Annotated in this window: 40 protein-coding genes, 1 tRNA gene and 1 pseudogene (1 of these 42 cut by a window edge); 13 read left to right on the top strand and 29 right to left on the bottom strand. The window is 53.7% G+C overall.

Features of this window, described 5'->3' with window-relative positions; translation table 11 throughout:
* The first annotated feature begins 2 nt into the window (after nt 1-2).
* Nucleotides 3-79 (top strand) — tRNA-Met (locus OGX66_RS15550).
* A 74-nt stretch (nt 80-153) separates the two neighbouring features.
* Here the strand turns inward: OGX66_RS15550 and amiC are convergent.
* A complete protein-coding gene (amiC, locus tag OGX66_RS15545; RefSeq protein ID WP_003840937.1) occupies nt 154-1,407 on the bottom strand; it encodes an N-acetylmuramoyl-L-alanine amidase AmiC in 1,254 nt (417 codons plus the stop codon).
* Between the two features lie 234 nt (nt 1,408-1,641).
* On the opposite strand from amiC, the gene argA reads away from it, so the two are divergent.
* On the top strand, nt 1,642-2,973 hold the full coding sequence (argA, locus tag OGX66_RS15540; RefSeq protein WP_003034012.1) for an amino-acid N-acetyltransferase: 1,332 nt from the start codon (nt 1,642-1,644) through the stop codon (nt 2,971-2,973).
* 124 nt (nt 2,974-3,097) lie between these two features.
* Here argA and recD read toward each other — a convergent pair whose 3' ends face one another.
* From recD to rppH, 12 genes and pseudogenes are all read right to left on the bottom strand, one after another.
* Nucleotides 3,098-4,927, bottom strand: coding sequence for an exodeoxyribonuclease V subunit alpha (recD, locus tag OGX66_RS15535; RefSeq protein WP_088903097.1), 1,830 nt, complete (start codon nt 4,925-4,927; stop codon nt 3,098-3,100).
* Complete coding sequence (gene recB, locus OGX66_RS15530; RefSeq protein ID WP_088903096.1) at nt 4,924-8,469, bottom strand: exodeoxyribonuclease V subunit beta; 3,546 nt, start codon at nt 8,467-8,469, stop codon at nt 4,924-4,926. The genes recD and recB overlap by 4 nt, the downstream gene beginning before the upstream one ends.
* Nucleotides 8,462-11,350 (bottom strand): pitrilysin, encoded by a 2,889-nt coding sequence (gene ptrA / locus OGX66_RS15525; protein ID WP_088903095.1) that lies wholly within the window; start codon nt 11,348-11,350, stop codon nt 8,462-8,464. The genes recB and ptrA overlap by 8 nt, the downstream gene beginning before the upstream one ends.
* Before the next feature lie 179 nt (nt 11,351-11,529).
* Nucleotides 11,530-14,898 (bottom strand): exodeoxyribonuclease V subunit gamma, encoded by a 3,369-nt coding sequence (gene recC, locus OGX66_RS15520; protein WP_088903094.1) that lies wholly within the window; start codon nt 14,896-14,898, stop codon nt 11,530-11,532.
* Between the two features lie 12 nt (nt 14,899-14,910).
* Nucleotides 14,911-15,234 (bottom strand): prepilin-type N-terminal cleavage/methylation domain-containing protein, encoded by a 324-nt coding sequence (locus tag OGX66_RS15515; protein WP_003846470.1) that lies wholly within the window; start codon nt 15,232-15,234, stop codon nt 14,911-14,913.
* Nucleotides 15,219-15,626 (bottom strand): annotated as a pseudogene (locus OGX66_RS15510) (DUF2509 family protein). The gene OGX66_RS15515 and the pseudogene OGX66_RS15510 overlap by 16 nt, the downstream one beginning before the upstream one ends.
* A complete protein-coding gene (locus tag OGX66_RS15505; protein WP_032937461.1) occupies nt 15,623-16,186 on the bottom strand; it encodes a prepilin peptidase-dependent protein in 564 nt (187 codons plus the stop codon). Before OGX66_RS15505 ends, OGX66_RS15510 begins: the two are co-directional and overlap by 4 nt.
* Nucleotides 16,177-16,647: a prepilin peptidase-dependent protein gene (locus tag OGX66_RS15500; protein ID WP_003033993.1), complete on the bottom strand. Its 471-nt coding sequence runs from the start codon at nt 16,645-16,647 to the stop codon at nt 16,177-16,179. The genes OGX66_RS15505 and OGX66_RS15500 overlap by 10 nt, the downstream gene beginning before the upstream one ends.
* Before the next feature lie 183 nt (nt 16,648-16,830).
* A complete protein-coding gene (gene thyA / locus OGX66_RS15495) occupies nt 16,831-17,625 on the bottom strand; it encodes a thymidylate synthase (RefSeq protein ID WP_003033990.1) in 795 nt (264 codons plus the stop codon).
* Between the two features lie 6 nt (nt 17,626-17,631).
* A complete protein-coding gene (gene lgt / locus OGX66_RS15490) occupies nt 17,632-18,507 on the bottom strand; it encodes a prolipoprotein diacylglyceryl transferase (RefSeq protein ID WP_003033987.1) in 876 nt (291 codons plus the stop codon).
* A gap of 188 nt (nt 18,508-18,695) precedes the next feature.
* The gene (gene ptsP, locus OGX66_RS15485; RefSeq protein ID WP_003033984.1) at nt 18,696-20,942 is read right to left on the bottom strand and encodes a phosphoenolpyruvate--protein phosphotransferase; all 2,247 of its coding nucleotides are present in this window, start codon (nt 20,940-20,942) and stop codon (nt 18,696-18,698) included.
* A 12-nt stretch (nt 20,943-20,954) separates the two neighbouring features.
* Nucleotides 20,955-21,485 (bottom strand): RNA pyrophosphohydrolase, encoded by a 531-nt coding sequence (rppH, locus tag OGX66_RS15480; protein ID WP_003033982.1) that lies wholly within the window; start codon nt 21,483-21,485, stop codon nt 20,955-20,957.
* A gap of 684 nt (nt 21,486-22,169) precedes the next feature.
* On the opposite strand from rppH, the gene mutH reads away from it, so the two are divergent.
* From mutH to OGX66_RS15460, 4 genes are all read left to right on the top strand, one after another.
* Nucleotides 22,170-22,865: a DNA mismatch repair endonuclease MutH gene (mutH, locus tag OGX66_RS15475; protein ID WP_003033965.1), complete on the top strand. Its 696-nt coding sequence runs from the start codon at nt 22,170-22,172 to the stop codon at nt 22,863-22,865.
* 74 nt (nt 22,866-22,939) lie between these two features.
* Complete coding sequence (locus OGX66_RS15470; protein WP_003033961.1) at nt 22,940-23,653, top strand: TerC family protein; 714 nt, start codon at nt 22,940-22,942, stop codon at nt 23,651-23,653.
* A gap of 144 nt (nt 23,654-23,797) precedes the next feature.
* A complete protein-coding gene (gene ygdR / locus OGX66_RS15465; RefSeq protein WP_000758660.1) occupies nt 23,798-24,016 on the top strand; it encodes a lipoprotein YgdR in 219 nt (72 codons plus the stop codon).
* A 106-nt stretch (nt 24,017-24,122) separates the two neighbouring features.
* Nucleotides 24,123-25,163 carry an NADP(H)-dependent aldo-keto reductase gene (locus OGX66_RS15460; protein WP_136346044.1) on the top strand — a complete coding sequence of 347 codons (1,041 nt, stop codon included), beginning with the start codon at nt 24,123-24,125 and terminating at the stop codon, nt 25,161-25,163.
* A gap of 82 nt (nt 25,164-25,245) precedes the next feature.
* On the opposite strand, the gene lplT is transcribed toward OGX66_RS15460, so the two are convergent.
* Both lplT and aas read right to left on the bottom strand, forming a co-directional pair.
* A complete protein-coding gene (lplT, locus tag OGX66_RS15455; protein WP_016150926.1) occupies nt 25,246-26,439 on the bottom strand; it encodes a lysophospholipid transporter LplT in 1,194 nt (397 codons plus the stop codon).
* Entirely contained in the window at nt 26,432-28,591 is a 2,160-nt protein-coding gene (gene aas / locus OGX66_RS15450; protein ID WP_003033949.1) for a bifunctional acyl-ACP--phospholipid O-acyltransferase/long-chain-fatty-acid--ACP ligase, read from the bottom strand. The genes lplT and aas overlap by 8 nt, the downstream gene beginning before the upstream one ends.
* Nucleotides 28,592-29,188: 597 nt before the next feature.
* On the opposite strand from aas, the gene galR reads away from it, so the two are divergent.
* Together galR and OGX66_RS15440 are read left to right on the top strand one after the other, a co-directional pair.
* Nucleotides 29,189-30,217 carry an HTH-type transcriptional regulator GalR gene (gene galR / locus OGX66_RS15445; protein ID WP_003033945.1) on the top strand — a complete coding sequence of 343 codons (1,029 nt, stop codon included), beginning with the start codon at nt 29,189-29,191 and terminating at the stop codon, nt 30,215-30,217.
* Between the two features lie 13 nt (nt 30,218-30,230).
* Nucleotides 30,231-31,241 (top strand): LacI family DNA-binding transcriptional regulator, encoded by a 1,011-nt coding sequence (locus OGX66_RS15440; RefSeq protein WP_054528747.1) that lies wholly within the window; start codon nt 30,231-30,233, stop codon nt 31,239-31,241.
* A gap of 107 nt (nt 31,242-31,348) precedes the next feature.
* On the opposite strand, the gene lysA is transcribed toward OGX66_RS15440, so the two are convergent.
* A complete protein-coding gene (gene lysA, locus OGX66_RS15435) occupies nt 31,349-32,605 on the bottom strand; it encodes a diaminopimelate decarboxylase (RefSeq protein ID WP_071687437.1) in 1,257 nt (418 codons plus the stop codon).
* Nucleotides 32,606-32,723: 118 nt separating this feature from the next.
* Between lysA and OGX66_RS15430 the strand changes: the two genes are divergently transcribed.
* Complete coding sequence (locus tag OGX66_RS15430) at nt 32,724-33,659, top strand: LysR family transcriptional regulator (protein ID WP_044699798.1); 936 nt, start codon at nt 32,724-32,726, stop codon at nt 33,657-33,659.
* Here the strand turns inward: OGX66_RS15430 and OGX66_RS15425 are convergent.
* Nucleotides 33,631-34,338 (bottom strand): aspartate/glutamate racemase, encoded by a 708-nt coding sequence (locus OGX66_RS15425; protein WP_044713437.1) that lies wholly within the window; start codon nt 34,336-34,338, stop codon nt 33,631-33,633. The genes OGX66_RS15430 and OGX66_RS15425 overlap by 29 nt on opposite strands.
* Nucleotides 34,339-34,479: 141 nt before the next feature.
* On the opposite strand from OGX66_RS15425, the gene OGX66_RS15420 reads away from it, so the two are divergent.
* Nucleotides 34,480-34,806 carry a cupin domain-containing protein gene (locus tag OGX66_RS15420; RefSeq protein ID WP_003033932.1) on the top strand — a complete coding sequence of 109 codons (327 nt, stop codon included), beginning with the start codon at nt 34,480-34,482 and terminating at the stop codon, nt 34,804-34,806.
* Nucleotides 34,807-34,879: 73 nt separating this feature from the next.
* On the opposite strand, the gene araE is transcribed toward OGX66_RS15420, so the two are convergent.
* The 5 genes from araE to OGX66_RS15395 form a co-directional block, all read right to left on the bottom strand.
* Complete coding sequence (gene araE / locus OGX66_RS15415) at nt 34,880-36,298, bottom strand: arabinose-proton symporter AraE (protein ID WP_003033926.1); 1,419 nt, start codon at nt 36,296-36,298, stop codon at nt 34,880-34,882.
* A gap of 315 nt (nt 36,299-36,613) precedes the next feature.
* Nucleotides 36,614-37,375, bottom strand: a complete 762-nt coding sequence (kduD, locus tag OGX66_RS15410; RefSeq protein ID WP_003033923.1) for a 2-dehydro-3-deoxy-D-gluconate 5-dehydrogenase KduD — start codon at nt 37,373-37,375, stop codon at nt 36,614-36,616.
* A gap of 57 nt (nt 37,376-37,432) precedes the next feature.
* Nucleotides 37,433-38,269 (bottom strand): 5-dehydro-4-deoxy-D-glucuronate isomerase, encoded by an 837-nt coding sequence (gene kduI / locus OGX66_RS15405; RefSeq protein ID WP_003840972.1) that lies wholly within the window; start codon nt 38,267-38,269, stop codon nt 37,433-37,435.
* Nucleotides 38,270-38,739: 470 nt separating this feature from the next.
* Nucleotides 38,740-39,918 carry an acetyl-CoA C-acetyltransferase gene (locus OGX66_RS15400; protein ID WP_003033912.1) on the bottom strand — a complete coding sequence of 393 codons (1,179 nt, stop codon included), beginning with the start codon at nt 39,916-39,918 and terminating at the stop codon, nt 38,740-38,742.
* Between the two features lie 102 nt (nt 39,919-40,020).
* Entirely contained in the window at nt 40,021-40,905 is an 885-nt protein-coding gene (locus OGX66_RS15395; protein WP_044713439.1) for a LysR family transcriptional regulator, read from the bottom strand.
* A 101-nt stretch (nt 40,906-41,006) separates the two neighbouring features.
* On the opposite strand from OGX66_RS15395, the gene OGX66_RS15390 reads away from it, so the two are divergent.
* Both OGX66_RS15390 and OGX66_RS15385 read left to right on the top strand, forming a co-directional pair.
* Nucleotides 41,007-41,462 (top strand): multidrug/biocide efflux PACE transporter, encoded by a 456-nt coding sequence (locus tag OGX66_RS15390; RefSeq protein WP_003840976.1) that lies wholly within the window; start codon nt 41,007-41,009, stop codon nt 41,460-41,462.
* A gap of 142 nt (nt 41,463-41,604) precedes the next feature.
* Nucleotides 41,605-42,834, top strand: coding sequence for an amino acid permease (locus OGX66_RS15385; RefSeq protein WP_003840979.1), 1,230 nt, complete (start codon nt 41,605-41,607; stop codon nt 42,832-42,834).
* A 53-nt stretch (nt 42,835-42,887) separates the two neighbouring features.
* On the opposite strand, the gene rcnR is transcribed toward OGX66_RS15385, so the two are convergent.
* Nucleotides 42,888-43,160 carry a Ni(II)/Co(II)-binding transcriptional repressor RcnR gene (gene rcnR, locus OGX66_RS15380; protein WP_003033900.1) on the bottom strand — a complete coding sequence of 91 codons (273 nt, stop codon included), beginning with the start codon at nt 43,158-43,160 and terminating at the stop codon, nt 42,888-42,890.
* A 120-nt stretch (nt 43,161-43,280) separates the two neighbouring features.
* Here rcnR and OGX66_RS15375 point away from each other — a divergent pair, with 120 nt between their 5' ends.
* The gene (locus tag OGX66_RS15375) at nt 43,281-44,171 is read left to right on the top strand and encodes a nickel/cobalt efflux protein RcnA (protein WP_003840982.1); all 891 of its coding nucleotides are present in this window, start codon (nt 43,281-43,283) and stop codon (nt 44,169-44,171) included.
* Nucleotides 44,172-44,215: 44 nt separating this feature from the next.
* Here the strand turns inward: OGX66_RS15375 and OGX66_RS15370 are convergent, their stop codons facing one another.
* The 6 genes from OGX66_RS15370 to OGX66_RS15345 all read right to left on the bottom strand — a co-directional run.
* Complete coding sequence (locus tag OGX66_RS15370) at nt 44,216-45,598, bottom strand: amidohydrolase family protein (protein WP_088903089.1); 1,383 nt, start codon at nt 45,596-45,598, stop codon at nt 44,216-44,218.
* A gap of 12 nt (nt 45,599-45,610) precedes the next feature.
* The gene (locus OGX66_RS15365) at nt 45,611-46,561 is read right to left on the bottom strand and encodes a carbamate kinase family protein (RefSeq protein WP_061549750.1); all 951 of its coding nucleotides are present in this window, start codon (nt 46,559-46,561) and stop codon (nt 45,611-45,613) included.
* A 26-nt stretch (nt 46,562-46,587) separates the two neighbouring features.
* Nucleotides 46,588-48,138 (bottom strand): hypothetical protein, encoded by a 1,551-nt coding sequence (locus tag OGX66_RS15360; RefSeq protein WP_003840986.1) that lies wholly within the window; start codon nt 48,136-48,138, stop codon nt 46,588-46,590.
* A gap of 117 nt (nt 48,139-48,255) precedes the next feature.
* Nucleotides 48,256-49,674 (bottom strand): YlbE family protein, encoded by a 1,419-nt coding sequence (locus tag OGX66_RS15355; protein ID WP_003033887.1) that lies wholly within the window; start codon nt 49,672-49,674, stop codon nt 48,256-48,258.
* A complete protein-coding gene (gene fdrA, locus OGX66_RS15350) occupies nt 49,674-51,221 on the bottom strand; it encodes an acyl-CoA synthetase FdrA (RefSeq protein WP_003033884.1) in 1,548 nt (515 codons plus the stop codon). Before fdrA ends, OGX66_RS15355 begins: the two co-directional genes overlap by 1 nt.
* A protein-coding gene (locus OGX66_RS15345; RefSeq protein ID WP_488473205.1) for an oxamate carbamoyltransferase subunit AllH family protein crosses the window boundary here: on the bottom strand, nt 51,199-51,423 show its 3' portion. Its footprint extends 675 nt past the window's final position; the window shows 225 of its 900 coding nt (coding positions 676-900); the start codon falls outside the window, past its right edge; its stop codon occupies nt 51,199-51,201. Before OGX66_RS15345 ends, fdrA begins: the two co-directional genes overlap by 23 nt.

The raw sequence follows: 51,423 nt of genomic DNA, 5'->3' as shown, positions 1-51,423 counted from the left end.
GACGCGGGGTGGAGCAGCCTGGTAGCTCGTCGGGCTCATAACCCGAAGGTCGTCGGTTCAAATCCGGCCCCCGCAACCAACATTACGAACACCCTGACGGGTGTTTTTTTGTATCTGCGGTCCATAAAAAAAGCGCTTTTCAGCGCTTTTTTGTTATCCCCTTCTCGCCAGTGTCGCCCCATCGGCAAAATAGGCTTTAATCCCTGCCAGAATCGACTCTGCAACTTCCTGCTGGAAGGTCGCCGTTTTGAGTTTGCGCTCTTCCTCAACGTTACTGATAAATGCCGTTTCGACCAGAATGGACGGGATATCCGGCGCTTTCAGTACCGCAAACCCGGCCTGTTCAACTTGGTTCTTATGCAGGTTGTTGATTTTACCAAGCTTATTCAATACCGCCTTACCAAACTTCAGGCTGTCGGCGATGGTCAGCGACTGCACCATGTCAAACATGGTGTGGTCGACGTAACGGTCACCGCTCTTACTGACGCCACCAATGAGATCCGAGGCGTTCTGGGTCTGCGCCAGATATTTCGCTGCGGTACTGGTCGCGCCTTTGGTCGAGAGCGCAAACACCGAAGAACCGCTGGGTTGTCGACTGGTAAAGGCATCGGCGTGAATAGAGACAAACAGGTCTGCGCGCTGCTTCTGCGCTTTTGCCACACGGACTTTAAGCGGAATGAAAATATCTTCATTTCGCGTCATAAAGACCTTCATGTTGCCCTCTTTCTCTATGAGAGCTCGCAGACGGCGGGCAATCTGCAGTACCACATCTTTTTCACGCGTCTTGTATTTCCCCACCGCACCGGAGTCTTCCCCGCCGTGGCCCGGATCCAACATAATGACAATGGGGCGATCGCGTCCCGCTTTGCCCGGCTGTGGGCCACTCTGCGCAGGCGGTACCTGTTTATCCAGATCGCCCCTGTTGTAATCTTCCAGCAATGCCAGCAGCGGGTCCTGAACGTCCTGGGCATTCGCGGGATAGAGATCCATCACCAGACGTTCTTTAAAGCCCGCCACCGGTGCCAGGGCAAAAAGTTGCGGCTTCACATTCTGTTTCAGCTCGAACACCATCCGTACGGTCTTTGGATCAAACTGGCCAACGCGCGCCGACTTAATATACGGATCGTCAGGACGAATCTGCGCTCCCATGCCCTTGAGCACCGAATTCAAATTAACGTCTTCAATATCCACAACCACACGCTCAGGATTACTCAGGGCAAACTGTTTGTATTTCAGCAGACGGTTAGATTCTACCGTGACGCGGGTATAGCTGGACGCAGGCCAGATACGTACGGCAACGACCTGACTCGCGGCAGCCAGACCCACCTGGCTGACGCTTAAAAGCCACATAGCACCCGCACCTTTCAGTAAACGGCGGCGACTGATTGCTGAGTTGGATCCCGACATGCTTCTCCCGAGCAAAAGAAATCTTTTTAGAGGTAATACGTAAAACGTCCGAATTGACCGGAAACTTTAGCGAATGACGCATAATCTGTCATCTATAAAAGGGTAAACATTCTTTTTATATTCACGGTATTACTGATAAAAATCTTCAGCATGGGTAAAAATTACGCTTGCGCACAGAACCAAAACAGAATAAAAATACACAAATTACGAATAATCATGCAATGAGGGTGTGCCGTGGTGAAGGAGCGTAGAACCGAACTGGTACAGGGATTCCGCCATTCTGTTCCCTATATCAATACCCATCGGGGAAAAACGTTTGTCATTATGCTGGGCGGTGAAGCCATCGAGCATGAAAACTTTTCCAGTATCGTCAATGACATTGGTCTTCTTCATAGCCTCGGCATCCGCCTGGTCGTGGTCTATGGCGCTCGACCGCAGATTGATGCCAATCTTGCGGCGCATCATCATGAGCCGGTGTACCACAAAAACACGCGCGTCACCGATGCGAAAACGCTGGAGCTGGTCAAACAGGCTGCGGGGCTACTTCAGCTTGATATTACCGCCCGCCTGTCGATGAGCCTGAATAATACGCCATTGCAGGGTGCACACATCAATGTGGTCAGCGGTAATTTTATTATCTCCCAGCCGCTGGGCGTTGATGACGGCGTAGATTACTGCCATAGCGGGCGTATTCGTCGCATCGATGAAGATGCCATTCACCGCCAGTTAGATAGCGGCGCGATTGTGCTGATGGGCCCAGTCGCCGTTTCCGTCACTGGTGAGAGCTTTAATCTGACGTCAGAAGAGGTCGCCACGCAGCTGGCTATCAAACTGAAGGCAGAGAAAATGATCGGTTTTTGCTCGTCTCAGGGTGTCACCAACGATGATGGCGATATTATTTCCGAGTTGTTTCCTAACGAAGCTCAGGCTCGCGTTGAGTTGCAGGAAGAGAAAGGCGATTACAGCTCCGGTACGGTGCGCTTCCTGCGCGGAGCAGTGAAAGCCTGTCGCAGTGGCGTACGCCGCTGCCATCTGATCAGCTATCAGGAAGATGGTGCATTGCTGCAAGAACTGTTCTCCCGCGACGGCATCGGTACGCAGATCGTGATGGAAAGCGCCGAGCAGATCCGTCGCGCTACCATTAACGATATCGGCGGGATTCTGGAGCTTATCCGCCCGCTGGAACAGCAAGGTATTCTGGTCCGCCGCTCGCGCGAGCAGTTGGAAATGGAGATCGACAAATTCACGATTATTCAGCGTGATAACCTGACTATCGCCTGTGCCGCTCTTTACCCTTTCCCGGAAGAGAGAATTGGCGAAATGGCGTGCGTAGCGGTACATCCGGACTACCGTAGCTCGTCGCGCGGGGAAGTGTTGCTGGAACGGATCGCCGCGCAGGCCCGGCAAATGGGGCTGAGCAAGCTGTTCGTGCTGACCACGCGCAGCATTCACTGGTTTCAGGAGCGAGGCTTCACGCCGGTAGATATCGACCTGCTGCCGGAAAGCAAAAAAGAGATGTACAACTATCAGCGGCGGTCAAAAGTGCTGATGGCGGATTTGGCATAGGCGTGGTTGCCGGATGCGGCATAAAGTTCGCTGGCACATCTTTGGTATGCAGATCGTAGGCCTGATCAGACGCGATAGCGTCGCCATCAGGCACACAGCCGGATGGCGCTGACGCTTATCCGGCCTACATCATGCCATCATTAAACAACGCCGACAATCCGCTGCGGCGTTCGGTTCGGGTGGCAATGGCGCCACTCAATATCCGCTCATCGGCATACAGCGACAAACGACGGCGCGCGCGGGTAACGGCGGTATAGACCAGCTCGCGAGTCACCACAGGTGAATGCTGGTTGGGTAAAATCAACGCCGCGTGGTCAAACTCAGATCCCTGCGATTTGTGCACCGTCATTGCCCAGGTGGTTTCATGTTCAGGCAAGCGACTGGGCTGGACCGATTTGATAGAACCGCCCGGCAGCGCAAACCACACCCTCAGACCCTGCCCACGATCCAGGGCAATGCCAATATCACCGTTAAATAATCCCAGCGAACTGTCATTGCGCGCGATCATCACTGGCCTTCCCTCATACCAGCGGCTATGCGTCGAACGGTGAATTTTGCGTTTTTGCACCATCACCTGCTCAATGCGTTCATTCAAACCACCCACGCCAAACGGACCTTCCCGCAGGGCACACAATAGCTGATACTCATTGAAGGCCTGAATGACAGCATCCGGCTCGGCGCGCTCGCGCAGTAAATCCAGATAGTGACCATAACCCGCCAGCGCTTCCTCCAGCATCGCAGCGTAATCTTCGCTGCTGTGCAGAGCGCGTTTTTCAATGTCGCCAAATCCCTGCTGGAAGACCGTTTTTATCGCGGCTTTGTCACCACGATTAATCGCCGCAGCCAACTGACCGATTCCGGAATCGCTACCGAAACGGTAGCTCTTTTGCAGCAGGCACAAACTGTCGCGCAGAGCAGCCGCCTGAGTTCCCGAACCAGCCGGAATAGTGGTTTCAGTCAGGCGACTAAGCTGGCGGGCACGCTCCGGGGTAAAACCATCACCGACGAAAGCACAGATATCCCCCAGTACCGCCCCCGCTTCAACAGAAGCGAGCTGGTCGCGATCGCCCAGAAAAATCACCCGCCCGTGTGGCGGTAGCGCATCGATAAGGCGCGACATCATCGGCAAATCGATCATCGAGGCTTCATCCACTACCAGCACGTCAAGATGCAGCGGGTTTCCTGCATGATGCCGCAAGCGTTGGCTACCAGGCTGAGCGCCTAATAATCGATGCAGCGTACTGGCATCATCGGGAATGCGTTTCTTTTGCTCATCGGTCAGCGGCAGTTCACGCAACGCCGCGCCCAGCGAGGCGGTCAGACGTGCTGCTGCTTTTCCCGTGGGCGCCGCCAGACGAATACGACAGCGTTCACCGTCCGCCATCTGAATCAACGCCGCCAGAAGCCTCGCCACCGTTGTTGTTTTTCCGGTCCCCGGTCCGCCGGAGATCACCGATATACGACGGGTAAGCGCGACAGCAGCGGCCACTTTTTGCCAGTTAACGCCTTCAACGGGCGGAAACAGCGCTGCCAGCGTGTGGGTCAGCCGTTGTTCATCCACCTCAATGGCGTAGTTAACTTCGCCGAAAAAGCGCGCCACCGCGCGTTCGTTATGCCACATCCGGTTCAGATACAAACGATCGCCGTACAGCACCAGCGGTGTGGGCTGCTCGCCACGGCTTACCGCCCCGGAGGCCAGCAGGCATTCCGCCCAGTTTTCGGGCTCTCCCGCTTCAGCGAGCCAGGCGCTTAACAGAGGATGGGCGTCCTCACTTCGGGATAGACGCGAAAGCGGTAAGCAGACGTGCCCTTCTCCTGCTTCACGGCTGAGCAACGCCGCTGCCAGCGCAACGGCAGGGTTATCATTTCCGGCAACCGCCAGCGCGAACTGGGCATCCAGAGGGCGGAGCTGCTTTTGCTCAACGGCTTCCAGTAATCGTTTCTGGATTGTCATGACATCTCCTCCAGCGGCACACCGGCAAACAACTCGTCCATCAAAGCGATCAACTCTCCGTCAGGTCGGGTCGCATAAATTCCCTGCTGCGGATTTTCACGGTCAACGCCACGCAGGAAGAGATAGATAACTCCGCCAAAATGGCGTTCATAATCGTAATCAGCAATGCGATGGCGCAAGTAGCGATGCAGCGCCAGGGTATAAAGTTGATACTGCAGGTCGTAGCGATGCGCCTGCATGGCAGAGGCCATCGCTTGCTGCGTATAGGCGGAGCTGTCTTCACCCAGCCAGTTCGATTTGTAATCGAGCAGGTAATAGCGCCCCTGATGGCGGAATACCAGGTCAATAAAGCCTTTTAGCATGCCGCGCACCTGCATAAAGTCCAACGCAGGGCACCCCGCCGAGAGCGGATCGTACTGGCGAATCAACGCATCAAGTTGGTTGGCAATCAGCGGCTGCGAAATCGGCAGATAAAACTCCATCTCCACCTGTTTTTCTCGCGCGGAAAGCTGGCTCAAACTCACGCCCGTCTCGTTGAGAGGCGCCTGCAAAATGGCGTCCAGCCATTCGGTCAAAACCGGCGTCCAGTGCGCGTCATAACCGCCCAACGCCAGTTGCTCCTCGACCCAATGCGGATCCACCGGTTGCGTAAAATCGAGATTTTCAAACAGGCTATGCAAGAACGTACCCGGCGAAGCGCCGCGCGGGAACTGATGCGGTGTGAGTCCTGATTCTTCAATAACCTCACCGACGCCTGCGGCATCGATATCCAGTCGAGGGATCAGATCCTGCGCAATACCATGTCCACGCTGTTGCAGACCGGAATAACTGGTCACGCGCCAGCTATCGCCGGGCGTACGCTGCAGTATTTTTGCACTCAGTTCACGGCTAACAGACTGCGCAACCTGCCAGGGTTCGCCGTCAGGCTGCGCGGGAATCTGGCAGGCAATATCGTCGCAGCACAGCGCTTCAATCGCGCCACGCAGACCCGCGGCATCCATCGGCTCGCCTTTTTGCAACAGGCGACCAAGGGCGCTCTGATGCACATCGGTATCCCCTTTTTTATCGCCCCGACGTCGTACCAACGGCGCAACGCCAAGGCTGCAGTGCCATACCGAACGGGTTAGCGCGACATACAGCAAACGCAGGTCTTCCGCCAGACGTTCCGCTTCTGCCAGCTCAACGCTCTCCTCGGCATCGCTGAGATCCAGCACCGCTTCAAAGGAGCTGCGATCGTGGTAGAAAGCCTGATCCTGGACGCGGAAATTGGTGATAAATGGCAGCCAGACCAGCGGATATTCCAGCCCTTTCGATTTATGGATGGTGACGATTTTAACCAAATGCTTGTCGCTTTCGAGCCTGAGCTGCTGACTGGACGCATTGCTGTCGGGTTCACGAATATGCTGGGACAACCAGCGCACCAGCGCATGCTCGCTTTCCAGCTGCGAGCCCGCTTCCTGCAACAGTTCGCTGATATGTAAAATGTCGGTCAGTCGACGTTCGCCCCCCGCCGTCGCCAGCAGGTTCTCCGCAATCTGGCGCGCAGCCATCAGCGCGCGCAGCATCGGCATCACGCCGCGTTTATGCCAGATCTGACGATAACCATCGAACTCCTCGACCACCGCATCCCAGGCATTTTCGTCGTTATTTAACGCTTCAAGATCCTGCGCATTCAACCCCATCATCGAGGTCGCCAGCGCGCTACGCAGCGTGTTCTCACGCTCCGGCGTCATCACCGCCTGCAGCACCCACAGCAACTCCTGCGCTTCCAGCGTTTCAAATACGCTGTCACGGTTAGAGAGGTAGACGGAGGGAATGGTCAGTTGCGTCAGCGCATCGCGGACCAGCGCCGCTTCCTGGCGGCTACGTACCAGTACGCTGATGTCCGACGCGCGTACCGGGCTGGATGCTTTGCCACTGACCAGTTGCGCAGCGCCAGAATGTCCGGCCTTAAGCCAGTCGCGAATTTGCGTGGCGCACACCTGCGCCATGTAGTTCTGATAGTCGCCTACGCCACAGCTTTCCCCTTCCATCAGCCACATACTCATGGCTGGCTGCGTTTCACCGTGTAAAACAAACTGAAGCGACTGGTTTTTTTCTGCGAATTTTACCGGGCTGAAGGGAATTTCGCGGAACATAAAGGCGTCGTCCATCTGGCTGAAAAGCGTATTCACGCTATTGACCATGCCAGGGGCCGAACGCCAGTTAGTATCGAGCGTATAGTGTGCGCTGACTTCGCTGCGCGCCTTCATATAGGTGAAGATATCCGCGCCGCGAAACGCGTAAATCGCCTGTTTTGGATCGCCAATCAGCAGAAGTGCGGTATCCGGCTGATGCTGCCAGATCCGACGAAAAATACGGTACTGCTGCGGATCGGTATCCTGGAATTCATCGATCATGGCAACCGGAAAACGGGTGCGAATAGCCGTCGCCAGCGCATCGCCGCTTTCACTGCGCAACGCCGCATCCAGACGGCTGAGCATATCGTCAAAACCCAGCTCGCCGCGGCGGCGTTTCTCTTCGGCAACCGCCGCGCGGATCTCCGCCAGCGCCCGGGTGATCACCAGATCGCGCAGGGTTAACGGTTCGCTAAGCAGTTCATCAATAGCGACGAAAAGCGGGTGCTGAGGAGTTATCCCGCCCGCTTTGGTTCGCTCTTCTAAAAAGCGCTGGGAGAATTTCTCCAACGCATCAGGCAGCTGATAGCTTTGAGTTTCTTCCTGCGCCCACGCGCTGATCTTTTCGATCCACTTACCCTGGTTAGCGCGATTAAATTTACGCCGGTCGATCCCGGAGGCTTCCAGCAGACCATCCAGCTCATCAACAGAATCACGCCATTGCTGCTTGATCTGGTTAATGCGTGCAAGAATTTGTTCATGCCGGGAGGCCAGCGTTTCGTCATCGGGCGGAGGAGCCTTGATAACCGGTGCTTCCCCTTGCAGATAGCGATCGATATCTCTCAGCAGCGCCTGCGGTCCTTTCCACGTTTCAAAAACCACCTGCGCAATGTCGCGGGGCAGCGGGTAGCAGTGCCGACGCCAGAAGTCCGCGCAGGCCTGATAGCGCAGCAGCGATTCATCTTCTATCAGCTGCTGTTCGAACAGCATGCCAGACTCAAAGGCGTTAAGGCTGAGCATACGCTGACAAAAACCGTGGATGGTAAACACCGCCGCTTCATCCATCTGTCTTTCAGCCAATAACAGCCACTGAGCGGCCTGTTTTTTATCGGCAATTTCGTCTAACAAACGGGCATATAGCGGGTTGTCGGTGGTTTCACGCAGGCAGGCAATTCGCAGTTCATGAATGTTGCTACGAATTCGACCGCGCAACTCTTCGGTAGCCGCCTCAGTGAAGGTGACTACCAGCAGTTCTTCGACGGTCAGAGGACGAGGAAAGGCGGCAGAGCCGCCCAGTCCAAGCAGTAAACGTAAATACAGGGCGGCGATGGTAAAGGTTTTACCGGTGCCCGCAGAGGCTTCAATCAGACGCTCGCCCGTCAGGGGCAAACGCAGTGGATCAAGGGACTCAGCGGCATCATTCATTCTTATCACTCATCAGGGGTAAGGTTTGCTGCAACGCGCTGACGGTCTGCCACACTTTCCAGCCTTCCGGGTGCACATATTCTGCTTGCCCGTTCTGACTGCCGGAAACCTGTGACAATATCGCCATGCCTTGCGGCTCAACCACCGCCTGATGGAAGAAGTCGGCAAGTTTTTGCGGCGTCAGCAGTTTAATCTGAGCCACTATTTTATCACGTGAATCGAAGCGCATATTGCCGCGATCAAAATCTTTGCTTAACTGTGAGGCTTCTGCCCCCAGCGTTTGCGGCGCCTGCAGCATTTGCGCAATAATCGCCTGCTGAATTTGCGCGAACTCTTCAGGTTTCATCGCCCGCAGCTTCGCTTCCGCCGTCGGGAAGAACGCTTTATAACGCTCCCAGAGGTAAGACGGCTGCTTATCACTGCTTTGCAGCAGGAACCCCATTCCCCACTGACGGCCAACGCTCATCGGGAAAGCAAATACGGCGTAACCTAACTGCTCTTCAGTACGCAGCTGATTGTAGAACCACGGCTGAACAATCTGCCCCAACATGGCGCTGTAGGCTGAACTGCCGTATTCATCGTATCCGGTTGGCACAAATACCGCCGCCAGTGCTGAATCCGTGCTGCTGCCTGCTTTTTCAAAGATGACGGACTGCTTCTTGTCCACAACCACATCTTTGTTGCGACACCACTGTGACCCGTTCGCACCAAGCTGTTTTTGGATATCCCGCGCCATGCTCGTTGTCTGAGCTTCGCTCATATTACCAATGACCAGGAATTCAGGTCGCGCACCGGTTTTTAAGGCGTCGCGGTAGGTCATCACCTCTTTCAGGGTGATGGAAGGCAGCAACTGACGGCGCTCATCACGTGAAAAATAAGGCACCTGAGAAAGCATCTGCACCGGCATAATAGCCTGATCGTAGGCTTTACCCTTTTCTGCGGAATCCATCATCTGGGCATACCAGGATTTCGCCTGTTCCAATTGTTCATCCGTTGAGGTATAGCTGAAATAGCCGCTCAGCAGCGCCTGAAAAAGCTGCGGCAAACGTTGGGTGTAGCCGTTGGCGTTAAGCATCAACCCATTGTTAGCGTTGGTAGAGAAACCAATTCCACCTACCGATGCCTGGTTACTTAACTGATCGAGCGCAATCCCCGCCAGGTAATCGTTAAGTGCGAATAAGACCTGGTTGCGGGCGCTGTCCATGGCTTTCGGGTTACGCAGGATCACGCTGACGTCAGCCTTCGGCTCGCTGGCAAAATACTGGCTCGGGGTATACACCACGCGTAAATCCGGCTCATCAACAATCAGCTCCGGATGAGCGTATTTTTTATCCGTCTTAATCAGCGTGAAATCATCCGGAATGTAGGGGTTCACCTCCGGTAACGACAGCGCAATGCCCTGTGCTTTTTGCTGCCAGTCGGCAAAGGTTTTGTCGCTGATTTTATCCACCTGGTAAGGCGCATCGACAAAATAAGCGGTTTTATTATGCGGCTCTTTCGCGCTGATATACCAGATACGTGCATTCTGCGGCGTCATCATTGCCAGACGTTGCTCAACAGCTTTCGCATCGTACTGGTCAGCAATATTCACCGCATCCAGCGTATGCTCGACGGGAACGCGGATCATGGTATCAGCCAGCCATTCCACGTAGTCCATATCACGGGTGATGGAGGGATAACGGAAATCGAGATCCAGCACATGCGCCAGCTCGTCAAAATAGCGTTTATCGACGCCTTTCTCGCGTAACAAATTGAGGTAGCTAAAGATTGCCGCGACAACTTCATCGCGATTCGCCAGCCCCTTGTCGGTTAACGTCGCGGAAATGGCTAACACGCCGCTGTTTCCGTTGACCACCGGATCGGAGTCTGCGCGAATACCTTCAACCAGACCCTGCTTTTGCAGCCAGTCAGACAATGTGCCCGGACTACGATTGCCAATCAGGTAGGTCACCAGCTCATCGGTTTTACTGCGGAACTGCGCGCTGTTGTTATCGATACGAAACTCGACGCGCAATACTTTACGCGGCATTGCCGGAACATAGTGGATGATGATGCCCTTTTGCGCGTCAGTGACGACCGGTACGGTAATTTCAGGCTTTTCGATATTTCTGTTCGGCACGCGCCCAAAGGTGTCAGCCGCTATCCGCGCCAGCTCTGGCAGCGGTTTATTGCTATAAATCACCGCCTTCATCAGGTTCGCGGAGTAGTACTTTTCATGAAATTTTTGTAACGCCTGTACCACCGGGTTGCCCGGTTTGTCGCTTAATGTCTCTAGATTCCCGCCAGAGAAACGCGAGCCAGGGTGCGCCGGGTTGATAGTCTCAGCGCTCACCTGCGCCATACGCATCCCGTCTCGGGTACGCGCCAGCGTCAGCTCGGAGTTAACCGCGTTACGCTCACGGTCGGCATATTTTTTATCCAACAATGGATCGGCAATAGCATCCGCCAGGCGATCCACCGCCCCCACCAACGCGTCGTTTTCGACTTCAAGATAGAAGGCCGTACGATAAGGCGCAGTGCTGGCATTGTGGCTACCGCCGTGCATTTTCAGAAATTCAGCCAGGCTGTCCGGCTGCGGGTATTTTTTCGAGCCCATCAGGCACATGTGTTCGAGATAGTGCGCCAGCCCCTGATGATCGTCCGGATCTTCCAGCGAGCCCACGGGGACTACCAGTGCAGAAAGGGATTTCACGGCCTGAGGATCGGATACCAGCAGCACAACCATGCCGTTATCAAGGCGCACGGCCTGATACTGACGGGTATCTTTATCGCTTTTACGGATGGTTTCAGCTAAAGGCTGCCAACCGGTATCTGCCTGACTTACGGGAACCCAAAGGGCGACGAACAACAGTAATGCGCTGAACCAGGTGCTGCGGGGCATTCACAAACCTCATCATTAACGTATTCACCTGTTCACTACAAACCACGCATAAATACATGGTCTGAACAGGGCAAGACTATGTGCTGAACGAGCCAGCATCTTCTCTTTGTAAGAATCAGTCCGTGACAGAATGCGCATCATAGTGGAAGCTATCGAATTGCGCAATTTTTATACAGCCATCATGACTGATTGAAGCGAAAAATCGGTAACAGGTAGCGTTGAGACTGTAAAACAATAGTCTCCAGCGTATCAGCATCCAGTTGACGCCAAAGACGCTGATACCAGATATCATCACCTTCGCCACGTACTATCATGTTGCCTTCATAGGCTTGCAGAAACTTACTGCGCGCTTTTTGCAACGTTGCATCGTCATCTAACATGGCATCATTTGCGGCGTCATAACAGGTTTTTATCCATGCACCGCCGCTTTCGGGCAATACCAGCAATGGTGACGACATGCCTTCCCGATACCCCTCAATGAGTTGCGACAGATACAGCAACGCCTGTTCTGCATCCAGCGGCGGAAAACGCCATTCCCCGTCTTTACGCAGGAATAATCGGCTCTCTCCCGTACCGCCACTCGCACAATAGACAAGATGTTCCAGCCAAAGTTGCACGCCCTGCGCAATGCTGATCAAAGATGGGCGCCAGCGCAACAAACCGTCCTCTTGTACCTGCGGCAACCAACCGGTGATTTGTACGCCGTTACAGTTAAGATCGATTTCCATGCTCTGACAGGGCTGACGACAGGCGATAATACGCTCAGCCAGCGACTGCATCTCCTGACGCTGCGTATCCCACAGAATTTCGCCAAACGGCCCATAGGGTAGCGTGCCCGCCGCGCGAAAACGGCGGAACAGTCGTTCAGCGTCGTTCTCTTCAACCAGTGTATTAAGCAATTGCTGATTAAGCTGATAGCGGGTTAATCCTTCAAGGGTGAAAGGCTCCGTGTCCGGGATCTCACTCTCTTCAGAGCGGAAATTGACCCTCAAACGCATCTGGAAAAAGGCGCGTACCGGATGTGCCCAAAATCGCTGCAGTGTTTCCAGCGTTAGCGTTTCTGGCATTTCAAAAGGAAGAGGCTGCACAAAATCCGTGTGCGCTTTTCCTGACAGGCTCGCCGCAGGTAGCCATTCCCGGGCATAGCTTTGCTGTTCGCCTGGTAGATAGTTTTGCGCATCAAAGGGCATACGGGTATGCAAACGGGTAATGTGCGCTTTTACCCTTGTCTCGCTTTGATCGCAGGTCAACAATTCGTCACCCGGCAGATAATGGCTTTGCCCAATGTAGTCCATCAGTTCTTGCACCAGCACCGACGGGAAGCGCTCGCTGTTATCCTGGATCGAGCGGCCAATGTAGCTGATGTAGAGCGTCTGCTGTGCCGAAATCAATGCTTCGAGGAACAGATAGCGGTCATCATCACGACGGCTGCGATCGCCCCGCATCGGTTTTTGACTCATTAAATCAAAGCCCAGCGGCGCAAGCTGGCGTGGATAAACGCCATCGTTCATACCCAGCAGGCACACCACTTTGAACGGAATGGAGCGCATCGGCATCAGCGTACAAATGTTAACGGGACCCGCCAGGAAGCGCTGGCTGATGCGTTCCTGATCAAGGCGCTGGGCCAGCTCATCACGTAACAGAGAGAGCGGTATAGCATCGCCGTACTCGGCCCCTAAACCTTCAGTGATAATAGCCTGCCACTGCTGTTCAATCAGCGTCATCGCCGCTTCGGTATCCGCGTCCGGCAGGAAGAAATCATTAAGCATTTCCCGACAAACAGGTAGCCACTCTTCCAGCGGTCGTTCCTGCGCTAATCCTCTACGCCAGAGATTAAGCTGCATCAGCAACGAGGCCAGATGCCCTACCAGCTCGGCAATCAAACCGCTGGACTCATCGTAAGGCAATACCGATTGCCACTCGCCCTGCGCGCTTTCCATCGCGTAGCCGAGCAGCATACGCGTTAAACCAAATTGCCAGGTATGCTGACCTGTAGGCGGAAGTTCCAGTTCACGCACGTTATCGTCGTCAATTCCCCAACGAATCCCGGATTCATTGACCCATAAGCGAAGATAGCGCAACCCTTCTTCATCAATGTTGAAACGCGCCGCCAGCACGGGGACATCCAGTAACGCCAGGACATCCTCTGAGACAAAACGGCTATCCGGTAGAGACAGCAGACTAATAAAAGCCTGTAAGACGGGATGAGACTGGCGTGCCCGACGGTCGGAAATCGCATAAGGTAAGTAACGCTCGGCTGGTGCACTTCCAAAGACCGACTGAATGAATGGGCTGTAGCTGTCGATGTCCGCCACCATCACGATAATATCGCGCGGCGTCAGCGTTGGGTCCGCTTCCAGCATGGCCAACAGCCGGTCATGCAGAATTTCCACCTCGCGCTGTGGGCTATGGCAGACATGGAAAGTCACGCTGGTATCGTTCAGTTCAAGCCGGCGTTTATTGTCACTACGGGAATATTCTTCCAGCGTGACGCCCGCCACGGCATGACTTTCGAGTTCCAGAATATCCGATTGAATATTATGCAAAAGGTTGTCAGGCGTAATGTCGACAAACGCATCCAATTCCTGACTATTTTCCAGCTCCGAAAGCAAATAAATGTAATCACGCCCCAGCTTGCCCCACGAGGCCAGCATCGGGTTGCCCACATCCTGTTCCCCATCGCTGTTAAATAATCCTTCGGCTTTCTGGTTATCACGAAACAGCGGCAGGTGCCGTTCTTCAAAGCTGTGCCGACGCTGACGCGCCATCAGCTTCGCCAGCCAGGCAGGATCTTTAATATCTCCCCAGTAGTAGCGACAAGGGTTGGTAAACAGCAGATGAATATCGATGTGCTTACCCAGCGCTTGCAATGCCTGCAAATAAACCGGCGGCAGCGCCGAAATGCCGCAAATAAAGACGCGAGAAGGCAGTCCCTGCGGGCACTCGGACGCGTTTTCCAACGTCTGAATAAATCGTTGGTATAAATTGGCACGATGCCAACGCGGCTGGCCCAACTCCGCGGTGTATTCCACCAGCGCTTTCCACAACGGTGCCTGCCAGGCCTGAGACTCGCCGAGTCCCTCAACCAGTCGCCCCGCTTCCCACTGGGTCAACCAGTCAGGGCGGTAGACTAAATACTGGTCGAAAAGGTCAGCCGCGCGCGAGGAAAGCTGAAAAAGCTTACGTTTATCGGTGTCGTCCGTCAGATAGTGGCGCAGCAATGCAAAGTCATCGCCATCCAGTAATTGCGGCAACAGCGTCATCAACTTCCAGCTCATGCTCTGTTTGCTGAACGCGCTCTCTTTCGGGATATCCGGCAGCACGCGCACAAACATATCCCAGATAAAACTCGCGGGCAGCGGAAAATCGATATTGGCGGCAATACTAAACTTCTGTGCAAGAGTCATTTGTAACCACTGCGCCATACCGGTACTTTGAACCAGGATCATCTCAGGCTCAAAGGGGTCGTCCAGCCGCTCGCGCTCAACGATAAACTCCATTAACGCTTCCAGCACATCCAGACGGTTAGAGTGGTAGACCCTTAACATAGCGACTCCTGACTACTGACGATTCGGGCAATGCAGACGCGTCATCTGACCCTGCCTGCCGAGGGGTGAAGAAATTATGACGTTGATGCTGACACATCCCGCTCTCGTTGTCTGCATTCGGTTAACCTGCCAGTTCACAGGCGATGAAAACTGGTACAGCTGGCTTTGCTGCCAGGCGTGACGCCAGAGTTGTTGATACTGGTTTCTGATAATAAAGCTGTTCATTAGCACCCGCTGGTATCCTGACAACGCGGTCACAATCATGATCATCAGTACCATTGCCAGCATCACTTCCGGCAGACTAAAGCCACGCTGACTGTTCAGGGGATCTGGCATAACGTCTGCTCCTTAAGCGGACAAAAATCGCTCCAGCCATGCGCCGAGAATTCTATGTTGCCATCAATAACCGCCCCCTGACGCCATAAAAATACTCCTTCATAGTGGGCGATTAGCAGCACGAAATTATTGGTAAGCAGGCGCAGGCAAACCGCGGCATTCTGCGTGGGATCGCGCCGACACTGTACGACGGGTTGTAAGCGCTAGGGTTGTATACGCCCCCATTCCATCGCGGATTGCACTACCGCCTGACGCTGCAGCGCCTGACTTTGTGTGGACACACGCGCAGCAAAACTAGCCTCCTGTCTGCTAACGCCTTGCAGCAGCAGACTACCGAGCACCAGCAGCAACAGGACCATTGCCAGAGAGGATACGCCTCGCTCACGGTTCACAGGTTGAATCCCGTAACGCTGTAGACTGCTTCAACAACTTTTTGTGGTTCGTCATTGCTCACTCCACGCAAACGCAGCGTAAGAAGCGGGGAATATCCGCTAAAATTCAGCCGTTCAACCTGGAATGCCTCAATCTGGATGGTAGTCTGATCGGTCATTTTCTCCCATCCTTTTCCAGTACAGCCGGTGGCTCCACGCAGGGTTTCCAATACCTTGTCCTGTAAACGAAACCCGATAGCATCAGCCTCTTTCGCGGAACTGCTCTCCCAAACGCCGTTGCCATTGGCATCCCAGCGTGCAATGACACAGTCCCCCTTAGCCGATATCACCAGTCCCTCTCCGACACAGTTTCCTCGGCAATATCCCGCCCGTTGAAGATGCTTCGCCACGGTGTAGGCCCGCTGCCATATTTCATCTTCCAGCGCTAACTGGCGCGTGTTACGCAGAATCTCTCGCTGTAGCGCCGGTAAAAATCGTGCTGAGCTAAGTAATAAAATACTGCTAATCGCCATGGCAATGAGCACCTCCAGCAGTGAAAATCCCCGTTCGTTTACTGACATAATCTGGCCTCATCGCGCTCACAAAGCCTGATTCGCCCCCAGCCAGACACCACCACGCGCCATTCCCCTGCCGCATTTTTCAGGCGTATATGTCCGGCCCATGCCGTATTGCGCAGTCCAAAAAAAGCCAGTGAAGGCGTGATATCTGCCATTTCGACATCAGCCCAGAGTGGCGCAAATATCAACGGTGAAACAGGCTGACATGAAGCTTGTGATGTCGCTGAGCTTGCCAGACACCATGTCCCCCCTTCGCGGAGCACGTTGATGACGTGATCACGATTGCGCCAGTTAGCATCTTCACGCAGTTGCAGCAGGTAGTCCCGCACCTGGCAGGCGGTCTGCCACAGCCGCTGTTGCTGCTGCCAGCGCTGCCAACCATACAGCCCAGATGCACCAAGCGCCGCGACGATCAGCATCGCAATCAGGGTTTCGAGAAGCGTGTAACCTTGTTGTTTTTTCATGTCGCCAGTATGGCGTGAGGAAAATGAATAACGAGCGGGAAATTCGGTTTCTACGGCGAGCTGCGGGAAATATTTGTCGCGTTGCAGACCGTTGCACTATTTCAGGAATGTTCGCCGAGGAACGTGATTTTAGACAAAAAAAACCGACGCTCACGGGCGTCGGTTGTGTCAGCATGAAGCTGGTTAGATAGCCACCGGCGCTTTAATACCCGGGTGGGGATCGTAGCCTTCAATTTCGAAGTCTTCGAAGCGATAGTCAAAGATAGATTCAGGCTTACGTTTGATAACCAGTTTCGGCAACGCGCGAGGTTCACGGCTAAGCTGCAGATGCGTTTGATCCATATGATTGCTGTACAGGTGCGTGTCGCCACCGGTCCAGACAAAATCACCCACTTCCAGATCACACTGCTGCGCCATCATGTGTACCAGCAAAGCGTAGCTGGCAATGTTAAACGGCAGGCCGAGGAACACATCGCACGAACGCTGATACAGCTGACAGGAGAGCTTGCCATCCGCGACGTAAAACTGGAAGAACGCATGGCACGGTGCCAGCGCCATTTTATCCAGCTCGCCGACGTTCCATGCAGAAACGATAATGCGGCGAGAGTCCGGGTCATTTTTAAGCTGGTTTAACACGGTGGTGATCTGGTCAATATGGCGACCATCTGGCGTAGGCCACGCGCGCCACTGTTTACCATAAACCGGGCCTAAATTACCGTTTTCATCCGCCCATTCGTCCCAGATTGAGACGTTGTTTTCATGCAGGTAGGCAACGTTAGTGTCGCCCTGCAAAAACCACAGCAGCTCATGAATGATCGAGCGTAAATGGCAGCGTTTCGTCGTAACCAGCGGGAACCCTTCCTGCAGATTAAAACGCATCTGATGACCAAAAATGGAAAGCGTTCCGGTTCCGGTACGGTCGTTTTTCTGTGTGCCTTCATCCAGCACTTTTTGCATCAGTTCTAAATACTGTTTCATGGTTCCTCAGGAAACGTGTTGCTGTGGGCTGCGGCGGTACGCCCAAACCATCATAATAATGCCTGCGACAATCATCGGGATAGAGAGGATCTGCCCCATACTGATGTACTGTACCCAGGTGCCAGTAAACTGCGCATCCGGCTGGCGGAAGAATTCAACGATAATACGAAACGCGCCATAACCAATCAGGAACAGACCGGATACCGAGCCCATTGGACGCGGCTTACGAATGTACAGGTTGAGAATGATAAACAGCACAACACCCTCGAGCGCCATCTCATAAAGCTGTGAGGCGTGGCGCGGCAGCGAGCCGTAGGTATCAAAAATAGACTGCCATTGCGGGTTAGATTGCAGCAGTAAAATATCTTCGGTACGGGAGCCCGGGAACAGCATGGCGTACTTGAAGTTCGGGTCAACGCGTCCCCACAGCTCACCATTGATAAAGTTACCCAGACGCCCTGCACCCAGACCAAACGGAATCAGCGGGGCAATGAAATCAGAAACCTGGAAGAACGAACGTTTGGTGCGTTTGGCGAAGATAATCATCACCAGGATCACACCGATAAGTCCACCGTGGAAGGACATACCGCCGTCCCAGACGCGGAACAGATACAGGGGATTATCGAGGAATAACTCGAAGTTATAGAACAGTACGTAACCAATACGCCCACCGAGGAAAACCCCGAGGAAGCCCGCATACAGTAAGTTTTCTACTTCATTTTTGGTCCAGCCACTGCCCGGGCGATTCGCGCGGCGCGTCGCCAGCCACATCGCAAAAATAAACCCCACCAAATACATTAAGCCGTACCAGTGAAGCGCGACGGGTCCGATTGAGAAAATGACCGGATCGAAATCCGGAAAATGCAGATAGCTACTGGTCATCTGTCACCACAAGTTCTTGTTATTTCGCTGAAGTCAGACAGCAATTGATAAGCGCGCCTGCATAATGCAGGCGCTCCAAAGGTGCGAATGATAGCACAAGGGGTTAGAAGCGGATGCCGGGAAGATGTAAAAGATCTGTATAAGTAATCTTTACCCCGTAATGCCTGATGACGCTACGCTTATCAGGCCTACAATCCCCCGCGAATCAATCCCCCCATGCCGCGGCGCTCCATAAAGGCCGCTACCTGATGGCGTACCTCTGCTGCCATCTGCGCTTCCAGGCTGCGCTGCGCCAGCGTTTGCGCCTCATCAAAATCGATATGACGCAGCAGATATTTGACGCGAGCGACAGAACGACCGTTCATCGACAAATGACGGAAACCCAGGCCGATCAGAATAGCCACGCACATCGGGTCGCCCGCCATTTCACCGCACAGGCGTAAATCGATACCGCTTCTTTCGGCTTCCTGCGCAATCATCGCCAGCGCACGTAACATCCCCGGATGCAGACTGTCATAAATGCTGGCTACCCGTGTGTTGTTACGATCGACGGCCAGTATGTACTGGGTAAGATCGTTGGTTCCGACTGAGATAAAGTCAATCCGGTTTGTCAGATGCGGCAGCATGAACACCATCGACGGAACTTCCAGCATGATGCCAATGCGCGGTTTCGGGATCTCGTAACCGATCATCTCCTCCACTTCGCGTCCGGCGCGTTCAATCAAACGTCGCGCTTCGTCCACTTCATCAATGCTGGTTACCATCGGCAGCAAAATGCTGAGGTTGCCGGTTGCCGCGTTGGCACGCAGCATGGCGCGAACCTGGATCAAAAAGATCTCTGGCTGATCGAGCGTTATGCGGATCCCTCGCCAGCCAAGGCACGGGTTCTCTTCACTGATCGGCATGTAGGGCAGCTGTTTATCGGCACCGACATCCAGCGTACGTAGGGTCACCGGCTTGTCGTTAAACATTTGCAGCATGCCCTGATACTGCGCAACCTGTTCTTCTTCCGAAGGAAAACCGCTTTGCAGCATGAACGGGATTTCGGTGCGATACAGGCCAATACCGTCGATCCTGCTACCCAGCTTTTCTTCATGTTCCGGGCTGAGACCCGCATTGAGCATCACCTTCACGCGCTCGCCGCTTTTCAACTGTGCTGGCTGGTTGACGTCGTCTTCCGCCAGGCGGCTCAGCTCAATTTCTTCACTGATAAGACGCTGGTATTCCTGAATCAATACCGGTTCCGGATCGACCAGCAGTTCACCGCGATAACCGTCCACCACCAGCGTGCGACGATGCAGCACCGACGGCTGGATATCGGCCCCCATAACGGTAGGGATACCCAGCGCACGAACCATAATTGCCGCATGAGAGTTGGCTGCGCCGTCCCGGACAACCACGCCGACTAACCGGTCCTGAGGAAGCTCCGCCAGCGTGGTCGCCGAAAGTTCATCCGCCACCAGTACGAAGCGTTCCGGCCAGGCATTCGGCCCCTGGATAGAGTCGTCGAGGTGGAACAGCAGACGCTGGCCGAGCGCGCGTAAATCTCCGGCCCGCTCTTTGAGGTAGTTATCGCTCAGCGCGGCAAATTGTTCGGCAAACTTTTCAATGATCGTTTTAACCGCCCACTCGGCCACTGAACCGTTATCCACTTCCGCAAACAGCTCGCGGCGCAGACGGGTATCGGAAAGCAAGTGCGAGTAAAGATCAAAGATCGCCGCCGTTTCTTTCTGCGCCCCAGCGGTAAAACGCTTGCTGTAGCGGCGGAATTCGTTCGCCGCCTCTTCCAACGCACCGGTCAGTCGCTCGCGCTCAAGCACCGGATCCAGCGTTGAAGCCTGATAGACCTGCTCCATCAGCGGCAGCGTCGCATCCTGCCAGCCTTCAGCTATTGCCACGCCGGGGGCGGCAGGCAATGCACGGATGCGCGTTTGCCGGTATTGACCGAACAGCGCGTTTAGTTGCGACTGCGAAAGTATGGCCGCCATTTGCGTGGCGAGCGTGACGAGGAAAGACTCTTCACTTTCATCGTACTGACGCAGTTCACGCTGCTGCACCACCAGCACACCTAAAAGCTGGCGACGCTGAATGATCGGTACGCCTAAGAATGCACGAAAACGCTCTTCTTTTACCGAAGGTATGTATTTAAAGCTGGGATGTTTTTGCGCATCGGCGAGGTTGATAGGTTCCGCCAGCCTGCCAACCAGGCCAACGATACCTTCATCAAACGCGAGTGCGACAGTGCGACCACGTGGTTTTTTCAGTCCCCGGGTCGCCATGAGGTAATAACAACGTCGATCGTGATCGGCCAGATAAACCGAACAGACCTCTGTATCCATCGCAAGACAGATGTCGGTAACCAGTATATTGAGCGCTTCATTCAGACGCGGAGCACTGGCCACCTTTTCGACTATTTCGCGCAGGCGGGTGAGCATAATTTGCGTAGCTTAACCTCTTTTACGTCTGTACGCAGGTGTGCTTTGCGGCTTAGGAGTGCTCTCCTGAAGCGCCATGACAACACTTGCGAATTCTTTCATCACCCTGCGATAGACATCGCGTTTAAATGACACCACCTGTCGAACCGGATACCAGTAACTCACCCAGCGCCAGCCGTCGAACTCAGGTGTACTGCTGGTTTGCATATTGATTTCAGCATCGCTGCTGACCAATTGCAGAAGAAACCACTTTTGTTTCTGGCCGATACAAACCGGCTTCGTGTCCCAACGCACCAAACGTTTCGGTAACTTGTAACGCAACCAGTTACGAGTAGAAGCAAGGATCCGTACATCTTTACGACTGAGACCCACTTCTTCAAAGAGTTCCCGGTACATCGCCTGCTCTGCTGTCTCTCCTGCGTTGATCCCACCTTGTGGAAATTGCCAGGAGTGCTGACCAAATCGCCGGGCCCACATGACCTGCCCCTGGCGGTTACAAATTACTATCCCTACATTCGGGCGGTAGCCATCGTCATCAATCACCGGACTACCTCAACATAAACCTTATATACAAACGATTGTTTCACACTCCTGAGGGGCGGTAAACCACTCTGTTAAGGGTGCGATATTCTAATAACAATTGAATAACTCACAGTTAAAGGCCGAGTTATAAACAGAAGAAGGGCAAGCAAGGCGATTTTATTCACCTTTTCTGTGGATATAGTTGTGAAGAAGTACGGAATTACTATGGGAAAACCCAGAACAGTCCGAATAAGACATTCGTCACAGAGTAAAAATAGTCTTATACATTCATAAAGTTAAAACTGATCCACGCAGATAAACACACAGAAATGTGATGTACATCACTCATACGATCTTCACGCTGATGAAAGATCGACCAGCGTCGGTTTTATCCACAGATTATGCCAATAAGTTAGGCACAATTTGTGTGAAAATTCGATTTTCGTCGCACGTCAAGGCTGTAAATTGAAACAGTAGTGGGGGTTTTTCACAGTTATCCCATCTTTCTGTGGATAACATGGTGTAAGATCCTGTTCATTGTCAGTGACCAGAATTGGAAAACCCGCTTCGCTGTTGCGCAACTCTGCAAACGTGAATCTAAAAACCAATATAAATCATATAATTGAATAAAGCATGTGGAAAAAGATAAACTCTGTCCACACGGTATAAAATCATTGCTTATTTTTTCACCTAAGGGTTAACCCGATGCCAGAACTCCGTCCGTTGCTTTCTCCCCCTGAATCTGAAGCCCAGTTGCTGAGCCAGGCACGACAGCTTTCGGGCTACGCGTTAGGAGAATTAGCGGCAATGGCGGGAATCGTTACGCCGAAGGATCTTAAGCGCGATAAAGGCTGGATTGGCGTGCTACTGGAAATCTGGCTCGGTGCCAGCGCGGGCAGTAAACCAGAGCAGGATTTTGCGGCGCTGGGCGTGGAGCTGAAAACGATCCCTGTGGACAGTCTTGGCAGACCGCTGGAAACCACCTTTGTGTGCGTGGCACCGTTAACCGGCAATACCGGCGTCACCTGGGAAACCAGCCATGTACGGCACAAACTCAAACGCGTTCTGTGGATCCCAGTAGAAGGCGAACGCAGCATCCCGCTGGCTGAGCGCCGCGTCGGCTCTCCCTTGCTGTGGAGCCCGAATGAAGAAGAGGACCGGCAATTGCGTCTGGACTGGGAAGAATTAATGGACATGATTGTGTTAGGTCACGTCGAACGCATCACCGCTCGCCATGGGGAAGTACTGCAACTGCGTCCTAAAGCCGCTAACGCCCGCGCGCTAACCGAGGCCATTGGTGCCAACGGCGAGCCCATCCTGACCCTGCCACGCGGCTTTTATCTGAAAAAGAACTTCACCCGCGCATTGCTTGAGCGACATTTCTTGTTCCAGGCGCAATAGGCACCGCCCGGCCTTTCACCCGCCGCGTTACGGGCCTATAATTACCGCTTCTTTTTTTGGCAGGACTTTGTTCGATGTTATTTGCATGGATAACCGATCCTAACGCCTGGCTTGCGCTCGGTACGCTGACGCTGCTGGAGATCGTTCTTGGGATCGACAATATTATTTTCCTTTCTCTGGTTGTAGCCAAACTCCCGACAGCGCAACGCAATCATGCCCGACGTATTGGGCTGGCGGCGGCGATGATCATGCGTCTGGCTCTGCTGGCTTCTATCGCCTGGGTAACGCGACTGACAAACCCGCTATTCGAGTTGTTTGGCGAGGCAATATCAGCACGCGACCTGATCCTTCTGCTGGGGGGATTGTTCCTGATCTGGAAAGCCAGCAAGGAGATCCACGAATCCATTGAAGGTGAGGAAGAGGGGTTAAAAACCCGCGTATCTTCTTTCCTGGGCGCGATTGTGCAGATCATGTTGTTAGACATTATCTTCAGTCTGGATTCCGTGATTACTGCGGTTGGTTTGTCCGATCATCTGTTTATCATGATGGCGGCAGTAGTGATTGCCGTAGGCGTGATGATGTTTGCTGCTCGCCCAATTGGTGAGTTTGTCGATCGCCACCCTTCAGTAAAAATGCTGGCGCTCTCGTTCCTGATTCTGGTCGGTTTTACGCTGATTCTGGAAAGTTTCGACGTCCACGTTCCGAAAGGATATATCTATTTCGCCATGTTCTTCTCTATCGCGGTAGAGACCCTGAATCTGTGGCGTAATAAAAAAAATCCGCTCTGATAAAATTCATCGCTCCCCGCAAGGGGAGCGAATGCCCACCACACCTACCCCTTCTCACAGTTTAAGATTTTACTGCTTTCACCCTGCACAACTTCGCGTTATTACTAAACTATTGTCAGACGCAGGCCATGTGAGGATAAGCAGATGAAAAAATGGGCAGTTTTGATTTCCGCCGTAGGACTGGCTTTTGCCGTTTCCGGATGCAGCAGCGATTATGTAATGGCGACAAAAGATGGTCGAATGATCCTGACCGATGGAAAACCAGAAATTGACGATGATACCGGTCTGGTGAGCTATCACGACCAGCAGGGCAATGCGATGCAGATTAACCGCGATGATGTGTCCCAAATCATTGAACGCTGATGGTTGAGGTCAGCAGCGCGCTGGCCTTAACAATTTTACTTCCCTTTTTCGCTTCCCTCAGCCATTTTTATAATCCTTATGTCGTGATTATAAAAAGGAAACGGCTATGCAATATCACCGTATACCCCACAGCTCGCTGGAAGTCAGTACACTGGGGCTGGGCACAATGACGTTTGGTGAACAAAACAGCGAAGCCGACGCACATGCACAGCTCGATTATGCCGTAGCACAGGGCATTAATTTGATCGACGTTGCCGAGATGTATCCGGTACCGCCGCGTCCTGAAACCCAGGGTCTCACCGAAACCTACGTAGGTAACTGGCTCGCCAAACACGGCAGCCGCGAAAAGCTGATCGTCGCTTCTAAGGTCAGCGGACCATCACGCAACAACGACAGCGGCATCCGTCCGAATCAGGCGCTGGATCGTAAAAATATCCGTGAAGCGCTGCACGACAGCCTGAAAAGACTGCAAACCGATTACCTGGATCTGTATCAGGTTCACTGGCCGCAGCGCCCGACCAACTGCTTTGGTAAGTTAGGCTACAGCTGGACAGACTCCGCGCCGGTCGTTTCCCTGCTGGATACGCTGGACGCGCTGGCCGAGTTTCAGCGCGCCGGGAAAATTCGCTACATCGGCGTTTCTAATGAAACCGCGTTTGGCGTGATGCGCTATCTGCACCTGGCGGACAAACACGATCTGCCACGCATCGCCACCATCCAGAACCCCTACAGCCTGCTGAACCGCAGCTTTGAGGTTGGACTGGCAGAAGTGAGCCAGTATGAAGGCGTTGAGCTGCTGGCATACTCTTGCCTGGGCTTCGGTACATTAACCGGGAAATACCTGAAAGGCGCGAAACCTGCCGGTGCACGCAATACGCTGTTTAGCCGTTTCACGCGCTACAGCGGCGAGCAGACGCAGAAAGCCGTTGCGGCCTATGTGGATATCGCGAAACGCCATAATCTGGATCCTGCGCAAATGGCGCTGGCATTCGTGCGTCGTCAGCCGTTTGTCGCCAGCACTTTGCTGGGCGCCACGACCATGGAGCAGCTAAAAACCAACGTTGAAAGTCTGCATCTGGAGTTGAGCGAGGAAGTGCTGGCAGAGATTGAAGCGGTGCATCAGGTGTATACCTATCCTGCACCTTAACAGTTAGCGCCTGATGGCGCTGCGCTTATCAGGCCTACAGACAGCGTTCCCTGTAGGCCTGGTTGCAACAGCATATAACAGACTAATGGCGGCGCTGCCAAATCCACAGCGCCGCAATCGCCAGCGCAAACAGCGCACCGAACCCAATACCAATCGCTACCGCCGGGATCCCCACCAGCACCGCCAGTGAGTAAATACCCAACATCAACAGCATCGCGCTGTTTTCACCCAGGTTTTGCACCGCAATCGCATTACCTGCGCCGACGCTTTTCTTACCCCGTTCCTGCAGTAACGCATTCAGCGGCACCACAAAGAACCCACCACACACACCGATAAGCATCAGCAATGCGTAGGCCGGAAGTAGCGAATGTTGAAGAGAAAAAATCAGCACCACGACGCCAATCAGGATCCCCGCAGGCATACAGCGCGACACGGTTTCCAGCGTCACCAGCTTCGCAGCCGCCCCCGCGCCGACGACAATCCCGATCGCGACCATGGCATTGAGATAGGTCGGCGTGGCGTTATCGGTGATGCCGAGCGCCACCGGAACCCACAGTACCAGCAGAAAACGCAGCGTAACGCCCGCCCCCCAAAAAAGGCTGGTTCCCACCAACGAGAAGCGTGTTTCACCGTTGCGCCACAGCGAGGAGGCGGCACAGAAGAAACTGCGCGTCATTTTCCCCAGATGCCAGGACTGGCCAGGGCGAGCCGCGGCCAGTTTCGGGATATACAGGTTAGCGACCACTGCGCCAGCATAGGCCAGCGCACAGGCAGAAAGCGCGGCAATCACGTGCCAGTCGGCCAGAACGCCGCCGGCGACAGAACCGAGCAAAATCGCGGCAATGGTGGAAGCTTCCATCAGGCCGTTGGCCTTCACCAGTTTGTCGCCGGTAGTCAGTTCACCAAGAATGCCATACTTGGCCGGTGAATACGCCGCCGCGCCAATCCCCACTAACGTATACCCGAGGAACGGATTAATGCCGAAGCAAATACTTGCCGCACCCAGCAGTTTCAGGGTGTTCGCGAACATCATCACTCTGCCTTTGGCAAAGCTATCTGCCACCTGTCCAACAAACGGCGCAAACAGAATGTAAGCACCCACAAACACCATTTGCAGGATAGGCTGGCTCCAGTCCGGATAAAATTGCTCCTTCAGCAACGCCAGCGTAGCAAACAGCAACGCGTTATCGCCAAACGCTGACAGAAACTGCGCGGCGATAACGGACATCATCCCTTTGGACCAGATTGACGTGTTAGTGTGCACTGACTCACTCATGTTGTTTTTCCGGCTCATCGACCCAGCTTTTCAGCGTAACAAAATCCGGCTTACCGCTGCCGAGTAATGGGAGTTGCTTCAGGTGGCGTATATCACGCGGTACGGCGAGTTCAGGTACGCCGTGCGCCCGCGCATACTGCTGTAGTTTTTCACGCGTGAGTTCGCTATCGGTGGTAAACAGCACCAGCGCCTCACCTTTGCTGGCATCGCTCTTGATCGCCGTGGCATGCATTTTGTCTGCTGATACCGCCAACGCCAGTTGCTCAACCATTTCCAGCGACACCATCTCTCCGGCAATTTTAGCAAAACGCTTAGCGCGCCCCTGAATCTGTACAAAGCCGTTTTCATCAAAGCGCACGATGTCACCGGTGTCATACCAGCCGCGCTCAATCTCACCTTGCGCATTCTCTGCCGTCGGCACTTCCAGCACCCCAGGTTTTTCGACGCGCAAATAGCCGCTCATAATATTAGGGCCTTTCAGCTGTAAACGCCCACCATCCTCAATTCCCGGAACGGCCAACAGTCGAGCATCCATACCAGGCAAGATGCGCCCTACCGTTCCCGATTTTGCCGCCATCGGTACGTTAATCGACACCACCGGCGCACATTCCGTCACCCCATAACCCTCAAGGACGCGCAGACCAAACTTCTCCTGCCACAGTTGCTTTGTGCTGTCCTGCAGTTTTTCCGCTCCCGCAACCACATAGCGCAGGCGATGGAAATCGTATGGATGCGCGAAACGCGCGTAGTTGCCGAGGAACGTTGACGTACCAAACAACACGGTGCAGTTCCGGTCATATACCAGCTCTGGCACAATGCGGTAATGCAGCGGGCTGGGATAAAGAAACACTTCTGCGCCAGTCAGTAGCGGCGTGAATAATCCCACCGTTAGCCCAAAGGAATGGAACAGCGGCAGCGCCGACATAAAGCGGTCATCGGCGGTGAAATCGGCAATCGTTTTAATCTGCTCAACGTTCGCCAGAATGCTTTTATGACTGTGAACCACGCCTTTCGGATGGCCTTCTGAACCGGAGGTAAAGAGGATCACCGCAGCGTCTTCCGGCTGCTGCTTCACCTGCGCCAGATGCGGTGCCAGCAGATGTGAGAAAATCCACAGCTTATCGCTAAAGGTCACATCGGCTTTCAAGTCCTCCAGATACACCCAACGCACCTGGGTGAGCTGTTCTGGTAAATGCCAGAGTTTGCCTTTATCGAGAAACTGTCGGGATGTGAAGATCGTTTTTATTTCAGACGCAGTAATGGCGCTGGTTAATCCTTTCACACCCGCGGTGTAGTTCATCATGGCTGGAATGCGTCGACGCGCAATGGCGCCAAAAATGACCGCCGCGCTGATTCCCGCATTTGGCAGCATCAGGCCGATTCTTTCACCCTCGGTGCTGTATTTTTCCAGAATACGCGCGACAAACAGCGTTTTCGTCAGCAGTTTGCGGTAGCTGTCCGGAGTGAAATTAATATCTTCAATGCAGTTTTTGCCTGCGCCAAAACGGTATTTCGCCGCCAGCAGCGACTCGTAGAGCGTCTCACGCGGACGAACCGCCATGCGTGCTTCCATCATAATTTGATGCAGCATCTCTCCGGCGATTTTACGGCGATCGCGAGCTCGCGGTGCTTCCGGCATCGGCAGTTGTGTCGGCGGTAGGATGTGTAAGCGGATGCGCGGGAAGAATCGCTGTTTAACCAAACCTTTCAGGCGACTAAAGCGGGAAAGCTCCGCGCCTTCGATGCGCACAGGAACCACCGTGGCCCCTGACTTTGCCGCGACAAACCCGGCGCCGTCATAGATTTTCATCAATGAACCGGTGGTCGAAATACGCCCTTCCGGGAAGATAACCACCGGGCGGCCCTGTTCGACCAGACGAACCAGATGTTTAATCGACATCGGTTTGGTTGGATCTAACGGTACGAAATCAATCAACGGGGTTAGCCAGCGCATATACCATTGCTGGCTGATCGAGGTGTAAACAGCGAAGACGGGACGAATCGGTAAAAAGAGCGCCAACAGGATGCCGTCTATAAATGAGACATGGTTGGGAGTGATTAGAACGCGTTCTCCCTGTAGCGCGCTGACATCGCCCGTGACGCGAACGCGGAAAAGCACGCGAAACAGATTACGAAAAAAGCCAAATAGCATCTCAACTCCCTGTGCCATTAATTATATAAACATCAATGGTGGGAGAGTATACGAGTTGGGGAATAGGCGCGACAGGTAACTGTTAAATACAATTCGAAAAAAAACCTGCGCATCCGCGCAGGTTGGTGCAAGAGACAGGTACGAAGTGCGTACCGAATAATCTCACCAATCAATACCTCTGGGATCTTGATTGTGGTCGTCAGCAGCCAGATACGCCAGTGCGAAAACGCAAAGGAATGAACCCAAATGCAACGAGTTGTGTAAATTATCGGTTACTGTTACAGATAGGCTGAAGGTAAAAAAAAACCTGCGCATCTGCGCAGGCTGGTGTAATTCTAGTGATCAACCCGAAAGTTGATTTCACCTATCAATACCTCTGGGATCTCAACTCTAGCAATCTGCTCAGTTCCCTCACCAGCGAACAATCGCAACAGCACATCGCAAAGTGTAAGCAAAAATTAGCATTTTCTATTTTCTGTCTTACTTCGCTCGTGTGCGCTCACATTTGCGACGTTCTGACGGGCAATCTGCTTGAACAGCCAGCCATTTTCCGTAACACTGACGGAATGTAAGCGTTTACCCACAACAGGTACTATCATGGCGACCATAAAGGATGTAGCCCGACTAGCAGGTGTATCAGTCGCCACCGTTTCTCGAGTGATTAATGATTCCCCTAAAGCCAGCGAAGCATCGCGCCTGGCTGTAACGAGTGCAATGGAATCACTCAGCTACCACCCCAACGCCAATGCGCGTGCGCTGGCACAACAATCCACAGAGACCATCGGTCTGGTAGTTGGTGATGTGTCCGATCCATTCTTTGGGGCAATGGTTAAAGCTGTCGAGCAGGTGGCCTATAACACCGGTAATTTTTTGCTGATTGGCAACGGCTACCATAACGAACAGAAGGAACGACAGGCGATTGAACAGCTCATTCGCCACCGCTGCGCAGCCCTTGTTGTCCACGCAAAAATCATCCCGGATGCTGAGCTGGCATCACTAATGAAGCAAATCCCCGGCATGGTATTAATTAACCGAATTCTGCCAGGATTCGAACAACGCTGCGTTGCCCTTGATGACCGTTTCGGCGCATGGCTGGCGACCCGGCACCTCATTCAACAGGGCCATACGCGCATTGGCTATCTGTGCTCCAATCACACAATCTCAGATGCGGAAGATCGTCTGCAAGGCTATTACGACGCGCTGGCAGAGAGCAATATACCGGTCAGCGATCGCCTGGTAACGTTTGGTGAACCGGATGAAAGCGGCGGTGAACAGGCGATGACCGAGTTACTTGGTCGTGGCAAAAACTTCACTGCGGTAGCCTGCTACAACGACTCAATGGCGGCTGGTGCCATGGGCGTATTAAATGATAACGGCATTGATGTACCGGGAGAAATCTCGCTGATTGGTTTTGATGATGTGCTGGTTTCCCGCTACGTGCGCCCGCGTCTGACCACAGTACGCTATCCGATCGTGACGATGGCAACCCAGGCTGCCGAACTGGCGCTCGCGCTGGCGGAGAAGCGCCCCGTACCTGAAATTACCCACGTTTTTAACCCAACTCTGGTGCGTCGCCATTCCGTTTCGACGCTGACAGAGCCGGGGAATTCATCGTCAAACGATTAACCAGGATAGCGTTATGACTACGATGTTGGACGTTTCACGACACGCAGGCGTCTCAAAAGCGACCGTTTCGCGCGTACTGAATGGCACGGGTCAGGTAAAAGAGAGCACGCGCCAGAAAGTGTTTAAGGCCATGCAGGCACTTGATTATCGGCCTAATTTTTTAGCACGATCTTTGGCAAACCGCACCAGCAACAGCATTGGTCTGGTGGTTTCTACATTTGATGGATTCTACTTTGGCCGGCTGCTGCAACAGGCTTCACGCCAGACGGAATCTCACGGCAAGCAGTTGATCGTCACCGACGGACACGACACACCAGAGCGTGAGCAGGAAGCCGTGCAAATGCTGGCGGACAGGCAGTGCGACGCCATTATTCTCTATACCCGCTATATGAGTGAAAAAGAGATAATGTCGCTGATGAACAGCATCGCTATGCCCTTGCTGGTCATCAACCGTGATGTCAGCCAGGCCCGCGATCGCGCGATTTTCTTTGAACAGGAAGACGCGGCCTATCAGGCGGTCAATTATCTTATCTCCCAGGGCCATAGAGATATTGCTTGTATCACTGTGCCAGGCCATACCCCGACCGGTAAATCCCGCCTGATGGGGTATCGTAAAGCGCTGGAAAAAAACGGTATTCCCTGGGATCCCGACAAGGTCAAATACGGCGACTCCACGATGACACGAGGCTATGAAGCCTGTCGTGAACTGCTGGAGGAAGGGGTGAAATTCAGCGCACTGTTCGCCTGTAACGATGACATGGCATTGGGCGCATCAAAAGCGTTACATCAGGCCGGGCTGAGGATCCCAACGGACGTCTCACTGTTTGGTTTTGATGATGCACCCAGCGCCAAATGGCTGGAGCCGGGGCTGTCTACCGTTTATCTGCCGATTGATACCATGATAACCACGGCAATCGACCAGGCTATCCGGCTGGCCAACGGCGAGAGCGTCGAGCCAATCCCACCGTTTACCGGCAAACTGGTACTACGTGACTCAGTAACGCTCGGGCCGTATTTTAAGTAATTAAATGCCGGATGGCGGCACAAGCGCCTTATCCGGCCAACAGGCCCCACAGTTAATTTCGTAGGCCGGATAAACGTAGCGCCATCCGGCATTTCACCACGCTGTAATCAGATTAATTCCAGCGCTAACAGCTCATCAATGGTCTGGCGACGGCGAATCAGCCGCGCCACGCCGTTATCGAACAAAACCTCCGGCAGCAGAGGACGGCTATTGTAGTTTGACGACATTGACGCGCCGTACGCCCCGGTATCGTGCAAGACCAGATAATCACCCGGCACCACCGCAGGCAACAGACGGGTTTCCACATTTCCGCCCTCCTGCTGGGTAAACACGTCGCCAGATTCGCACAGCGGCCCGGCCACCACGGTTTCCCGTTGCGGGGTGTGTTCCAGAGAGCGACCATCCCCAGCCAGCGCGGAGATATGGTGATAGCTGCCGTACATCGCCGGGCGCATCAGATCGTTGAAGCCCGCATCGATCAGTACAAAGTGACGGCTACCCATCTCTTTTACGCTGCGTACCTGTGCTACCAGCACGCCGGCTTCCGCGACCAGAAAACGACCCGGCTCTATCTCAAGCGCGACCGGGTGCCCCAGGTATTTAGCAATCTGCTCACGCGCAGCGTTCCACAATCCAAAGTAGTGATCGGTATCGATCGCCTCTTCACCTTCGCGATACGGGATTGATAAACCGCCGCCCGCAGAGATCGCCTCCAGATCCTGATCAAATTCAATCACCTGACGCACCATCGCACCGCACACCTGCTCCAGATGCGCGTAGTCCACACCGGAGCCAATATGCATATGAATCCCCACCAGCTTCAGCTTGTAGCGCTGAATCACCTCCAGCGCCGCGGGAAGATCGCTATACCAGATCCCGTGCTTGCTGTTTTCGCCGCCGGTATTGGTTTTCTGACTGTGCCCATGCCCAAAGCCAGGGTTTACGCGTAGCCACACGCGATGGCCCGGCGAGACCTGACCCAGTTGTTCCAGCATATCCACTGAACCGGCATTTACCGGAATGCTCAATTCATGCACCCGGGCGAGCGTCGCGTCATCGATCATATCGGCGGTAAAGACTATCTCATCTTTTCCTGGCTCAAAGCCCGCAGCCAGCGCACGTTCAATTTCGCCCAGCGAGACGGAATCCACCTTCACGCCCTGCTCGCGCATCAGGCGCAGAATATGAATATTCGAGCATGCCTTCTGGGCAAAACGCACCACGTCAAACTGGCTCAGTTTGGCAATCTGCGCGCGGATAATCTGCGCATCATAGACCCACACCGGGCAGCCGAATTCGGCAGGCAGGCGCAGCAGGTTGTCGGCGGTCAGGTCAGTGTCTGTGTTGTTGAGTGGGCGTGGCATGGTGTGCTCCAGTATTGGCTTTTTTATGATTACGCCACAGCCCGAAAAGAATAAAAAATATCGTTTTATCGTGAGTCTATGCAAAAATGATATGGATTGGTTCATTCGAGGATTGCCCATGCCCGCCGTTAACCTGCGACACATCGAAATTTTTCACGCCATCATGACGGCAGGCAATCTGACGGAAGCCGCGCGCATGCTACATACCTCGCAGCCCACCGTCAGTCGGGAACTGGCCCGATTCGAGAAAGTACTGGGATTAACGCTGTTTGAACGCACGCGTGGCCGGCTGCACCCAACCGTGCAAGGGTTACGTCTGTTTGAAGAGGTGCAACGTTCGTGGTATGGCCTGGACAGAATTGTGAGCGCCGCCGAAAGCCTGCGCGAGTTTCGCCAGGGCGAATTGTCGATTGTTTGCCTGCCGGTATTCTCACAGTCCTTTTTACCACCACTGCTGCAGCCATTCCTCGCACGCTATCCGCAGGTCAATATTCAGATAGTGCCGCAGGAGTCACCGCTGCTGGAAGAGTGGCTGTCGGCGCAGCGCCACGATCTGGGGTTAACGGAAACGCTGCATACGCCAGCCGGAACAAAACGCACCGAATTGCTGGCGCTGGATGAAGTGTGTGTGCTGCCCCAGGGGCATCCGCTGACTAAGAAAGCGGTGTTAACGCCGCAGGATTTTCAGGGGGAAAACTACATCAGCCTGTCACGGACCGACAGTTACCGTCAGCTACTGGATAGCCTGTTTAATGAGCACCAGGTGAAGCGCCGTATGGTGATTGAAACCCATAGTGCCGCTTCAATTTGTGCAATGGTGCGGGCAGGCGTGGGGATCTCGGTGGTAAACCCACTGACCGCGCTGGATTACGCCAGTAGCGGGGTCGTCATCCGCCGCTTCAGTATTTCGGTACCCTTTACGGTCAGCCTGATTCACCCACTTCATCGCCCCGCCTCGGCGCTGGTTGATGCTTTTACGGCGCATCTTCAGGACCATCTACCAAGTCTTATTGACCCGCTGGAGGCTATTTTGCATCCACAACCGAAAGCATAAATGCCACCGCATCTTGCGCATGGATTGCCGCGGTGTCGAAAACCGGTAGTGGGCTTCGCTCGGTGGGAACCAGCAGACCAATCTCGGTACAGCCAAATATCACCCCTTGCGCCCCCTGTTTCGCTAACTGGTTAATGACGCTCAGGTAATAGTCGCGGGAGGACTCGCTGAATTCACCGAGACACAGCTCATCGAAAATAATTTGGTTTATTTTCTGACGGTCATCAGCGTCAGGAATCAGCGTGCTAATGCCAAATTCAGTCTGTAAACGCCCGCGATAAAAATCCTGCTCCATGGTGTAACGCGTGCCCAGTAGCGCCACATTGCGCATCTGCTGCTTTTGTATCGCCCGACCCGTCGCATCGGCAATATGCAGGAATGGCACATCACAGGCGGCTTCAATCGCCTCAGCAACCTTGTGCATGGTGTTGGTACACAGCACAATCCCTTCCGCACCCGCCTGCTGTAACCCCAGCGCCGCCTGCGCCAGAATATCGCCTGCTTTATCCCACTCACCGCGACTCTGGCACAACTCAATCTCATGAAAATCCACGCTGTGCAGCAGGATCTGCGCTGAATGCAGGCCGCCCAGGCGCTGTTTTACCCCTTCATTAATGAGTCGATAATAAGGAATGGTAGATTCCCAGCTCATACCGCCTAACAGACCGATCGTTTTCATCATTTCCCCTGACTCGTTGTTGTCTCTCCAGTGAACCAAAGATGTGATCAACTTTCCACATATGTTGGCGTGCATTTCTTTTTTTAATTTTCTGATATAGGTTTAATGAAACATTGTTTTAATTAATTACAGGAAGGCCGGATGTTTATTTTTCATAAAGAGACCACACTTGACGATCTGGGCAATGGCGTTACCCGGCGCATTCTTGCTCACGACGGTAACATGATGGCGGTTGAGGTGAACTTCGAGCAAGGCGCGATAGGCCCGATGCACAATCATCCGCACGAGCAGCTGACTTACGTGTTGTCCGGTGAGTTTGAATTTACCATCGGCGAAGAAAAGCATGTCGTTAGGGCGGGCGATACCCTGTATAAACAACCCAACATTATGCATGGCTGCGTCTGTTTAAAACCGGGAACGCTGCTGGATACCTTTACGCCCATACGCGAAGATTTTCTACACGGGTAAAGCGCTAAATAAAAAAGCCGGGTATCGCTTACCCGGCTTACATGAGACGTCATCCGACACTCCGTCTCAACATTTACACCCCAATATCTCTTAACTTCTCACCTGCCATCAGCTTACGTTCGATATGCTCAAGCGTGACGTTTTTGGTTTCTGGAATCAGCCAGAACGTAATACCGATAAACACGACGTTCAGCGCAGTATATAGCCAGAACGTACCGGCGGCGCCAATGCTATCGAGCAGCGTCAGGAACGTTGCACCAATGATCATGTTCGACACCCAGTTGGTGGTGGTGGAGCAGGTAATACCAAAATCACGGCATTTCAGCGGCTGAATTTCCGAACACAGGATCCACACCACCGGCGCGGCGCTCATCGCATAGCCTGCAATACACATCATCGTCATGCCAACTGACAGCCAGGATAGTCCACTGGAAGCCGTGCCGTTATCAAACTGCATCAGGCAATATCCGAGCACCAGCGTCCCGATGGCCATTACGCTGAAACCAATTTTCAGCGCCGGTTTACGTCCTGCTTTGTCGACCGTGAAGACGGCAATAAAGGTAGCGAACATAAACGTTAAGCCAACCACCAGCGTGGCAATCATCTGCTGCTCTGTGGTGGTAAAACCCGCCATTTTGAAAATGCGCGGCGCGTAATACATGATGATGTTCATCCCGGTGAACTGCTGCATCGCCTGCAGTAACATCCCAAGAAAAACTGCGCGGCGCACGTTACGGTTAATTTTAAACAGCGCCCAACCACCCTGCTTCAGCTTCAAGCTTTCACGGATTTCGTTCAGCTCATCGCGGGCCTTTTCTGACGTATCGCGCAGCATTCGCAATACTTCTTCAGCTTCAATGTGGCGACCTTTTTCCGCCAGCCAGCGCGGGCTGTTGGGCAGGAACACAACCAGAATAATCAGCAATACAGCCGGAAGAGCCAGCACGCCCAGCATAGCGCGCCAGTTACCGCTGTAGCTGAACGCGGTATCAGACAAAAAGGCCAGAACGATGCCCAACGTCACCATCAGCTGATACATACTGATCATCTTGCCACGCACGTTTTCGCTGGCCATTTCAGAGAGATAGAGCGGTGCGGTGTAAGAGGCGATCCCCACCGCAACGCCCAGTACCACGCGGGCAAAAATGAGCATTTCTACGCTGGAGGCAAACGCCGAGCCCAGAGATCCGACGACGAAAAGGATCGCCCCCGCCATCAGACTGTATTTACGTCCCAGGCGGAATGACAGCCAACCGTTAAACAGCGCACCAATTGCCGCGCCCAGCATCATGCTGCTGACCACCCACTCCTGCAGGCGGCTGGTCAACACAAAGTGATCGGTGATGAAAGGCAACGCCCCGGCAATCACGCCAATATCCAGGCCGAATAACAACCCTGCGACAGCCGCAGAGATAGAAACAAACATATTCATACGTCGCGTATCGCGCACTGGGCGCGGCGCTAAAGCAGCATCATTATTTATTGAGACCATTTTTTCCTGCCAGATACAGAGTAACCATGCCATTGAAAGTAAGGGATCCCTTGCAGGAAGCGTCAGGCGGGAAACGGCAAAAACATGGATTAAATAGCTACACCACATCGTTATGTGATGGATATTCCAATTTTAAAATTTACCGACAATCACTCAATTAAATTTAATTTATTGATATTAAAGAATATTAAAAACAATAAATTGATACGCATGAAATTTAATATGGAATAATTTATAACCACAATATGGATTTTAATGATTCAAAAGTAAAAAAAACCCTGCCATTTAGCAGGGTTTGTTGGCTCTGGAAAGCAATTAACGCGCCAGCCAGCCGCCGTCTACCGCAACGGTATAGCCGTTGATATAGTCAGATGCGCTGGACGCCAGGAACACGACAGGCCCCATCAGGTCGCTCGGCAGACCCCAACGCCCCGCCGGAATACGATCGAGGATTTCTGCGCTACGCTGCTCATCAGCACGCAGCTGTTGAGTGTTATTCGTCGCCATGTAACCCGGTGCAATCGCGTTGACGTTGATGTTATGTTTTGCCCACTCGTTCGCCATCAGACGGGTAACACCCATTACGCCGCTTTTAGACGCGGTGTAAGACGGCACGCGGATCCCGCCCTGGAAGGAAAGCATAGAGGCGATGTTGATAATTTTACCGCCGTTACCCTGGGCGATAAAGTGCTTCGCCGCGGCCTGAGACATAAAGAACACGCTCTTAATGTTCAGGTTCATCACGTCATCCCAGTCTTTTTCGCTGAAGTCGATCGCATCGTCACGACGGATAAGACCCGCGTTGTTGACCAGAATATCGATATGGCCAAATTCTGCCACTGCGCGCTCCAGCAACGCCGGAATACCGTCGATTTGACGCAGATCGGCGGTCAGGCTTAAAAAACGGCGGCCCAGTGCGGTCACACGTTCGATGGTTTCTGTCGGTTCAACAATGTTGATACCGACGATATCGCAGCCCGCTTCAGCCAGGCCCAGCGCCATACCCTGACCCAAACCGGTATCACAACCGGTCACAACGGCGACTTTACCTTCAAGAGAGAATGCATTCAAAATCATTGTAAATCCTTAATTTTTTATAATGCCCGCCGCAGCAGGCACGGCTGTCGCCCGCAACTAGCGCAGATCTTTTACTGCAACATGGTCCATATCATCAAAGACCTGGTTTTCGCCGACCATGCCCCAAATGAACGTATACGCTTTTGTGCCGACACCGGAGTGAATAGACCAGCTTGGAGAAATCACCGCCTGCTCGTTGTGCATCACAATATGACGCGTTTCCTGAGGCTGCCCCATCATGTGGAATACGCAGGTATCTTCTTCCATATTGAAGTAGAAATAGACTTCCATACGACGTTCATGGGTATGACACGGCATGGTGTTCCACAGGTTACCCGGTGCCAGTTCAGTCAGACCCATGCTCAACTGGCAGGTTTCCAGAACATCCGGCACAAAGTATTTGTTGATGGTACGACGGTTACTGGTGAGGTTATCGCCCAGCGTCACTGGCGCAACGTCTGCAGGCGTGACTTTCTTAGTTGGGTAAGTCGTGTGGGCCGGCGCGCAGTTGTAGTAGAACTTCGCCGGTTTTGTCGTATCAATACTGGCGAATACCACCTCTTTTGCCCCTTTTCCGACGTACAGCGCGTCGCGATGGCCAATTTCATAGCACTGGCCGTCAACGGTAATCGTGCCCGGGCCGCCGATATTGATCACACCCAGCTCACGACGTTCGAGGAAATAGGTTACGCCCAGCTGTTTGCCGACTTCGCCACCCACAGAGACGGTTTTGGCCACTGGCATAATGCCGCCAACAATGATGCGGTCGATGTGGCTGTAGACCATGGTGTATTCATCTGCGACAAACACTTCTTCGACCAAAAACTCATTACGCAGCCCCTGAGTGTCCAGGGTTTTCGCATGCGCACTATGGATGCTTTGTCTTACGTCCACATTTACCTCCAGTGATAAATTGACCGTGAATGCTTAAACGAATAGCAAAACGCTGTTCCGTTTTATCTTATGCACTCATGATATTCCTCCCTGAATGTGTTTTCAATTATAAATAAAACGATGTTTCACTTTTTTCGCATCTTATTATCAAAAGTGTAAGTGCGATCACGCTAGCGCGTATGAATAGCGAAATGGACCTTAATAAAATGATTGAATAACAATACGATAAATTTATTTATTCATTAGGGGCAGGGATAAAAAATGGAAAATTCAGCCGAGATGATCAGTCGAAAAGACACCTTTTCTAACAAAGTGCGCAGTTAATCACATGAAATGAAACAATGTTTTGATAAGTTAACTTTGTTTAGAGTGTATGTTTCTGTAACTGGCCTTGCCCTCCTGCTGGAGGGCTTTTTTACAGGTGCAGGGAAACTCTTAGAAAGGCGTTTAAGACGGTAAATGTAAGATCGTTAATCTCGTTCGATAGCGAGCGCCACCCCCTGACCACCACCGATACACAGCGTTGCCAGGCCCTTATGCGCCCGACGCTTCACCATTTCATGCACCAGCGAAACCAGAATTCGGCAGCCAGATGCGCCAATCGGGTGACCGAGCGCAATGGCTCCGCCGTTAACATTCACCCGCCGTTCATCCCACTCCAGCATTTTCCCAACGGATAATGCCTGCGCGGCGAAGGCCTCATTAGCTTCGATAAGATCAACATCTGCCAGTTGCCAGCCCACACGCTCAAGGCAGCGGCGCGTCGCATACACTGGCGCAATCCCCATGAGCGCAGGGTCGACCCCGACGCTGGCAAAGGCGCGAATACGGGCCAGTACAGGTAAGTTCAACTCTTGCGCCTTGGCCTCGCTCATCATCATCACCGCAGCGGCGCCGTCATTGATGGATGACGCGTTACCTGCCGTTACCGAACCGAGCCTGTCAAAGGTAGGATCCAGACGCGCCAGCCCTTCGGCGCTGGCATCGGTACGGGGCTGCTCGTCGGTATCCACCACCAATGATTGCCCATTACGCTGTGTTACCACCGGCACGATTTCATCTTTAAAGCGTCCAGCATCAATTGCCATCCGCGCTTTGTGCTGCGAGTGCAGCGCGTAGGCATCCTGCAATTCGCGGCTAATGCCGTATTCTCGCGCCAGGTTTTCCGCGGTAACGCCCATGTGATAATCGTTGAAGGCATCCCACAGACCGTCATGTACCAGGCTGTCGACCAGTTGGCTGTTCCCCAGTTGAGCGCCGGTGCGGCTATCGGTAAGGACATGCGGGGCACGGCTCATATTCTCTTGCCCGCCCGCAATCACAATGTCGGCTTCGCCGCACTGGATAGCCTGGGTCGCCAGATGCAGCGCTTTCAGGCCCGAACCGCAGACATCGTTAATGGTGATGGCAGAAACGGTATTGGGTAGCCCACCATTGATGGCAGACTGACGCGCCGGATTCTGCCCGGCACCTGCGGTAAGCACCTGACCGAGGATCACTTCATCCACAGCATGAACGTCCACGCCTGTGCGTTCCAGTAAAGCCCTGACCACCATGCTGCCTAATTCAACGGCAGAATGGCGCGCCAGCGTCCCCTGGAAGCAACCAATCGGTGTCCTTAACGCCCCGACTATCACAACCTCTTTCATCACCACCTCAGCGCAAAATAACACCGCAATAGTAGATGATTGTTAAAAAGAGTTATCAAGGTTGTTTAAAAACGGTGATTTTTATCACAAAGGAAATTCGTATCATTTATTGGTCATCTGAACGCCACTCTGCTGTAAATGGTCGCGCAGCCAACTTCCCGCCACGCCAGGCGGTGATTTCTTATTCCACAACAGATCGATAGAGATAGCCTTTGGCCAGCCGGGCAGCTTTAATTGAACCAATGGTTTTTCTGCCGCAAACTCCTCCACCAGCGCACACGGGAGCGCGCACCAGCCGAATCCCTGAACAGCCATACTTAGCAATAACAGGTAGTTAGGAGCCGACCAGACGGGACCGCGCGCCACGTTAGTCCCGCTTTCCAGATAGGTATTCAGACGCAGCTCGCGCCAGGTATGCAGCTGTTCCCACTGCAGTTTTTCTTGAGCCGCCAAAGGATGCGATACCGCCACGTATAATCCCATCCAGGTTTGCATCGGCAGACGCGTAACGCCCATGTCGGTCGGGTAATCCTCCCGCGCTTCGATCAACCCCACCTGAGCACGTCCTTTTTGCAGCAGATCGATCACGTCCTCGTCTTCGCCAATCAGACATTCAAACTCAGTATGGGGAAACTTGCGATCAAACTGCACCATCAACTCTTCCAGCACATCCGGATGCAGCGTGTCTGACAACACGAAGGTCAGACGCGCTTCCGTTTCACCCGACAGCGAGATCGCCGCTTCATCCAGTCGTTCGCTGGCCGTCAGAATCGCCTGCACATAACCCAGCACCCGCTTACCTTCTTCGGTCAGCGTTGGCTGGCGTGATGAACGGTCAAACAGCGCAAAACCAAGGTCGGCTTCCAGATGCGCAATGGCCGTACTGATGGTGGACTGGCTTTTGCGCAGCCGCCGGGCCGCCGCAGAAAATGAACCGCAGGAAACGGTCTCCACAAATGCCGTTAACGCTTCAGGAGAGTAACGCATGAACTATCTACTTTATCGATGGGTACTATCTTTTAGATATCACATTAAACGATAAAATTGCCACCATTCCGTTATCCGGGCATCAAAGAAGGTTTTAGGTTATGCAACACGATACAGTCCAACGCCGCTCGTTAGTAGAGCGTATTTTTCATGCCGTCTGCTTTGAAGGCATTGCCACCGCTGTTCTCGCACCAACCACCGCATGGTTGATGCAGCGCTCGGTGCTGGAAATGGGCGGACTGACCATTCTTCTCGCCACTACAGCGATGATCTGGAATATCATTTATAACGCCCTGTTTGACCGTCTGTGGCCGTCGCACCTGGTAAAACGTACGGCAAAAGTGCGAGCATTTCACGCCTTAGGTTTTGAGAGTGGTTTTATTGTGATTGGGGTGAGCATCGTGGCGTATGTGCTGAACGTCAGCCTGTTTCAGGCATTCACGCTGGAAATAGGTTTCTTCCTGTTCTTCCTGCCGTATACCATGTTCTATAACTGGGCTTATGACACGTTACGCGAGCGTGTTATGAAGCGTCGCCAGCAGCGCGTTACTGCCTGATAATTAAAATAATAGTCGGAATTTTCTCGGTTCCGGCTATTCATCCATTCACCAGCCCGCTTGTTCACACCTCCCCCAGCCCCTGCCATTTGTGGTAAATTGCGCTTCTTTTTGTTTATTTTATAGTTGATACGTTCAAATAATGTCGAAATTTTGGTCAAAAGAAGAGACTCTCTGGAGCTTCGCACTATATGGGACTGCCGTCGGCGCAGGAACCCTCTTCCTCCCCATACAGCTGGGTTCTGCAGGCGCGGTGGTATTGTTTATCACCGCTCTCGTCGCCTGGCCTTTAACCTACTGGCCGCACAAGGCGCTGTGCCAGTTTATCCTGTCTTCAAAAACGTCGGCTGGTGAGGGGATCACTGGCGCGGTTACACACTACTACGGCAAGAAGATTGGCAGCCTGATCACCACCCTCTATTTTATTGCCTTCTTTGTGGTGGTACTGATCTACGCCGTGGCGATAACCAACTCACTCACCGAACAGCTGGCAAAACATATCGAGATAGATCTTCGCGTGCGTATGCTGGTCAGTCTGGGCGTGGTACTGGTGCTGAATTTAATTTTTCTGATGGGTCGACAAGCCACCATCCGGGTGATGGGCTTTCTGGTGTTCCCGCTCATCGCGTATTTTTTATTCCTTTCGCTCTACCTGACCGGAAGCTGGCAGCCAACGTTACTCACCGGCCAGATGTCTGTCGATCAGCACACGCTTCATCAGGTTTGGATATCTATTCCCGTGATGGTTTTCGCTTTTAGCCATACGCCAATTATCTCCACGTTTGCCATTGATCGACGTGAGAAATATGGCGAGCAGGCCATGGGTAAATGCAAAAAAATCATGAAGGTAGCCTACGTCATCATCTGCCTGAGCGTGCTGTTTTTCGTTTTCAGCTGTTTGCTTTCGATTCCGACAAACTATATCGAGGATGCAAAAAATGAAGGCGTGACCATTCTGTCAGCACTATCGATGATGCCTAACGCACCGGCATGGCTGTCGATTTCAGGGATCATCGTTGCCGTCGTGGCGATGTCAAAATCGTTCCTCGGCACCTACTTTGGCGTGATTGAAGGGGCAACGGAGGTAGTAAAAACATCGTTGCATCAGGTGGGTGTGAAGAAAAGCCGGGCCTTTAACCGCGCCCTGTCCATCATGCTGGTCTCGGCTATCACGTTTATCATCTGCTGCATTAATCCTAATGCTATTTCAATGATTTACGCGATTAGTGGGCCGCTGATTGCCATGATTCTGTTTATCATGCCGACATTGTCTACCTATCTGATCCCGGCGCTGAAGCCGTACCGTTCAGTGGGTAATCTGATCACCCTGATTGTCGGTCTGCTGTGCGTATCTGTGATGTTTTTTGGCTAAATGACGTTATCAACGGCTCATTCATTAGTGTGTGGATGAGCCGTTAAACTGGCTTATTTGATGTACGAATCCAGTACTTTCAGAATCACATCCAAATCTTCTTCGCGCTTTATTTCATCGCCCTGATGCACAATGTGCTCGGTCAGATGACCTTTAATCACTTCGCGCATTAATCCATTTACTGCCCCGCGGATCGCCGCTATTTGCTGCAATACCGCCGCGCATTCATGCGGTTCATCCAGCATGGTTTTCAACGCCGCTACCTGCCCCTGAATCTTGCTGGTTCGGGCTTTCAGCTTTTGTTTGTCGCGGATCGTATGTGACATAACTTTACCTTTTTAACGTCTGGCTGTAAGGACAATACCATCGACATTCTACTGGGGGGTAGTATTTGATACTGGGGGGGAGTAGAATCAGGCGAAATTAAACAACTAAGAATCATTCTCATGGGTGAGTTTTCTACGCTACTTCAGCAAGGCAACGCCTGGTTTTTCATTCCCAGCGCGATTCTATTAGGGGTGTTGCACGGTCTGGAACCAGGGCATTCCAAGACGATGATGGCGGCCTTTATTATTGCTATTAAGGGGACCATCAAACAGGCGGTGATGCTGGGGCTGGCAGCAACGCTGTCGCATACCGCCGTAGTATGGCTGATTGCGCTCGGTGGGATGTATATCAGCAAAGCGTTTACCGCCCAGGCCGTTGAGCCCTGGCTGCAATTTGTCTCGGCGATAATTATTCTCGGGACCGCATTCTGGATGTTCTGGCGAACCTGGCAGGGAGAGCAGAACTGGCTGGCCCAGACGCATCACGACCACGATCACGGACATCACCACCACCATGTTCATGACGACTATCACCACCATCATCATGATCACGATGACGATCATCACCATCATCATGACCACGATCATAACCATGCCGCGTTAGCAGGGCTGAGCGAGGGTTCGAAAGAGTATCAGGATGCCCACGAACGGGCGCATGCCACCGATATTCAGCGCCGCTTTGCGGGCAAAGAGGTCACCAACGGCCAAATATTACTGTTCGGTCTGACTGGCGGGCTGATCCCGTGCCCAGCTGCCATTACGGTGCTGCTGATATGCATCCAGCTCAAAGCCTTCACGCTGGGCGCCACCATGGTGCTGTGCTTCAGCCTCGGGCTGGCGCTGACACTGGTAACGGTGGGCGTGGGTGCGGCAATCAGCGTGCAGCAGGCGGCCAAGCGTTGGAGCGGATTTAACACGCTGGCACGCAAAGCGCCCTATTTTTCCAGCGTGCTCATTGCAATGGTCGGCTTATATATGGGGATTCACGGCTATATGGGGATCGTCGGTTAATATATGGGAGCGCAGCAGCGATAGCCGCTGCGCGTAGAACCAGGCTAGCTTGCGACATTCCCCCACACCAGTTGCCCTTTATGGAAGGTCGCAGTGCGTGGGGAGATTCGCGCGACCGCTTCCGCTGAGCATGAAGCATCTACCAGCACAAAGCTGGCTTCATCCTGCGCTTTCGGCCAGACGCGCTCACCTTTATCGTTAAGCGGCAGCACATCACCGGTAGCGAGAAACAGCGCCCGCGACAGGTTGAGTTCATTCGGGCGAATATAGAGCTGCGCGTACAGATTCGCCTTCTCCAGCATGTCTCCCAGGCCGTACGGCGACCAGTGGTCAATCACGCTGTCGGTCCCGGTAATCACTTCCACGCCTTTGTCGCGCAGCTGTTTTAGCGGCATGTGCATCGTGCCAATCGGCACCGTCGAGGCAATGGTAATCTGCTGCGCCGCCATGCGGGTTGCGAGTTCATCCACCTGCTGTTCGTTCAGCGTAGACAGCGCAAACGCGTGGCTGATGGTCAGTTTGCCCTTTAACTGCGGCGTTTTCTCCACCGTTTCTACCATGTAATTCACCGCCGCCACGCCCACCGGACTGGTTTCATGCAGATGGATATCCACGCCTTTGTTGTAATCGAGCGCAATCTGGAACATGGTATCGAGTGATTTTTCCATCGCCCCATCCACGCTGGTTGGGTCCAGACCGCCGACATAATGCGCTCCCGCCTGCATCGCTTCACGCATTAGCGGTTCAGATTTTGATAACAGCAGACCATGCTGTGGAAATGCCACAATTTCACAGGCAAAACCAGGCTGGCGACGCGCCAGCACCGCCTGCAGGTTCTCCAGGTTTTTCAGTCCGGAAACCGGTTCTATGTTGCAGTGACTGCGGGCAATCGAGGTGCCTTTGGATTGCAGCAGATCGATCAGCTTTTCCGCCCGCTCCTGGGTGTAAGGCTGGAGTTCAGGCAGCAGCTTTTGTTCCAGGCGGATCATATCCTGAATGGTGGTGCCCGCCGGACGGTTCAGCGAACGCCAGGGACCGCCGTAAAAGGTTTTATCCAGATGGATATGCATGTCGCGCATGGCGGGCAGCATCAGCTTTCCACCCGCATCGTAGTGCGGCAGCGTCGCATCCGGATGCTGCTTATTCTCGCGCAGCGCAACTATTTTCCCGTCCTGGATTTCAACGGTTTGCAGCGCGGTACGGGTGTGCACCACCACTGAGTTTTCGTAATCAAACCCCGCTTCCAGCAGGACGTTATCCAGGTAATAGTGCTTATCGTTAATCGTCATTGTGCTCTTCGACCCGCAGGTGTTCCCGACAGGATTAGCAGCATACGCGACCGGGGCGACTGCGCCAAACAGCGCGGCAGCAGTGACCATTTTTCCGCTCTGGCTTAAAAATTCACGGCGGCTGTTACTTTCCTTCATTCGCATTTCCTCTCAGGAATGGACAATATGGGTGCCCGTTTCGCCGCGCAGTGCGGCGGGCAGGCATTCCGGCGTGGTGATGATCACTCGTTTACCGCCACGCTCCAGAAACGCCAGGCTGGCAACAATCTTGGGTAACATGCTGCCCGGCGGGAAATGTCCCTCCTGCATGTAACGGGTCATCGTGGCGACATCCACCGTATCCAGCGCCTGCTGGTTAGGTTTGCCAAAATGAATACAGACCTGCTCGACGCCGGTGGTGATCACCAGAATGTCGGCACGGATTTCCTGTGCCAGCAACGCCGTGGAGAGATCTTTATCAATCACTGCATCCACGCTCTGGTAATCCCCCTGATCGCTACGCACCACCGGGATGCCACCACCACCCGCACCAATCACTACAAACCCCTGCTGGGTCAGCGTTTTGATCGCCTCTGCTTCAACAATACGTTTTGGTTCAGGGGAAGCCACAACCCGGCGGTAGCCACGCCCCGAATCCTCAACAAAGCGCCAGCCTGGATTGACCCGAAGCAACTCATCGCGCTGCGCTGCATTAAAAAACGCCCCGATAGGCTTGGTCGGGTTAGCAAAACCGGGATCGTTTTTGTCGACCTCCACCTGCGTGACCACCGTGACCGCCTTCTGCTCGCCGCGTCGTGCCAGACGGTTGTTCAGCGCCTGTTGGATCAAATAGCCGATGCCCCCCTGCGTATCTGCGACGCAGTTTGCCAGCGGGGTAAGCGGCAACCCTTCACGCTCGTGCGCGATTTCCGCACGTCGGAGATCCAGCCCCACCTGCGGCCCGTTACCGTGTGTCAGCACAATGTTGTAGTCCGATGCCAACATCTCCAGCACCGTATCCGCCACCGCCTTCACCGCTTCAGCCTGGTGCTCAATCGACTGGCTGGCGTTATCTTTGATAATGCTGTTGCCGCCAATGGCAACGACCACAAGTTCTTTCATAGTGTTATCTTCCGCTTACAGGCGATTCAGGTCGTTTTCGTCGGTTCCTGCTCAGGCGCAGTCACCGCTTCACGGCTATCAAGAACATGCTTGAGGACAAACATGCCGCTCATCATCAGGTAGGCCACAACAAACATCATCGAGCTGCCCTCAGCAAAGCCAACTGCCGGGGAGTGGATCACGCCAAACAGCGATAACAGTGCCCCAAAGGCTGCGGCAATCGCCCCGCGCAGCGGCTTATTCATAATGGCGAAGATAGCAACGCAGCCCCACAGCATGCTGGCCAGCGGCGCACCGCTTCCCAGATGCACCAGTCCGTCGTAATAGACACCTTTGCTGTGCAGTAAGTCGCTACCCAGTTTCCCCGCAGATGTTCCGGCGGCGCCCATCACGCTGTTAACGATGGTCAATGCCCAGTTAGCGATCCACGGGAACAGGCAGATGAAGATGACAGGAACCTCGACTTTGGGCGTTTCTCGCACCACCTGGTTGGCGGTCACCACGCCGATAAACACCAGAATCGGCACTATCGCAGTCATCGGAATAATGGCGAGCATAAACGCGCCCAGGCCAAACAGCGGTACCAGGAACATGGTGATGCCTGAAGCGAGGGTATAGCCGATGCTGGCGCCCATCGCTTTCCAGCCCGCATGCCCAACATACACGGTCACCGGGAACGGGTTGCCCAGCATGCAGCCAAGCATGGAGGCAAAGCCGTTCGCCATCATCACCTTACGGGTGTTGTACTCATCCCCCGCCGCGTGCGCACTTTCAATGTTCTCAAGGTCGAAAATGTAGTTCGCCAGACCCAGAGGAACCGCAGAAGCCAGATACGGCAGTGCATGCGGCAAACCTTGCAGGAAGCTGTCGACATGAATTTCCGGCGGGTTGAAGCCAAAGGAAGACATCGACGCTTTAATGGCCTCCGGGCTTTGTAAACCGGAGATCCACGCCAGGGCCGTACCGGCAATCAGCAGCAGCAAGCCGGTAGGAATGCGGGCAAAAATCGGCTTCTTACCGAACCAGTTAATGAAGATCAGCAACAGGACGATGAAGGAGACGGTCGGCGCTTCGAATGCCTGCAGCATCGGGTTCATCGCCAGCAGCAACAGTCCCAGGCCGGACAGACAAGAAAGCAGTACCGTACGTGGAATCATCTTGCGGATGGTCTCGCCCAGGAAGGAGCCGCCGACCAGGATCAACGCTTCGACAAAGCACCACACCAGGGCTATCTGGATAGCAAAGTTGGCATCTTTGGTTTGCTGATAAACCGGCATCAGTACCAGGAAGGTTACGGTAAAGATTGACGGTGCGCTCGGTCCGGACGGCAGCGCCGTCACGTCTTTACGCCCGGTGTGTTTTGCCATCTGCAGGCCAAACCAGGCGTAGCAGACGCTGGCCACCAGCACCGCCAGACCAAAGGCAGGCGCAATGCGACCATAGACAATTTCGGTAGGGATCCCGACGACAAAAATGAGCAGCCCCATCATTGTCAGCAGGTTAGTCAGGTTGTTGGTCATCAGCCCAAAGTAAGCTGCCCAGTCACCACGTTTCCATTCTAGTTTTATGCTGTTCATGGAATATCCTTAACAGGTTAAGCATCGTTTGCGATCGCGGAGATCGCCCAGCCCTGCAGGTAAGCAACGTTTTTCGCTTCGCTACTGTGGGGCTAACCGCGTTAGCCCCGATTGTTGTTATTGGCAGTAGCGGTCGCGCCAGTTGAGGATCGCCTTTTCAAAACAGGCGAATGGCGGGTGGACTATTCCGGCGCCGATCATGCCGATCCCCGCATCTTTGTGCGCAATTGCGGTGTTAATCACCGGCAGAATGCCGGTGCTGCCCACGCGCGTAATATCGATAGCAGTCGGTACGCCCATAAAACCCAGCAGTGGAATGGTGACGTTGGGGTTTTCGCCGAGAGTGATTTCACGCATCTGGCGAGAGAAATCAACGGCCTCTTCGACCGTACCACCCACCAGTGCCACGATGGCCGGTGCCGTCGCCATGGCGAAACCGCCAATGCCGTAGGTTTCGGTGATCGCGCTATCGCCAATATCACGTCCGGAATCTTCCGGCTTGTAGCCTGCAAACATCGGGCCAATCACCTGCTGCGCCGGACCGGTAAACCACTGACCCGGTAAGCCGCTGATGCGCAGACCGAACTCAACGCCGTTTCGCGCCATCGTCGTCACCACGGTGCTGTATTCAATGCCGTGGGCGGCGTCCATTGCGGCTTTACACATCGCCATCCAGGTCGGTCCGGAGAAGTAATCGCTGCTGAGGACGAACTCGAACACCTCACGCTGCTGCTCAACGGGATAGCCGGTCTGAATAATCCACGGCGTCAGCGCCTGAATCAGCAGCGCCGTCCCGGCGTTATTGCGGTTATGACACTCATCGCCCATGTGCAGCGCCTGCGCCAGCATCAGGCGCAAGTCTATTTCTCCCGCCAGCTTCATGGCGTCGCGCAGCATCGGTCCCAGCACATCACGCATCCAGTTCAGACGATCAATAACGCTCTGATCGTTCGCGCCCATACGCAGGATCTTCGCCATCTGCTCGCTCATATTGGTATATGCGCGGTTGCCGTAGGTTTTGTTCTCAACGATGTGCATAAACATCGACGCTGACGTCACACCCGCCATCGAGCCAACGCAGTCATGCTCGTGACATGGTGAGAAGATAATTTCACCCGAGGCGGCCAGTTCGGCAGCTTCATCCAGATCTTTCGCCAGTCCTTCAAACACCAGCGCCCCGGTTACCGCGCCCTTCATTGCACCGCACATTTTTTCCCAGCGGATCGGCGGCCCGGCGTGCAGGATGGTGTTGCGGGTCATCCCCGGCACGACATTGATTGCCTGGTCATAGCCAATCAGCACCGGATGCGACTGAATAATACGTTCCAGCGCCTGCTGGTTAGCGGCAGCGATTTTGTCTGCCAGCGGCGAATCGGCAATCTCGTCCAGTGCAGCAACCACCTGCATGTTGCCCTGGCCCGGCGGCGTCCAGTCGAGCTGGGTCACGGGAACGTTCTGCTTTTTCAGGTCATCGCTGAACATCGCGATACCGACATTAATCACATTCAGCGGCTGGTTAAACAGTGTCTGGCTCATCAGGCTTCCTCCCCTTTACAGATAAATTCACGCGCCAGCAATCCGGTGTTGGTGCTACTGCTCGCCCAGATAACGCCCGCATCAGTCAGCATCTGACATTGTTTTTCCAGCGACGGCGTATCAAGATCGGTTCCCAGCACATAGCCGAGAATCTCAAGCGGACGACCGTCTGCGGCGGCGATCGCTTTGGCTTCAACGATCGCGTCGAGCATCACGCCAACCGGATCTTCATGCGATCCAAAACCAAGGACGAAGTCCATCACGATCACGCCGACTTCAGGATCGCGCGCTTCCTGCAACAGACGACTAATGCGGTTGGTGGGATCGATCATCGGATGCGGTTTACCGTTGGTAAAATCGTCATCACCGAAATCGAGGAAGGTATGCGCCACGCTGCGGTTGAGATCTTGCAGGCGGAACGCCGGATCCGGATGAATGTTGCTGTAAACTTCGGCATGTTTTTCCATGGCAGCAAACATCGCCTCATCGCACAACGTGCCACCGCAGAACAAGCCACGGATGTACTTTTGTTGCGGGGTCAGACGGGCGCGAACCTCTTCAATCAGCGGCCAGTTGAGCGGATGCAGATCCAGGCTCTCTTTTTTCACGCCGGTCAGCAGTACCGCTTTCAACGCCGCCTCTTTAGTACCGCGGGCAAACTGTAGACCTTTTTCATCCGCAGGCGCGGCTTCACGTCCGAGGAAACACACCACCACGGGCTTATGACAGGCGCGCGCACGTTCCAGCACCTTGCGCGCCACCGCTGGCGCAGGAGGTTTGGAGATAAGCGCGATGATCTCAGTTTGCGGATCGGCCTCCAGCATGCCAATCGCGTCAAGCATCATCAGGCCGCCAATCTTCTCACTCAGATCGCGTCCACCGGTACCAATCAGTTGAGAAATTCCGCCGCCAAACTCGTGAATGCGTACGCTCAGCTCCTGGCTACCGGTACCGGACGCACCAATAATTCCGATGTTGCCGCGACGCACTGCGTTGCCAAAACACAGCGCCGCGCCGTTAATGATGGCGGTTCCGCAGTCTGGCCCCATCATCAACAGTCCTTTTTCGTGCGCCAGTTGCTTAAGCGTCAGCTCGTCTTCAAGAGAGACGTTGTCAGAGAACAACATCACGTTGAGGTTATTTTGCAGCGCCTGACGCGCTTCACGCGCGGCAAACAGGCCATTGACCGAGATCACCGCCAGGTTGCTGTCGGGAACGTGCTTCTTCGCGCTGGCGAGCGTGGCATAGCGCGCTTCGTGCTGGCCACCCTGCTCTTTATGCGTAAACAGATCGTCAATCGCCACCAGCGTTTGCGCGTTTGCTTCGTCGCTCGCACCTTTAATGACAATCATCAGATCGCCACTCTTCGCCTCTTCCAGCTCAGGCGTGAGCAGGCCGAGATTCTTCAGCACGCCCTTATTCATTTCTGTCGCCATAGCCACGAACGCCTGCTCAACACCATCGAGCTTATTTGCGCGCGTGGAGATAGACATCAGTGAGACAGAATCAAAATACGTGTTCTTTTTAACAACTATCCTGATCGACATAATTCCCTCCGGACCTGTGGCTCAGGGCGCAGGCATCTGCCATGCCATACAGCATGTCGCAGCCAGAACTTGAGCCAATATTTTTAATGTCAGTAATATATTGTGTAGAAACGGGTTGTTGCTCAGTAATAATATGGTTGAGCAGCCGTCCAATGCTTTCCCGATAACGCTGATGAAAAGCTTCCTCTAACGTTATTTTGCT

This window comes from Citrobacter sp. Cf072 (assembly GCF_030334485.1).
Classification (GTDB): domain Bacteria; phylum Pseudomonadota; class Gammaproteobacteria; order Enterobacterales; family Enterobacteriaceae; genus Citrobacter; species Citrobacter freundii.
Note: the sequence above shows the minus strand (reverse complement) of the source record. Positions and strands in the feature narration are given on the sequence as shown.

What these genes read in the sequence shown, in the direction of transcription:
- amiC (WP_003840937.1), bottom strand. Translation starts at nt 1,407, where the DNA reads ATGTCGGGATCCAACTCAGCAATCAGTCGCCGCCGTTTACTGAAAGGT.
- recD (WP_088903097.1), bottom strand. Translation starts at nt 4,927, where the DNA reads ATGACAATCCAGAAACGATTACTGGAAGCCGTTGAGCAAAAGCAGCTC.
- recB (WP_088903096.1), bottom strand. Translation starts at nt 8,469, where the DNA reads ATGAATGATGCCGCTGAGTCCCTTGATCCACTGCGTTTGCCCCTGACG.
- ptrA (WP_088903095.1), bottom strand. Translation starts at nt 11,350, where the DNA reads ATGCCCCGCAGCACCTGGTTCAGCGCATTACTGTTGTTCGTCGCCCTT.
- recC (WP_088903094.1), bottom strand. Translation starts at nt 14,898, where the DNA reads ATGTTAAGGGTCTACCACTCTAACCGTCTGGATGTGCTGGAAGCGTTA.
- OGX66_RS15515 (WP_003846470.1), bottom strand. Translation starts at nt 15,234, where the DNA reads ATGCCAGATCCCCTGAACAGTCAGCGTGGCTTTAGTCTGCCGGAAGTG.
- OGX66_RS15505 (WP_032937461.1), bottom strand. Translation starts at nt 16,186, where the DNA reads ATGTCAGTAAACGAACGGGGATTTTCACTGCTGGAGGTGCTCATTGCC.
- OGX66_RS15500 (WP_003033993.1), bottom strand. Translation starts at nt 16,647, where the DNA reads ATGAAAAAACAACAAGGTTACACGCTTCTCGAAACCCTGATTGCGATG.
- thyA (WP_003033990.1), bottom strand. Translation starts at nt 17,625, where the DNA reads ATGAAACAGTATTTAGAACTGATGCAAAAAGTGCTGGATGAAGGCACA.
- lgt (WP_003033987.1), bottom strand. Translation starts at nt 18,507, where the DNA reads ATGACCAGTAGCTATCTGCATTTTCCGGATTTCGATCCGGTCATTTTC.
- ptsP (WP_003033984.1), bottom strand. Translation starts at nt 20,942, where the DNA reads ATGCTCACCCGCCTGCGCGAAATAGTCGAAAAGGTGGCCAGTGCTCCG.
- mutH (WP_003033965.1), top strand. Translation starts at nt 22,170, where the DNA reads ATGCCAGAACTCCGTCCGTTGCTTTCTCCCCCTGAATCTGAAGCCCAG.
- OGX66_RS15470 (WP_003033961.1), top strand. Translation starts at nt 22,940, where the DNA reads ATGTTATTTGCATGGATAACCGATCCTAACGCCTGGCTTGCGCTCGGT.
- ygdR (WP_000758660.1), top strand. Translation starts at nt 23,798, where the DNA reads ATGAAAAAATGGGCAGTTTTGATTTCCGCCGTAGGACTGGCTTTTGCC.
- OGX66_RS15460 (WP_136346044.1), top strand. Translation starts at nt 24,123, where the DNA reads ATGCAATATCACCGTATACCCCACAGCTCGCTGGAAGTCAGTACACTG.
- lplT (WP_016150926.1), bottom strand. Translation starts at nt 26,439, where the DNA reads ATGAGTGAGTCAGTGCACACTAACACGTCAATCTGGTCCAAAGGGATG.
- aas (WP_003033949.1), bottom strand. Translation starts at nt 28,591, where the DNA reads ATGCTATTTGGCTTTTTTCGTAATCTGTTTCGCGTGCTTTTCCGCGTT.
- galR (WP_003033945.1), top strand. Translation starts at nt 29,189, where the DNA reads ATGGCGACCATAAAGGATGTAGCCCGACTAGCAGGTGTATCAGTCGCC.
- OGX66_RS15440 (WP_054528747.1), top strand. Translation starts at nt 30,231, where the DNA reads ATGACTACGATGTTGGACGTTTCACGACACGCAGGCGTCTCAAAAGCG.
- lysA (WP_071687437.1), bottom strand. Translation starts at nt 32,605, where the DNA reads ATGCCACGCCCACTCAACAACACAGACACTGACCTGACCGCCGACAAC.
- OGX66_RS15430 (WP_044699798.1), top strand. Translation starts at nt 32,724, where the DNA reads ATGCCCGCCGTTAACCTGCGACACATCGAAATTTTTCACGCCATCATG.
- OGX66_RS15425 (WP_044713437.1), bottom strand. Translation starts at nt 34,338, where the DNA reads ATGAAAACGATCGGTCTGTTAGGCGGTATGAGCTGGGAATCTACCATT.
- OGX66_RS15420 (WP_003033932.1), top strand. Translation starts at nt 34,480, where the DNA reads ATGTTTATTTTTCATAAAGAGACCACACTTGACGATCTGGGCAATGGC.
- araE (WP_003033926.1), bottom strand. Translation starts at nt 36,298, where the DNA reads ATGGTCTCAATAAATAATGATGCTGCTTTAGCGCCGCGCCCAGTGCGC.
- kduD (WP_003033923.1), bottom strand. Translation starts at nt 37,375, where the DNA reads ATGATTTTGAATGCATTCTCTCTTGAAGGTAAAGTCGCCGTTGTGACC.
- OGX66_RS15400 (WP_003033912.1), bottom strand. Translation starts at nt 39,918, where the DNA reads ATGAAAGAGGTTGTGATAGTCGGGGCGTTAAGGACACCGATTGGTTGC.
- OGX66_RS15395 (WP_044713439.1), bottom strand. Translation starts at nt 40,905, where the DNA reads ATGCGTTACTCTCCTGAAGCGTTAACGGCATTTGTGGAGACCGTTTCC.
- OGX66_RS15390 (WP_003840976.1), top strand. Translation starts at nt 41,007, where the DNA reads ATGCAACACGATACAGTCCAACGCCGCTCGTTAGTAGAGCGTATTTTT.
- OGX66_RS15385 (WP_003840979.1), top strand. Translation starts at nt 41,605, where the DNA reads ATGTCGAAATTTTGGTCAAAAGAAGAGACTCTCTGGAGCTTCGCACTA.
- rcnR (WP_003033900.1), bottom strand. Translation starts at nt 43,160, where the DNA reads ATGTCACATACGATCCGCGACAAACAAAAGCTGAAAGCCCGAACCAGC.
- OGX66_RS15375 (WP_003840982.1), top strand. Translation starts at nt 43,281, where the DNA reads ATGGGTGAGTTTTCTACGCTACTTCAGCAAGGCAACGCCTGGTTTTTC.
- OGX66_RS15370 (WP_088903089.1), bottom strand. Translation starts at nt 45,598, where the DNA reads ATGAAGGAAAGTAACAGCCGCCGTGAATTTTTAAGCCAGAGCGGAAAA.
- OGX66_RS15365 (WP_061549750.1), bottom strand. Translation starts at nt 46,561, where the DNA reads ATGAAAGAACTTGTGGTCGTTGCCATTGGCGGCAACAGCATTATCAAA.
- OGX66_RS15360 (WP_003840986.1), bottom strand. Translation starts at nt 48,138, where the DNA reads ATGAACAGCATAAAACTAGAATGGAAACGTGGTGACTGGGCAGCTTAC.
- OGX66_RS15355 (WP_003033887.1), bottom strand. Translation starts at nt 49,674, where the DNA reads ATGAGCCAGACACTGTTTAACCAGCCGCTGAATGTGATTAATGTCGGT.
- fdrA (WP_003033884.1), bottom strand. Translation starts at nt 51,221, where the DNA reads ATGTCGATCAGGATAGTTGTTAAAAAGAACACGTATTTTGATTCTGTC.